Source organism: Litorimonas sp. (assembly GCA_029936425.1).
GTDB lineage: Bacteria > Pseudomonadota > Alphaproteobacteria > Caulobacterales > Maricaulaceae > Litorimonas.
The window spans coordinates 1-57671 of sequence record JAPYSU010000011.1; the positions used below are offsets into that span (position 1 = coordinate 1).

At 48.7% G+C, this 57671-nt stretch carries 53 protein-coding genes and 1 riboswitch (1 of these 54 running past the window's edge); of the genes, 17 read left to right on the top strand and 36 right to left on the bottom strand.

What is annotated here, in order from left to right; all coding sequences use genetic code 11:
* The first annotated feature begins 472 nt into the window (after positions 1 to 472).
* From rnr to rpmG, 3 genes are all read left to right on the top strand, one after another.
* Positions 473 to 2701, top strand: coding sequence for a ribonuclease R (rnr, locus tag ACN0IC_RS10325; protein ID WP_416878703.1), 2229 nt, complete (start codon positions 473 to 475; stop codon positions 2699 to 2701).
* Entirely contained in the window at positions 2698 to 3474 is a 777-nt protein-coding gene (locus ACN0IC_RS10330; protein WP_416878704.1) for an NUDIX hydrolase, read from the top strand. The genes rnr and ACN0IC_RS10330 overlap by 4 nt, the downstream gene beginning before the upstream one ends.
* A gap of 80 nt (positions 3475 to 3554) precedes the next feature.
* Entirely contained in the window at positions 3555 to 3722 is a 168-nt protein-coding gene (rpmG, locus tag ACN0IC_RS10335; RefSeq protein WP_026940980.1) for a 50S ribosomal protein L33, read from the top strand.
* Between the two features lie 47 nt (positions 3723 to 3769).
* On the opposite strand, the gene ACN0IC_RS10340 is transcribed toward rpmG, so the two are convergent.
* Entirely contained in the window at positions 3770 to 5131 is a 1362-nt protein-coding gene (locus ACN0IC_RS10340; protein ID WP_416878705.1) for a PleD family two-component system response regulator, read from the bottom strand.
* 12 nt (positions 5132 to 5143) lie between these two features.
* Positions 5144 to 5515: a response regulator gene (locus ACN0IC_RS10345; protein WP_416878706.1), complete on the bottom strand. Its 372-nt coding sequence runs from the start codon at positions 5513 to 5515 to the stop codon at positions 5144 to 5146.
* 183 nt (positions 5516 to 5698) lie between these two features.
* On the opposite strand from ACN0IC_RS10345, the gene ACN0IC_RS10350 reads away from it, so the two are divergent.
* Positions 5699 to 7048 (top strand): DNA polymerase IV, encoded by a 1350-nt coding sequence (locus ACN0IC_RS10350; protein WP_416878707.1) that lies wholly within the window; start codon positions 5699 to 5701, stop codon positions 7046 to 7048.
* On the opposite strand, the gene ACN0IC_RS10355 is transcribed toward ACN0IC_RS10350, so the two are convergent.
* The 5 genes from ACN0IC_RS10355 to ACN0IC_RS10375 all read right to left on the bottom strand — a co-directional run bounded on the left by ACN0IC_RS10355 (position 7030) and on the right by ACN0IC_RS10375 (position 10442).
* The gene (locus ACN0IC_RS10355) at positions 7030 to 7737 is read right to left on the bottom strand and encodes a hypothetical protein (RefSeq protein ID WP_416878708.1); all 708 of its coding nucleotides are present in this window, start codon (positions 7735 to 7737) and stop codon (positions 7030 to 7032) included. The two genes, ACN0IC_RS10350 and ACN0IC_RS10355, sit on opposite strands and share 19 nt — an antisense overlap.
* Positions 7737 to 8261: a thioredoxin family protein gene (locus ACN0IC_RS10360; protein ID WP_416878709.1), complete on the bottom strand. Its 525-nt coding sequence runs from the start codon at positions 8259 to 8261 to the stop codon at positions 7737 to 7739. The genes ACN0IC_RS10355 and ACN0IC_RS10360 overlap by 1 nt, the downstream gene beginning before the upstream one ends.
* A 110-nt stretch (positions 8262 to 8371) precedes the next feature.
* Positions 8372 to 8581 (bottom strand): cold-shock protein, encoded by a 210-nt coding sequence (locus tag ACN0IC_RS10365; protein WP_416878763.1) that lies wholly within the window; start codon positions 8579 to 8581, stop codon positions 8372 to 8374.
* A 261-nt stretch (positions 8582 to 8842) separates the two neighbouring features.
* A complete protein-coding gene (locus ACN0IC_RS10370) occupies positions 8843 to 9205 on the bottom strand; it encodes a hypothetical protein (RefSeq protein WP_416878710.1) in 363 nt (120 codons plus the stop codon).
* Between the two features lie 118 nt (positions 9206 to 9323).
* The gene (locus ACN0IC_RS10375) at positions 9324 to 10442 is read right to left on the bottom strand and encodes a PA0069 family radical SAM protein (protein WP_416878711.1); all 1119 of its coding nucleotides are present in this window, start codon (positions 10440 to 10442) and stop codon (positions 9324 to 9326) included.
* A 151-nt stretch (positions 10443 to 10593) separates the two neighbouring features.
* On the opposite strand from ACN0IC_RS10375, the gene ACN0IC_RS10380 reads away from it, so the two are divergent.
* Positions 10594 to 10953, top strand: a complete 360-nt coding sequence (locus ACN0IC_RS10380) for a SemiSWEET family sugar transporter (RefSeq protein WP_416878712.1) — start codon at positions 10594 to 10596, stop codon at positions 10951 to 10953.
* 199 nt (positions 10954 to 11152) lie between these two features.
* Positions 11153 to 12088 (top strand): mechanosensitive ion channel family protein, encoded by a 936-nt coding sequence (locus ACN0IC_RS10385; RefSeq protein WP_416878713.1) that lies wholly within the window; start codon positions 11153 to 11155, stop codon positions 12086 to 12088.
* 14 nt (positions 12089 to 12102) lie between these two features.
* On the opposite strand, the gene ACN0IC_RS10390 is transcribed toward ACN0IC_RS10385, so the two are convergent.
* From ACN0IC_RS10390 to ACN0IC_RS10415, 6 genes are all read right to left on the bottom strand, one after another.
* Complete coding sequence (locus tag ACN0IC_RS10390; protein ID WP_416878714.1) at positions 12103 to 12534, bottom strand: BLUF domain-containing protein; 432 nt, start codon at positions 12532 to 12534, stop codon at positions 12103 to 12105.
* A gap of 119 nt (positions 12535 to 12653) precedes the next feature.
* Positions 12654 to 13085, bottom strand: a complete 432-nt coding sequence (locus tag ACN0IC_RS10395) for a BLUF domain-containing protein (RefSeq protein ID WP_416878715.1) — start codon at positions 13083 to 13085, stop codon at positions 12654 to 12656.
* A 145-nt stretch (positions 13086 to 13230) separates the two neighbouring features.
* Positions 13231 to 13548, bottom strand: coding sequence for a hypothetical protein (locus ACN0IC_RS10400; protein WP_416878716.1), 318 nt, complete (start codon positions 13546 to 13548; stop codon positions 13231 to 13233).
* A gap of 163 nt (positions 13549 to 13711) precedes the next feature.
* Complete coding sequence (gene thiC / locus ACN0IC_RS10405) at positions 13712 to 15640, bottom strand: phosphomethylpyrimidine synthase ThiC (protein ID WP_416878717.1); 1929 nt, start codon at positions 15638 to 15640, stop codon at positions 13712 to 13714.
* Positions 15637 to 16242, bottom strand: coding sequence for a hypothetical protein (locus ACN0IC_RS10410; RefSeq protein WP_416878718.1), 606 nt, complete (start codon positions 16240 to 16242; stop codon positions 15637 to 15639). Before ACN0IC_RS10410 ends, thiC begins: the two co-directional genes overlap by 4 nt.
* Positions 16238 to 16336, bottom strand: a riboswitch (TPP riboswitch). It overlaps the preceding gene by 5 nt.
* A 300-nt stretch (positions 16337 to 16636) precedes the next feature.
* Complete coding sequence (locus ACN0IC_RS10415) at positions 16637 to 17083, bottom strand: SixA phosphatase family protein (RefSeq protein WP_416878719.1); 447 nt, start codon at positions 17081 to 17083, stop codon at positions 16637 to 16639.
* A 322-nt stretch (positions 17084 to 17405) separates the two neighbouring features.
* Between ACN0IC_RS10415 and ACN0IC_RS10420 the strand changes: the two genes are divergently transcribed.
* Positions 17406 to 17825, top strand: a complete 420-nt coding sequence (locus ACN0IC_RS10420) for a BLUF domain-containing protein (protein WP_416878720.1) — start codon at positions 17406 to 17408, stop codon at positions 17823 to 17825.
* Positions 17826 to 17866: 41 nt separating this feature from the next.
* Here the strand turns inward: ACN0IC_RS10420 and ACN0IC_RS10425 are convergent, their stop codons facing one another.
* The 5 genes from ACN0IC_RS10425 to ACN0IC_RS10445 all read right to left on the bottom strand — a co-directional run bounded on the left by ACN0IC_RS10425 (position 17867) and on the right by ACN0IC_RS10445 (position 24521).
* A complete protein-coding gene (locus tag ACN0IC_RS10425) occupies positions 17867 to 18736 on the bottom strand; it encodes an alpha/beta hydrolase (RefSeq protein WP_416878721.1) in 870 nt (289 codons plus the stop codon).
* A gap of 369 nt (positions 18737 to 19105) precedes the next feature.
* Positions 19106 to 19438, bottom strand: a complete 333-nt coding sequence (locus ACN0IC_RS10430; RefSeq protein WP_416878722.1) for a gamma-glutamylcyclotransferase family protein — start codon at positions 19436 to 19438, stop codon at positions 19106 to 19108.
* Positions 19439 to 21973 carry a DUF3857 domain-containing protein gene (locus ACN0IC_RS10435; RefSeq protein WP_416878723.1) on the bottom strand — a complete coding sequence of 845 codons (2535 nt, stop codon included), beginning with the start codon at positions 21971 to 21973 and terminating at the stop codon, positions 19439 to 19441. It lies immediately after the preceding gene.
* A gap of 281 nt (positions 21974 to 22254) precedes the next feature.
* On the bottom strand, positions 22255 to 22710 hold the full coding sequence (locus ACN0IC_RS10440) for a hypothetical protein (RefSeq protein WP_416878724.1): 456 nt from the start codon (positions 22708 to 22710) through the stop codon (positions 22255 to 22257).
* 119 nt (positions 22711 to 22829) lie between these two features.
* Positions 22830 to 24521: a hypothetical protein gene (locus ACN0IC_RS10445; protein ID WP_416878725.1), complete on the bottom strand. Its 1692-nt coding sequence runs from the start codon at positions 24519 to 24521 to the stop codon at positions 22830 to 22832.
* A gap of 302 nt (positions 24522 to 24823) precedes the next feature.
* Between ACN0IC_RS10445 and ACN0IC_RS10450 the strand changes: the two genes are divergently transcribed.
* From ACN0IC_RS10450 to ACN0IC_RS10460, 3 genes are all read left to right on the top strand, one after another.
* On the top strand, positions 24824 to 25987 hold the full coding sequence (locus ACN0IC_RS10450) for a phosphoserine transaminase (RefSeq protein WP_416878726.1): 1164 nt from the start codon (positions 24824 to 24826) through the stop codon (positions 25985 to 25987).
* A 3-nt stretch (positions 25988 to 25990) separates the two neighbouring features.
* Positions 25991 to 27565 (top strand): phosphoglycerate dehydrogenase, encoded by a 1575-nt coding sequence (serA, locus tag ACN0IC_RS10455; protein WP_416878727.1) that lies wholly within the window; start codon positions 25991 to 25993, stop codon positions 27563 to 27565.
* Positions 27566 to 27777: 212 nt separating this feature from the next.
* Positions 27778 to 29070 carry an adenylosuccinate synthase gene (locus tag ACN0IC_RS10460; protein WP_416878728.1) on the top strand — a complete coding sequence of 431 codons (1293 nt, stop codon included), beginning with the start codon at positions 27778 to 27780 and terminating at the stop codon, positions 29068 to 29070.
* A gap of 23 nt (positions 29071 to 29093) precedes the next feature.
* Here ACN0IC_RS10460 and thiD read toward each other — a convergent pair whose 3' ends face one another.
* From thiD to tolQ, 11 genes are all read right to left on the bottom strand, one after another.
* Positions 29094 to 29963, bottom strand: a complete 870-nt coding sequence (thiD, locus tag ACN0IC_RS10465; RefSeq protein ID WP_416878729.1) for a bifunctional hydroxymethylpyrimidine kinase/phosphomethylpyrimidine kinase — start codon at positions 29961 to 29963, stop codon at positions 29094 to 29096.
* A complete protein-coding gene (locus tag ACN0IC_RS10470; RefSeq protein ID WP_416878730.1) occupies positions 29960 to 30553 on the bottom strand; it encodes a hypothetical protein in 594 nt (197 codons plus the stop codon). Before ACN0IC_RS10470 ends, thiD begins: the two co-directional genes overlap by 4 nt.
* The gene (folP, locus tag ACN0IC_RS10475; RefSeq protein WP_416878764.1) at positions 30543 to 31370 is read right to left on the bottom strand and encodes a dihydropteroate synthase; all 828 of its coding nucleotides are present in this window, start codon (positions 31368 to 31370) and stop codon (positions 30543 to 30545) included. Before folP ends, ACN0IC_RS10470 begins: the two co-directional genes overlap by 11 nt.
* A gap of 42 nt (positions 31371 to 31412) precedes the next feature.
* Positions 31413 to 33344 (bottom strand): ATP-dependent zinc metalloprotease FtsH, encoded by a 1932-nt coding sequence (gene ftsH, locus ACN0IC_RS10480; RefSeq protein WP_416878731.1) that lies wholly within the window; start codon positions 33342 to 33344, stop codon positions 31413 to 31415.
* 89 nt (positions 33345 to 33433) lie between these two features.
* Positions 33434 to 34699, bottom strand: a complete 1266-nt coding sequence (gene tilS, locus ACN0IC_RS10485; protein WP_416878732.1) for a tRNA lysidine(34) synthetase TilS — start codon at positions 34697 to 34699, stop codon at positions 33434 to 33436.
* 42 nt (positions 34700 to 34741) lie between these two features.
* The gene (locus ACN0IC_RS10490; RefSeq protein WP_416878733.1) at positions 34742 to 35638 is read right to left on the bottom strand and encodes a tetratricopeptide repeat protein; all 897 of its coding nucleotides are present in this window, start codon (positions 35636 to 35638) and stop codon (positions 34742 to 34744) included.
* Positions 35639 to 35746: 108 nt separating this feature from the next.
* Complete coding sequence (gene pal / locus ACN0IC_RS10495) at positions 35747 to 36313, bottom strand: peptidoglycan-associated lipoprotein Pal (RefSeq protein ID WP_416878734.1); 567 nt, start codon at positions 36311 to 36313, stop codon at positions 35747 to 35749.
* A gap of 156 nt (positions 36314 to 36469) precedes the next feature.
* Positions 36470 to 37750: a Tol-Pal system beta propeller repeat protein TolB gene (gene tolB / locus ACN0IC_RS10500; protein WP_416878765.1), complete on the bottom strand. Its 1281-nt coding sequence runs from the start codon at positions 37748 to 37750 to the stop codon at positions 36470 to 36472.
* A gap of 79 nt (positions 37751 to 37829) precedes the next feature.
* The gene (locus ACN0IC_RS10505; RefSeq protein ID WP_416878735.1) at positions 37830 to 38651 is read right to left on the bottom strand and encodes a cell envelope integrity protein TolA; all 822 of its coding nucleotides are present in this window, start codon (positions 38649 to 38651) and stop codon (positions 37830 to 37832) included.
* 15 nt (positions 38652 to 38666) lie between these two features.
* Positions 38667 to 39122 (bottom strand): ExbD/TolR family protein, encoded by a 456-nt coding sequence (locus tag ACN0IC_RS10510; protein WP_416878736.1) that lies wholly within the window; start codon positions 39120 to 39122, stop codon positions 38667 to 38669.
* A gap of 1 nt (position 39123) precedes the next feature.
* Positions 39124 to 39852, bottom strand: a complete 729-nt coding sequence (gene tolQ / locus ACN0IC_RS10515) for a protein TolQ (protein WP_416878737.1) — start codon at positions 39850 to 39852, stop codon at positions 39124 to 39126.
* Positions 39853 to 40166: 314 nt separating this feature from the next.
* On the opposite strand from tolQ, the gene ACN0IC_RS10520 reads away from it, so the two are divergent.
* The gene (locus ACN0IC_RS10520; RefSeq protein WP_416878738.1) at positions 40167 to 40532 is read left to right on the top strand and encodes a hypothetical protein; all 366 of its coding nucleotides are present in this window, start codon (positions 40167 to 40169) and stop codon (positions 40530 to 40532) included.
* Positions 40533 to 40552: 20 nt separating this feature from the next.
* Here the strand turns inward: ACN0IC_RS10520 and ACN0IC_RS10525 are convergent, their stop codons facing one another.
* The 4 genes from ACN0IC_RS10525 to ACN0IC_RS10540 are packed head-to-tail and all read right to left on the bottom strand — an operon-like array spanning position 40553 to position 44630.
* Positions 40553 to 40867: a hypothetical protein gene (locus ACN0IC_RS10525; protein ID WP_416878739.1), complete on the bottom strand. Its 315-nt coding sequence runs from the start codon at positions 40865 to 40867 to the stop codon at positions 40553 to 40555.
* A gap of 8 nt (positions 40868 to 40875) precedes the next feature.
* Positions 40876 to 41955 carry a peptide chain release factor 1 gene (gene prfA, locus ACN0IC_RS10530; RefSeq protein WP_416878740.1) on the bottom strand — a complete coding sequence of 360 codons (1080 nt, stop codon included), beginning with the start codon at positions 41953 to 41955 and terminating at the stop codon, positions 40876 to 40878.
* 38 nt (positions 41956 to 41993) lie between these two features.
* The gene (locus ACN0IC_RS10535; RefSeq protein WP_416878741.1) at positions 41994 to 44024 is read right to left on the bottom strand and encodes a TonB-dependent receptor; all 2031 of its coding nucleotides are present in this window, start codon (positions 44022 to 44024) and stop codon (positions 41994 to 41996) included.
* Between the two features lie 39 nt (positions 44025 to 44063).
* Entirely contained in the window at positions 44064 to 44630 is a 567-nt protein-coding gene (locus tag ACN0IC_RS10540; protein ID WP_416878742.1) for a TetR/AcrR family transcriptional regulator, read from the bottom strand.
* A gap of 112 nt (positions 44631 to 44742) precedes the next feature.
* On the opposite strand from ACN0IC_RS10540, the gene ACN0IC_RS10545 reads away from it, so the two are divergent.
* Positions 44743 to 45930 carry an alkane 1-monooxygenase gene (locus ACN0IC_RS10545; protein ID WP_416878743.1) on the top strand — a complete coding sequence of 396 codons (1188 nt, stop codon included), beginning with the start codon at positions 44743 to 44745 and terminating at the stop codon, positions 45928 to 45930.
* Positions 45931 to 45963: 33 nt separating this feature from the next.
* On the opposite strand, the gene ACN0IC_RS10550 is transcribed toward ACN0IC_RS10545, so the two are convergent.
* Complete coding sequence (locus tag ACN0IC_RS10550; protein WP_416878744.1) at positions 45964 to 49470, bottom strand: mechanosensitive ion channel domain-containing protein; 3507 nt, start codon at positions 49468 to 49470, stop codon at positions 45964 to 45966.
* 245 nt (positions 49471 to 49715) lie between these two features.
* On the opposite strand from ACN0IC_RS10550, the gene ACN0IC_RS10555 reads away from it, so the two are divergent.
* Positions 49716 to 51530: an ABC-F family ATP-binding cassette domain-containing protein gene (locus ACN0IC_RS10555; protein WP_416878745.1), complete on the top strand. Its 1815-nt coding sequence runs from the start codon at positions 49716 to 49718 to the stop codon at positions 51528 to 51530.
* A gap of 24 nt (positions 51531 to 51554) precedes the next feature.
* Here ACN0IC_RS10555 and ACN0IC_RS10560 read toward each other — a convergent pair whose 3' ends face one another.
* Both ACN0IC_RS10560 and ACN0IC_RS10565 read right to left on the bottom strand, forming a co-directional pair.
* Complete coding sequence (locus tag ACN0IC_RS10560; protein ID WP_416878746.1) at positions 51555 to 52970, bottom strand: TadE/TadG family type IV pilus assembly protein; 1416 nt, start codon at positions 52968 to 52970, stop codon at positions 51555 to 51557.
* Positions 52971 to 53049: 79 nt separating this feature from the next.
* Positions 53050 to 53673 carry a YceI family protein gene (locus tag ACN0IC_RS10565; RefSeq protein ID WP_416878747.1) on the bottom strand — a complete coding sequence of 208 codons (624 nt, stop codon included), beginning with the start codon at positions 53671 to 53673 and terminating at the stop codon, positions 53050 to 53052.
* Between the two features lie 67 nt (positions 53674 to 53740).
* Here ACN0IC_RS10565 and ACN0IC_RS10570 point away from each other — a divergent pair, with 67 nt between their 5' ends.
* The 4 genes in view from ACN0IC_RS10570 to hisS are tightly spaced (at most 38 nt apart) and all read left to right on the top strand, a layout consistent with a single transcriptional unit that may run on beyond the window.
* Positions 53741 to 54547 (top strand): PPK2 family polyphosphate kinase, encoded by an 807-nt coding sequence (locus ACN0IC_RS10570; protein ID WP_416878748.1) that lies wholly within the window; start codon positions 53741 to 53743, stop codon positions 54545 to 54547.
* 2 nt (positions 54548 to 54549) lie between these two features.
* A complete protein-coding gene (gene pgi, locus ACN0IC_RS10575) occupies positions 54550 to 56115 on the top strand; it encodes a glucose-6-phosphate isomerase (RefSeq protein WP_416878749.1) in 1566 nt (521 codons plus the stop codon).
* Between the two features lie 34 nt (positions 56116 to 56149).
* Complete coding sequence (locus ACN0IC_RS10580) at positions 56150 to 56755, top strand: peptidylprolyl isomerase (RefSeq protein ID WP_416878750.1); 606 nt, start codon at positions 56150 to 56152, stop codon at positions 56753 to 56755.
* A 38-nt stretch (positions 56756 to 56793) separates the two neighbouring features.
* Positions 56794 to 57671: the 5' portion of a histidine--tRNA ligase gene (hisS, locus tag ACN0IC_RS10585; protein ID WP_416878751.1), read on the top strand. 604 nt of this gene lie beyond the right edge of the window; 878 of the gene's 1482 nt are visible here — the first part of the coding sequence; it begins with the start codon at positions 56794 to 56796; its stop codon lies beyond the right edge, outside the window.

Consider the following 57671-nt stretch of genomic DNA (forward strand, 5'->3'; position numbering starts at 1 on the left):
CGAAACATAACCAAATTCGGTCTCCGGCAAGGATACCGACCCCGCGGGCAGTCCATTTTATTTGGAAACCGTGAGACAGGCTCCGCACTGGATGGCGAGTGGGAGGAAAGGCGTGAGCGATGCACACTTCAGAAATTGTGGACTCAACTTTCTACCCCCGTCATTACCCGGCTCGACCGGGTAATCCATGCGGTGTCGGTGCCATGTGTGTGAATTTAGTAAAGTTCGTAAACGCACCGTTGGGAGCCAACGCAATAATATACAAAGCAGAAAAGGAGTCGTATGGATTCCCCGGTTAAACCGGGGAATGACGTTGGAAAACATGAGGCTCCCAACCTCTCGACCTTCCGGGTTCGCTTCGCGCCCCGGAATGACAGGAAAAGAGAAAAGAAAGTAAAGGGAGGCAACCTGTTCCCGCCTCACTGTAACTCCCGCAATGACATCGTAACATTGCCCTGCTAAGTCAAACACAATGACATTATCCAAAAAATCTATTTTATCCGCCGTCAGCGCTGAGCCTGACCGTTATGATAATAAAGCGCTTGCCCGCCATCTTGGCGTCAAAGGCGCAGACCGCCGCACGCTCCGGGCGTATTTGAGGGAGCTGGAAGATGACGGCCTCATCGTAAAATCCTCTAAAAAGACTTATCGGGAAGCCGACGCCCTGCCCGGCGTGATGGTCATTCGGATCACCAAAATTGACGAGCACGGTGATCTGATTGGCGAGCCCGAGAGCTTTAAAGGCGAAGGACAGCCGCCACAGCTTTTGGTGCGCGAAGGTCCGACATCTAAAAAATCCAAAAAGGATAAAGGCGTTGAAATGACTGTGGGCGGCCGCGCGCTCTGCCGTATTAAGAAACGGGATGACGGGACAATCACGGCCCAGGTCATGAAAAAGCTGGGCGACGGTCCGTCCGAACATCTGGGCGTCCTCTATAAGGGCGGGCGCGGTTGGCGCATTAAGCCGGTCAGCAAAAAAGCCCGCGACGAATACAAACCCAATAGCGTCCCGAAAGACGCCGAGGACAATGACCTTGTTTTCTACCGCTCCAGCCGGAAAAATAAGGGCGACCTCAGACTTGCCGATATTCTGCGAACGGTCGGCTCGGCAAACGGGGCGAAAGCCGCCTCGCTGATTTCCCTTTACGAAAACGATATTCCAATGGGATTCAGCGATGAAGTCATTGAAGAAGCCAAATCCCTGAAACTGCCAAAACTGAGCGGGCCGCGCGAAGACCTACGCCATTTGGCTCTCATCACCATCGATCCCGTTGATGCCAAGGACTTTGATGACGCCGTTCTGGCGCACCCAGACGACAATCCTAAAAATAAGGGCGGCTGGGTCATTTGGGTCGCCATCGCTGACGTAGCGGCCTTTGTGACGCCTGGATCGGCGCTGGATGAAGCGGCACGGGAAAAAGGCAACTCTGTTTACCTTCCTGACCGGGTGGAACCGATGCTCCCGCATGAGCTGTCTTCGGATCTTTGCTCTCTGCGGCCCCATGAAGACCGCGCCTGTATGGCCGTACGCATGGTGTTCGATAAAAAAGGCCACAAGGTCAGTCATAAATTTCATCGCGGCCTGATGCGCTCTCATGCGCGTCTGACATATGCCGAGGCTCAGGACGGTTTTATGGGCTCGCCCGGCATTGCGGCAGAGCCCGTCCTGGATATTCTGCAGAACCTTTACGCCGCTTACGGCGTTTTGAAACAGTCCCGCGCCGAGCGCGAACCCCTCGCCATTGAACTGCCGGAAAGACGCGTTCACGTTAACGAGGCGGGCGACGTGACCGCAATCACACTTCGCGAGCGCTTTGACGCCCATAAGCTCATCGAAGAGTTTATGGTGCAGGCCAATGTCGCCGCCGCCGAGGCGCTGGCTCAGAAAAACATTCAAACCATTATTCGTCTGCATGAAGAACCCGGTCGAGATAAATTGCAGGGTCTGGTCGACTTCCTCCCTGCCTTGGATTTAAAATTCACTTTATCCGATAGAGTGACGCCAAAACGGTTTAATCGTCTGTTAGAACAAGCCGGCGAAAAAGATCTGGCGGAAACGGTCGGCATGGCGGTTCTGCGCTCTCAATCGCAGGCCATCTATACCCCTGAAGGCGCCGGGCATTTCGGTCTGAATTTGGATCACTACGCGCATTTCACCTCGCCCATTCGGCGATATGCAGATCTGATCGTCCACCGCGCCTTAATCAAAACCTTTAAACTGGGAGACGACGGCACAACGACAACGGAAAGCTCTCGTCTGAAAGAAATTTCGGAGCATATTTCCACGACAGAGCGGCGCGCCATGGTGGCCGAGCGGGACGCCACAGACCGCTATGTCGCGGCCTATCTGGAAAAACAACTCGGCGCGGAATTTGACGCGCGAATCACAGGCGTCACAAAGTTTGGGCTATTCATTACACTTGATGAGACCGGCGCGGATGGCCTCATCCCGGCCCGCAGTCTGGGGCAGGAATATTTCGCCTTTGAAGAAAAGAAAAAAGCCCTGACGGGGGTCAATAGTGGAAAGACTTATCGTTTTGGCCGCCAGGTGCGTGTGCAGCTCAAAGAGGCAACGCCGGTCACGGGCGGTCTGATTTTTGACATGGTCTCTAAACCGGAAGACGGAAAGCCGCCCAAAGGCAATCCGCGCGGCAATAATAAAGGCTCTCGCGGGAAACGGCATAAGAGAAAGCGAAAATGAGTGACGCGCCCTCTGATGAAACTGAAAAACTAAGCTTTCCGCTCGGCAAGGTAAATCTGACCGAGGGCGAAGTCGATAAACGCAGCCAGTTAAACCGCGCCCCGCGCCCCCGAATCGCCTCAACGATTGTTCTGAGCTGCGGCGATCCAAAAGAGCCGAGAATCCTGATGGGACAACGCTCGAAAAAACATGACTTCATGCCGAGCGTCTATGTTTTTCCCGGCGGACGGGTGGACCGGGCCGATAGTTATGCCAAATATTCCGGCGATCTCAGCGCGCGGACAGAACGTATTCTTGAAGCGGCTTACAGTCCCCGCAAATCAAGAGCCATTGTTCTCGCCTCGATTCGCGAAACTTGGGAGGAAACGCGGCTCCTGCTTGGGCGCGAGGTAAAAGACGGCGAGCGGAATTTGAATCACGCCAGCTATGACGCCTTTCGCGAAGCCCGAATGCGGCCCGACATCTCCGGAGTAGAGGTCTTTGGCCGCGCTATAACGCCTCCTCACCGCCATAAACGGTTTGACGCCTGGTTCTTCCACAAACATTTGAAAACCCCTTCACTGCCCGAAATCGGCGACAGCGCAGAGCTTTTAAATGTGGGATGGTTCACGTTCGACGAAATAAAGGAACTGGAATTGCAGCGCGCCACAAAAATGATGCTCCGCGTTTTAAGGGATTACCTCAAAGCCGAGCGCCCGCCCTCCACGATTTTTCTGTCCAAAGCCGTCAGAGGCCAGATGGAAGCCCAAAAATTCCCGGAATTTGAGGAATAGCCTGCAATAGCGCGGTTGACATGGGGTTGAATTCGACCTAATTGCCGCGCTCCGAATTCAAGAAGAAAGGCGCTTGCGTCATGGCGAAGCCAACAACCATTAAAATCCGTTTGAACTCGACCGCGGGTACCGGCTATTTCTACGTCACGAAGAAAAATTCGCGGACGATGACCGAAAAAATGGTCAAGAAGAAATACGATCCCGTTGCGCGCAAGCATGTCGATTTCAAGGAAGGCAAGATTAAGTAATCTTGCCTCTCATTTGAATGACAAGACCGCCTCTTGGGGCGGTTTTTTTATGCCGCTTTGTTCTGTCTGGCCGGCAAAACCTGATTTCGGCCGGCCTGTTTGGCTTTGTAAAGCGCGTCGTCAGCCCGGCGGAAAACGTCCCGTAACTCCTCGCCCTTCTGGACTTCTGCCACTCCGGCGCTGGTCGTAATTTGCAAGGCTTGGCCGTCTACATAAATTGGCGTCCCCGCAATCAAGTCACGCACCCTATCCGCTGCCACAACAGCTTCGGCCTGAGTCGTTGACGGCATGGCAATCATGAACTCTTCCCCGCCATATCGGCTGACAATGTCCACAGCGCGCATATTTGTCACAAGCCGGGCGGCAATTTCTTTCAAGATTTGATCGCCCATATCATGACCCAAAATATCATTGACCCGTTTGAAGTGATCAATATCGAAAATCATAATCGAAAAGGCTTCATTCTGGGTATCGAGGGCATCCAGAAGAGGATGAATGGCTCTATCAAAATAGCGCCTATTCCCTAGCCCTGTAAGAGGATCCGAAATGACCATTTCCAAATTTTCGTTGAAGTTCTCCCGTAGACTATCTGCGTAGAACTTTCGACGCATGATCGTATTTACGCGTGCCAGCATTTCCTGCTGTTCAATTGGGCGCATCAGAGTGTCATTCACCCCAATATCATACGCCCGGATGAGGCGCGGTTCATCTTCTGGGTCGCCAATTGCCAATATGGGGGTTTCCTGATTTTCTTCATTAAAACGAAGGCTTGCACAGACGCGAAGGCCGTCAAAGTTTTTAGACACAAGGCTAACTATGACCATATCAATACCGGCTTTTGCGCGGCGAATAGCTGTAACCGGATCAGTTTCAATCACAATATTATGTAGCGATTTAAGCGGTTTGATGACACGCTCGGCCCTAAGCTCACTATCTTCCACCAAAAGAATATTACCTGATCTGCGATTGATCGTATCCAGCATGGAACGTGAGTTTTGAATTGTATGGCCTGTATGGCTCAGGAGCTGGTCGGTCACCATTTTCAGGCGCAGCAATGACCTAACTCGGGCCATGAGGTTAAAATCATCAATAGGCTTTGTTATGAAATCATCTGCCCCAGCCTCCAGACCCGCAATACGGTCTTTCGTTTCTTCCAGGACCGTCACCATTATGATGGGCACGTGCCATGTCTTGGGGTTTTCCTTAATCTGTTTACAAGCTTCGAAACCGCCAATTCCCGGCATCATGGCGTCCATTAGTATCAGGTCAAGCGGTTCTTTTGAGGCCATTTTAACGGCCTCTTCCCCGCTGCGGGCCGTTACCACATTGTAATACTCAGCCTGAAGCTTGATTTCGAGAAGGTTTAAATTTGGGGCGAGATCGTCAACGACGAGAATGCGTGCTGCCATGGCCGGTCTCCTTTAAGCCGGTTCCACGAACTTGCGTATGGTGGCCAGAAAAGACGATACAGTTATCGGTTTGGCAATATAAGCTTCGCATCCGCCATCCCGAATACGTTTTTCATCGCCTTTCATGGCAAACGCTGTCACGGCGATAACTGGAATATCAGTTAAAGTCTTATCGTCTTTAATCCATTTTGTGACTTCCAGTCCGGAAACCTCCGGCAACTGAATATCCATTAAAATTAAATCCGGTTTGAAGGACTTTGCAATAGAGATGGCCTTAAGGCCCTCGCGCGTTTGCTTGGTCTCGTAACCATGCGCGTCAAGCAGGTCCGCAAAGAGCTTCATATTGAGCTCGTTATCTTCAACAATGAGGACTTTTTTTGGCATGATTTTCAGCATTGTTCCCAATTCACCGACAGCGCAAACTTTTTGTCTGCTTTTCTCTCTTTAGTTGCTCTTCTATGGCAGACTATCCTTAATTAAGCGTATGTCGCAGCTTAGGAGTGGATTAACTATACTCACTCTGCTACAACTGGAACATAAATAGAACATTCTAAGGATTCGTAAAGAATGTCAGTCCCAAATAACAAATCGGATATTAAGTCATTGTGCCGCGATTGTGGCGAAGAATTTGTATATAATCTAACAAATTGCGAAAATTGCAGTGGCTCGCGCTTATTGAATCATTCTGAACTGGCAAGTCTATCTATTGCTCATGTGGATTGTGATGCGTTTTATTGTTCCGTAGAAAAAAGAGATAATCCAGATTTGGCGAACCGCCCTGTTATTGTCGGAGGCGGACAAAGAGGTGTGGTTTCGGCCGCGTGCTACCATGCACGTATTTACGGAGTTCACTCCGCCATGCCTATGTTCAAGGCTCTAAAGCTTTGTCCTGACGCAGTGGTCGTCCGAGGGGACATGCAAAAATACGCATATGAAGGCAAAAGAATTCGCAATATGATGCTGGATCTTACGCCGATCGTGGAGCCCCTCTCCATTGATGAAGCTTTTCTGGACTTAGGCGGAACTCAAAGATTACATGGTCTTTCTCCAGCACAAAGTCTTGTCCGCTTGCAGAAGCGCATTTTCACCGAAGTCGGCGTTACCGTCTCGGTTGGGCTGTCTTATAACAAGTTTTTAGCCAAAACGGCCTCTGATCTGGATAAACCCTATGGATTCGCCGTTCTTGGACGGCAGGAATCCCTTGATTTTCTCGCCCGCAAACCTGTCAGTTTTATATACGGAATCGGTCCCGCTTTTGCGAGCAAGCTCGAGAGAAGTGGTCTAAAGACAATCGCAGATATTCGGAAACTCTCTGACAAAGAAATGGCCAAACGATATGGCGACCATGGCTTACGACTGGCCAGATTAGCCCGTGCGGAGGACAATCGAAAAGTTCAGACTAGCTCCAAACGGAAATCCGTGTCCGCTGAAACCACGTTCAATACGGATATTCGGGACCTAGAGACCTTGAAGGATATGTTGTGGCAGGTTTGTCTCAAAACTTCGGATCGTTCAAAAGCCAAAAATTTGGCGGGGCGGGTCGTCACCCTCAAATTAAAAACCTCTGGGTTTAAATCGATTACGCGGCGACGCACACTGGCGCAGCCTGTTCAGCTCTCAGATGTAATATTCCGAGCTCTAGAACCCCTTTTGGAAGCAGAGGCCAATGGCGAGGCATTCAGGCTCATTGGCGCCGGTATTTCTTCGCTCTCAGCGCCAGTAGGAGACATTGCAGACCTTCTCGATCCCAAAGCCTCCCGGCGCGGTCAAGCAGAGCGCGCAAGTGATATAGCGCGCAGCAAGTTTGGAAACGATGCGATTGTGACAGGACGCGGCTTCCGCTTAAATCAATCCCGCAAAAAACGTCCCTCTGAGGCAGAGTCTCTTCCTGCGAAAATTCAAGTTGAGGAAGATTGAACGGGTTTCATTTTTCGGCCGTTTTCAATCCATCCAATGCAGGCAGCAAGACCAAAAAACGCTCCCAAGCAGGATAGGCCCAACGTTGTTCCTTGAAGCTGAGACGCCGAGTCAAATGTACCCTTCGCAATCTGCAATCCCGGCAAAGTAATGAAAACGAGCTGAGCGGCCCCCATGAGTACGAACAAGACCCAAGGCGCGAATTTGAACATTGGGGATATAGCTATTGTTCGGCGGACCCAGTAAAGAAAACCGCAAAGTAACAGGCCCATTTCAAGCCCGTAAGCTAGCCAAGGGTAATTCCAAATACCAAGTCCATACACATTCTCTTCAAGCGGAAAGAGCGGAAGATCAGGCCTATGAACCAGAAAATCCATCACCCAGTGGGAGAAAACTAGACCAAAAATTATCCAGAAGACTTTCCTGTCTGAAACTTTCTTGAAGGCTTTAAAGATGAAAGCGGCCGAGGCAGATATTAGCAGAGACGTAACGAGCGAATGTGACCAAGGAATGTTAAAGACCGGGTCGCCATTTTTTACGATAGAATCTTCTATTCCAAATATCACTAAAACGGCAAAAACGAGATCAATCGCTTGAACTGCCAGAAACCCTTCCCACAATTTGATATAGGGCTGACCTACTTTGTCACTCGGCGCCCACATCGCAGGCGCGTAATGGCCCATAAACATTAGGGGATTGTCGTTTCTGATGCGTAGCGTTGAAAGTAGGTATAGATTTCCTCTTCACTGCGACTTGCAGCGTTTCGCCATTTAGGTGCCTCTTCAGAATTTAGGAGCTTTCTGGTGCCATCGATTATCAATACGGTTGGTGTGCCGGGCGTTCCGTCCAATCCAAAATCGCGGGCAATATCTTGGTTTTTGTTTTTTCTGCCTACATCTACATATTCGAGAATAAACGAGGATTGGATCAATTCCTGGAATTCAGGTTTTTCTAAAAGAGTAGCAAGAGCGCGGCTGTCATGGCACCAATTTGCTCCCATCACTATAAGAGCCTTTTTATCTGACTGAGCGGCTTCAATAATCGCCGCGTTAACTCGTTCGCTATCATCCTGGCGCTCTGAAAAAGGCCGGACTTCCCTGTGATCGTCCAAGGCATGCGTTACTTTCTCTGACGCTGTCATGGCAGGCGTTGAACACGCCAAGAGCAAGACAGGGAGAAGAAGAACGATGACGTGTTTCAGAATGTTTCTCATAACTTTTCTTATCACGACCTCGGGCCAATGAAACTATTTTACGTGAATAGGATGTGCCAATAAAAAAGGCTCCTTAAAGGAGCCTCTCATAGTCGATTCTAAGGCGAACCTTAAGCCATAGACAGATTTTCAACGGCTGTTTTGCCTGTCCGCTCATTTTTAGCAGTATCAAACATAACTTTATCGCCCTCGTTCAGACCTTGAAGGCCGCCACGATGAAGAGCTGTGATATGAACGAATACGTCATCACCCCCGGCGTCTGGTTGAATAAAGCCGAAGCCTTTAGTTGTATTAAAGAACTTAACTGTTCCAGCTTGCATTGCGTCTGACATGGGTATTTCCTTTCACGTCATTCATTTGTGTTGTCCACTGCGGACAACTTCTAGTCGGAGAAGGGAAATTACTGCGTACTCAATGTGGCGTTAGGTCGGCGCGCCAACAATAGCCGAATAGTCTGGCCGTCTTCGATAAGGGGCGTATGGGCGGCGTAGGACTGAAAATCAAGTGAATGTTTCGTGATTTTATTGAAACCTGGGCGGTTGAAGCTCTCTGAAAACCTTCTCTACTCATTGAAACCCATATTAATTCGCCGGGCTAACTTCATCAAAATAGTCACGAATATTCATCACAATTCGATCTGAAAGAGAAAATTCATCCACGGCATTTTGGACTTTAACGACTTGCCAGAAATCTAGTAAATCCTTGAGGTCCTGCTGACTTCTTAGCGTTATTTTTCCTGAAAGATTTATAAGCTCATCCTGCAATTCCTGAAGTCGGCTTTCCAGAGCATCTACAGCAGAATCCTGTAAGTCATCCAGTCCGGGCCTAAAATTCGCACATTCGTGCAACCGCTTTACAACTTCATCATAAAGTGTTTTTAGCTCACTTATAGTTTCCGGTTTTGACAATTTTTCAAAATTAAACTCAGATATAACCTGTTTCATTTTACGCCCCAGATTGGTGAATCCACTTCACCTCACGAAAATGTTATTTTGAGTTAAAGCTTCTTATTTTCAACCCTACAAAAGTAGGGGCGCTTGCTGTTTGACCTCCACTCAATTGTTAATTCTTGAAAAACAAATCCCCTTGGCCATGAATGCGTGTCGGCACCCTAAAAAGGTCACATCGAAGCGGTTTATGGTCTTCACGCCTAATTATTCCCGTCTGTTTCTGTGACAGACGGTAGCGCTGCTCTATCAGTTTCGCAAAAGGCGTTCTGGACTCTGTCGCGCGCGACCAAGCCGGGTCGTAGTCTTTGCCGTTATTCATCGTCCGAATATGATGCATGATACGGCGCGCGCGGTTAGGCGCGAACGTCTCAAGCCATTCCCGAAAGAGAGGCGAGACCTCCTGCGGCAAACGCAAAATCGTGTAGGCTGAATAAGTCGCGCCCAGCTCGGCCGCCCGCGCCATAATGGATTCCAGCTCTGAATCGTTAAGTCCCGGTATCATAGGACCCAGCATAATCCCGGTTCTTATCCCCGCTTTGGCCAAGCCCTCTATGGCTTCAAACCGTTTTTCCGGCGTCGGGCAACGCGGCTCCATCGCCCGGGCCAAACTCCTATCCTGCGTCGTGATGGAAATCATACACCGGGCAATTTCTTTGCGTCCCATTGGCGCCAAAACATCCAAGTCCCGCAAAATCAGATTTGATTTTGTCAAAACTGAAACAGGGTGATTGAATTCGGACAAAACCTCAAACACGCCGCGGACAATTTTCATCTCCCGCTCAATAGGCTGATAAGCATCCATATTGGTTCCTATAGAGATCGCCCGAACTTTATATTTCGGGGCAGAGAGCTCTTTCTCCAATAGTGTGGGGGCGTCGGGTTTTGCGAAAAGACGCGTTTCAAAATCCAAACCCGGAGATAAACCGTGATATGCATGGGTGGGGCGCGCAAAACAATAGATACATCCATGTTCACATCCCCGATATGGATTTATGGATCTTTCAAAACCGACATAAGGCGACGTAACTTTGTTAATGATCGTTTTGGGCCTCTCAATCGTGACGGTTGTTTCTCTGCCTTTTTTGTCATCGTCGGACAAACTATCCCAACCATCATCAAATCTTTCGCGCTGATCCGCTTCGTATCGACCACTCACATTACTGCGCGCGCCGCGGCCTTTTTCCAAATTAGGCCGTACAGATTTAAAAGGAAGAAAGTGCGGATTTGCCATAATCACACTATAGGATTTTATTCCTTTATTGTATAGAACAAATAAAGAACATAATGTGGAAAAGTTTTCTCGAAAGGTGTTTCTATGATTGCGTTTCCACGAAAGCGAGAATATAGGCGCGTCGAAATTTTGCGTTTTTTAGGACACTGCCATGTCTTCGTCTCCCTTCGCTTTCACAGAAATTATTGGCTTCTGCGCAGCCATTTTAACGACGCTGTCTTTTGTACCTCAGATTGTGCTGATTATCCGTACAAGGCGGACGTCAGGTATTTCTCTCATGATGTATTCAATTTATGTCGTTGGCATTCTGATGTGGTTTGCCTATGGCATTCTGACTATGTCCATGCCCCTAATTTTGTCTCAATCTGTGACCTTGCTCATTACAGGATCAATATTAATTATTGCTGCAAGAGAACGTTTCTCGCGGATGGGAACTCTTAAATCCCGGGCGCCTGGTGAAGTCTTACAACCTTTTCAAAACCCTGATATTATCTACCATCAAGATAATTGAGACGACTAAAACGCCGCCACATATTTTAGTCGCTGTCGCGATGTAGACTTCAGTGACATTGGGAACATTAAGCTGAAGTTTACATTCAATTTACCTAGACCTTTATCCTTGGCGAAATTCGCCGATCCGGAGAACCGTTATTTTAGCGAAATATAAACCTTCCAAGCAAATTAAAACGCGCTGGGTACGACGCTTACGCATGCCTGTTCTCTTGTTCTTATTAGGAATGGCCGTAACTTTTGTAGCGCCTTTGGCTTTGAAACATTTAGAAATTGAAACGGAATGGGACTTACTCTCGGTAAGTCAAATCACCGGGACCGTCTTATTCATTCTTTCTGCGGGTTGGCTGCTTTCCACAATTGTTGATGGGTTGATGAAACGACGGTTGAGAAAGCTGCGTCTGGATGTAGAAGACAATCTGCACGCTCGAAAAATGGCTACTCAGCTTGACGTCATCCGGCGAATTTGGACGGCAATGGCGGGCACTATTACCTTAGCAGCCGCGCTTACAGTTATCCCTGGCGTAAGACAAATCGGCGTGAGCTTGTTCGCCTCGGCCGGTATTGCCGGTATTGCCATTGGTATCGCCGCCCGGCCTATGCTCTCAAATCTTATCGCCGGCCTGCAAATCGCTTTTACACAACCTATACGAATTAATGATGTGGTCGTTGTTGAGGAAGAATGGGGCACCATAGAAGCGATAACACTTTTCTACGTTATTATTAAACTCTGGGATTGGCGTCGACTTGTTGTCCCGCTCTCCTATTTTATAGAAACACCATTTGAAAACTGGACCCGTGAAGGGGCGAGAATTATTGGACCAGTTTATTGGTCTCTGGATTACAGAGTTCCTTTGGAAGCTATGCGAGAGAAACTTAGCGAAATTTGCGCGGCTACCGATTTGTGGGATAGAGATGTGATGAGTCTACAGGTCACGGAATCAAAAGGAGATGCGCTCACAGTGCGCGCCCTGGCTTCGGCATCTGATTCCGGACGAGCTTGGGATTTAAGGTGCCTGATACGCGAAGAAATGATTTCATGGCTACAAAAGGAATATCCAGAAGCCTTACCAAGCAGTCGGATGATAGCGCAGCTCGATATCGATCAAGATAGAGCCGCTTCAGAAAGGTCCTAGCTACAAAGCATTGATCAAGCCGCGGCGAGCATATCGCCCTGAAGATATGCCTCTGCCATAATTTTGAGTCTGGCCGACGGACTCTTAGGCAGAGCTTCTTTTATGGAATTTTTCGTCAGACGGCGAACTTTGTCCGTAAAATAATACTCCTGACGAAGATTTATCCAAATGGAGAAATCAGAAAATTCTCGGACTTTAATGGAATGGGAAGAATGGAGCAGGATTGTCTCAAGCAGGACATCAGAGCTTAACGCTTGAAAATACTCCTCTACTAGGCCGGTCGGTCCTTCGACCACCGCCAACCCCTGTTTATTATTCGCAAACACCCGGCCCGTCAGGCCAAGTTGTTCAAAGACGATCACGCTCTGACACGATACTTGATGCGCCATTTTCGATGTCATTTCATCGGTACAGGTCGCCGTAAAAATATACTGAGAGAGCCCCATTTGCAGATTTTAATACAGTGATATTGAAAGAGAATTAACAGGCAGACTTCCTAAAGATAAAATAAAATCAGAGTTTAAAATCTGTTTATGAAGGCAAGGAAAATATCTATGAAAAACCCTCAAGCGACAGCGAGCATATCTCCCTGAAGATAGGCCGTCGCCATTATTTTCAATTTGGCCGAAGGATATGCCGGTAAAGCCTCTCTGACAGATTGCCTTGTCAATCGGCGGACTTTATCGCCAAACTCGAACTCCTGATCCAGATTGAGCCAAACTGAATAATCGGAAAATTCGCGTGTCACGATCGGCCTGTCATAATGGAGCAATGTCGTCTCGACCAAGACATCCGCGCTGACGGCCTCATAGTACTGACGGACGAGTTCGGTCGGCCCTTCTGTCATTGCCAGAGCTTGCCAATTATTAGCAAAAACCCGTCCTGTCAGACCCAGCTCCTCGCAGACAGAGACGCTCTGAAAGGAGACCTGATAGGCCATTTTAGACGTCATGACATCCGTGCATGTCGACGTATAAATTAATTGAGACAACCCCATTGGGTGCTTCTAATTCAGAGAGGTTACAAGCGAATTAGAGCACAAGGTTTAAAAAGCCTAAACAGAAAGGATTATTGCTTGCGCTCCTATAAGCTCAGACAGAATAAATACGGATTATTCTGTCTGCCTAAAACTTACTTCAGGATTAATTCGTCACGCCCGGACTAGCGCCTCCGCGTTGAAGGTCACCCGTCATTCGACGACTTTCCTCTTCAGAAGCTTCCCATTGCTCGGCCGTAGCACACACCTTGCGGTTAAAATTTGAACCGACAACCGACTGGCGCTTGCAGATTAGTTCCCCATCTGCGCTAGCCGTCTTTTCGTTAGACTTTTCAGTGGCTTCTGCTGCAACATTTTGTTCAGAAGCCATCGCTTCAGACGTTGTATTCGGCGTCGCAGCACATGCCGCAAGAACAAATATAGAGCTAGTGCAGACAGCCAGTTTAAGAAAATTACGAGTCATAAATTCACCTTTAATTTTGATACCTCTATATGAAAAAGTAATTCATGAGTGTCAAACGAGTTTCTATATCAGGGTTTGACGATATATTTTCACCGTTTCAAAAGAGTCTATTACTCACTTATGACTAATGCGGCTATGTAGTCTATCGAGTGCAGAATGAGGCTCAGGAACTTTCTTCAGTCCGATCTGCTTGTTCATCCGTTTTCTCATTTATATAAATTTTGCCGCCTTCTTCCCTAAATTTCGCACTCATCTCGCTCATCCCTTCGATGATTTCGCCTTGGCTCATATCATTGGCTTCGGGGTAGAGGGCCGCCTTTTCGTTGTCACTTAATCCGTCCGCATAATCCCGAACGTCCTGCGTAATTTTCATGGAGCAGAATTTGGGGCCGCACATGGAACAGAAATGGGCGACTTTATGTGCGTCTTTCGGCAGGGTCTGATCGTGATAATCCTTAGCGGTTTCAGGGTCGAGGGAGAGATTGAACTGGTCTTCCCAACGGAACTCAAAGCGGGCGCGTGACAGCGCGTCGTCACGGATTTGCGCCGCCGGGTGCCCTTTGGCGAGGTCCGCCGCATGGGCGGCGAGTTTATAGGTGATTACGCCGACTTTCACGTCGTCACGGTCAGGAAGTCCCAAATGTTCTTTTGGCGTGACGTAGCAAAGCATAGCCGTGCCGAACCACCCGATCATGGCCGCCCCGATACCGGAGGTGATGTGGTCATAGCCGGGCGCAATATCCGTTGTTAACGGGCCGAGCGTATAGAAAGGCGCTTCGCCACATTCGCGGAGCTGTTTTTCCATATTCACTTTGATTTTGTGCATGGGCACATGGCCGGGCCCTTCGATCATGACCTGACAGCCTTTCTCCCAAGCAATCTTGGTCAGCTCGCCCAGCGTTTCCAGCTCGGCAAATTGCGCGCGGTCATTAGCGTCTGCGACAGAGCCTGGACGGAGACCATCGCCAAGGCTGAACGTCACGTCATAGGCGCGCATGATGTCGCAAATTTCCGGGAATTTTGTATAGAGGAAGCTCTCCTTGTGATGGGACAAGCACCATTTCGCCATGATGGAGCCGCCCCGGGAAACGATACCCGTTACGCGGTTGGCCGTCAGATGAATATAGGCCAGGCGCACGCCGGCATGGATGGTGAAGTAATCTACCCCCTGCTCGCACTGCTCAATAAGCGTGTCGCGGTAAACTTCCCAGGTCAGGTCTTCGGCAACGCCGTTCACTTTCTCCAGCGCTTGATAGATTGGTACCGTTCCAATGGGCACAGGCGCATTGCGGATGATCCATTCACGAGTGTTGTGAATATTTCGGCCCGTCGAAAGGTCCATGACATTATCCGCACCCCAACGGGTCGCCCAGACCATTTTCTCGACTTCTTCTTCAACTGAGCTGGCCACAGCGGAGTTGCCGATATTGGCGTTGATTTTGACGAGGAAGTTTCGCCCGATAATTTGCGGCTCCAGCTCGGCGTGGTTGATATTGGACGGAATAACGGCGCGGCCTTTGGCGATTTCATCGCGAACAAATTCCGGCGTTACAAAAGCCGGGATGTCAGCACCAAAGCTCTCGCCTGCGGCGACGCGCTCTTCTGCGCCCTCAAGCATTTCTTTGCGGCCAAGATTTTCGCGCTCGGCGACATAGATCATTTCCTTGGTGATGATATTGGCCTTGGCATATTCATATTGCGTCACAGGGCCGTCGCCCGTGCCGCGTAGAGGGCGGTTCTTTACTGGGAATTCCCTCGCGAGAAAGCGGCCCGTTGCGCCGCCATTATCCTCCGGCTTTACATCGCGCCCTTCATATTCTTCGACATGACCGCGCTCTTTCACCCAGGCCGTGCGGTAACGGTCCAATCCCTTTTCCACATCAATCGTAATATTGGGATCAGAATATGGTCCCGAGGTGTCATAGACCGGCACATCCGGTTCATTAGCGGTCTTGTGAAGGTGGACGAGACGGTGCGGCACGCGAAGGCTCGGGTCCGCCTCTGGCGCCGTATAAACCTTGGAGCTGCTCGGCAAAGGGCCGGACGTCACTTTTGGGGTTTCAAATTCGGATTGGTCAACGGGCTTATTCATGGTGCGGAATCCTTTTTGAGAAAAGTTTGGTAAATAATTTTTTCGACATCTTTTGGTTTTTTAATGTTCAATAAATGAAGATGGTTATTCGGAAGAAACCGCTTTAAAAGATGCTTCGAAACTGACTTACTCGGAAAAATTATTAGCTGGCCTAAATTATTGCTGCCTTTTCTAATGAGGTCATCTCCGAAAACGGGTACTTTAGAAAAAACTTTCGTTGGGAAGAGCAGGCTTTTAAAAATTATTCTCTCATCAGTTATTGCATAAACGGATTTGAACTGATGCAATATGGAATAAAAAAAACCGATATAACTCACTGTAATCAGAGAAGCGCTTAGCCAAAAAGTAGTTTGAATGATATGCATCGACGTATCAGCTGTAATTTCTACCCCATTCACGATGATGCCAGAAGCATGACTTGGATCTTGATAAAAAAAGGCTTTCGCAAAGGGTATCACCATCGCAATTAACAGTACTCCCAATATCAATGTGACGAAAGCAAATGGCAAAAGGTTTATAATACGTGGCCTGCCCGCCCACAACAAGACCTCCCCCTCGCGGAGTTCGTCTTCAACAATGTTACGAACAGTTTCGTCAATCACGTCAGCGTTCCGTCCTTCCGCCCGCTTTGTCGCGGGATCAAGTTCAAAGGGTACGTCTCGCCCTGACACGCGTCAGGGGCCCCTCGGATATATCATGACCTTAACGCCTTTGAGCGGCGGCGCAAGCCTTGCGCTTCGTTTCTAAAGAAGTTGGGGCCTAGGTAAGTTGTAAAAAGTGGGGATGGATACACATCCGCAGGATTATCTGCGACCGCCTGATTTTTGGCTGAAGGAGGGATTTTTGATATTCAATCGAACGAAACTTTATTTATTCATCTTCATTTCGCAACCGGCTTGAGAATCGCTGACGGGAGAATAGATCACGCAAGCACGGGCCACAGATCAATGGCAATCGTCACTCCAAGACATTGCGTCTTACGAAAACACACTTTTATCATCGACCAAATCTGAGAAGCAAAGTTGTAGCGCCGCCTTCAGCAGCTACTGAAACAATATAGAGCCGGTCATACTCGGTCGCTTCGACGATAGGCTCCCCGCCCTGCCCGCCGAGTAATTCTACAAGTCCGGGGGTCGTGTTACTATGTCCGACAACAAGGGCGCGCTCGCCTTCGGTTTTGAGTTTTGAGGCTATCGCTTTAAGGTTTCCCGCGTCATAAATTTCAACTTCCAGTCCTAACTGTTTTGCGAGCGGCGCCGCTGTGTCCCGTGTGCGGACATAATCGCTACTGTAAATTCGGGTGATTTCAGCGTCTGTCAGTAAATCAGCAAGTTGTTCGGCCCTTTGCTGGCCTTCCGCCGTCAAAGAAGGATCTTCTTTTTTCGTCGTTTTCTCCGCATGACGGACAAGAAATATTGTTGAGCCCGGTTTTAGTTCAGTCATTAAGGGGCGCTCAGCTATTGTTTGACATGACGACAATAAACCCAGGGCACCGATAAAACCAATGACAGACAATTTTTTCATCATTAGAACCCTACCCACTTTTCAAATTGTTAGCAAACCTGGAAAATGATCTCACGGTTCAAATGAGTTTCGGACAAAAATGCTCAATATGATAACATAAGTTTCAACAATAGTTGAAATTTCAATAATCTTCGGTTTTATGGGGGATGACAACGCTATCGTCACCTTTTATTTACTCTTTTATGACAAGTTATAGCTGTGTGGGATTGATAACAATAAAAAGAAGCCCAAGGACCACAAAGTGCTCTATCAATTGATTTTTACAAGCTATGCGACTGAGGCACTTACGCCCTCAGTCCTAAACGAAATTGCCGATCTTTCACGTCAAAACAATTTGGCGTCAGGCATTACAGGTGTCATGTTGTATCATGACGGCTCCATCTTGCAGGTATTGGAAGGTGAAAAAAATGTCGTTGAAGCGCTTTTTGCTAAAATTGAAAAAGACCCGCGGCATATTCAGATTATGGTTCTTTTGAGACGCGAAGCAGAAATTCGTGAATTTGAAGGCTGGAAAATGGGCTTCAAACATATTGATGCTAATGGAGAGGAAACTCCTCTTTTCAAACTCACGCATAACACGCTGAAACGTGTCATCCCGGCTAATTGCAGCGCCGAACTACAAACAATCAGCCGAACTTATGCTCGCGTGAATGGGCTGTAGAGAAAGCCCCTAATGTCAGCCCTCTGAGTCGCGCCCTTTCTTTACTGACAATAGCTACCCTCGCTTTTATCGGGTAAGTTTGTAATAAACTGAATTATGTCGTCTTTGAGTGTGGAGTCACCGTCAAAAAGGCCGGAAATATGCTTGACCATATCGGTATGGTTTTTTCCTTCGTATATTTTGGCAGTCGCAACTCCGCCTTTCTTGACAATTTTTTCTGCCAAGTCTTCAGAATTCCTTGGATGAACCCTCTCATCTTCTGAGCCATGGGCCAGAAAAAGGGGCGGCCTCGGCCCCGTAAGGTTATTAATCGGGGCATCGTCACTATAGAAGCGATCAGGAAAAATACTGATATAGGGCTCCTCTTTCAGCTTAATAGCGCCCGTAGGACCCGCCAAGCTGACTAACCCTGAAATGTCACGACAGAGGTCCCCCCCGGCGGCTTTAAGATAGTTCGGGGCCAAGCCAACCATAAGCATATTATAAGCGCCGGCCGAATGTCCCATAAGGACAATTTCGCGATCCGGAAATTGTTTCACGGCATAATCAACGGCTTGAGCACTATCTTCTATCATCTTTGGATATATGACGTCTGGATAAAGCCGGTAATTCGGAACGACCACATCGAAACCTTCAGAAGTAAACCCTTCAGCTAAAAACTTGTAGAGGTCTTTGCTCCCATGATCCCAGCTTCCGCCGTGGATAAAAACCAGAACGGGACTATCCGCACGGGGGTCCTCTGACCGATAGATATCAAGCTTTTGACGCTCCAGCGGTCCATAGGAAATATTCTTAGTTTTCTCGAAACTCCCTGACGGCGTAATTGTATTGAGAATTTTGACCGGCGCGCAGGACGCGGCCCCTATAAGAGTCGCTATAGCTGTCGCCAATAATCCAGTTCGTAATCTCATCTCTTGCTCCTGCGGTCTCATTCAAATGTGGACGGTATTTGAATGCACCGTCAAGGCTTTACATTATTCCTTTATGGCTGAAGGCACGGAGAGTTGCAAAAAAGAGATGATATGTCTGCGTTATTTTAGCCCTTAAAATAGAAAGGCCGCACCCCGGAAGCGTGCGACCTTTCAGACTAACCGTGGGAACGGTAAAGGGGCGGCCATTCAGATTACATCTGCGTTCATACGCAATGCAGCCTATTGAAATTAAAAGTAAATAACTCTGAAAAGACCTTTAATTGAGAGATTTACCTTTCGCAAACCGGCCTTACGATAGCCTTAAACTAAGCCCTTAAAAATATATGAATTTACAGATTTCAGAAAATTTTATGATTTGACATACAGCCAAGCCGAACGGCCGGAAGCAAGATCAACGATTTCACGTTTATAATCTGAAACCTCATAAGAATCCGCTTTTTCCAGCTCCTCGTCACTCATATCAAAAACTATGCCGGTTATACGTTCGGAAGAGTTGTTTGAGCGCGCCACAATAGGATGAAACCGGGCTCCACTACTGACCAAAACAGCCGGGTCAGTTATTTCCATCATGGTTTTGGAAAACCCGAGAAGTTCATCCGCCTCCCCGTCTAGTAGCCGCCCAAAAGTGTCAATTTGCACCTGAGGGAGCTGTAGAGTGCCATAGGAAAAAAGAAGCGGCATTTAAAAAAGCTCAAAAATAATAACGGAAACTCCGAAATACACTAAGAGCGCAATCGGTGCGTAGAGCACAATAAGGCCCCAGGTGAAAATTGAAAACCGGGAATGCCTAGCTATCAATTCGGGTTTGTCTTCGTTATATTTGTTGACTTGCAACAGAACGGGTAAAGGTAGAACAAACAAGATGAAGCTTATGATACTCGCCCATTCCGGTATAGTATCAACCCGCTCAACAGCGCGGTCATAGACGCCGCTGAAGAAATATAAAAATGCCAAGGGCAGTGCAAGCAAAGCATACCAGCCATAGCCTTTTTTGCCTTTTTCAGCCCCAATATCATCAATTCGCGGGAATAGAGAAAAGTTCATGAAACCTGCAAAAATCGCTCTAGGAATAGGCCAAATTTCTTCTTTCATAATAGTTTTGATCCACTGCCAATTCTTATAAAACCAATAAATTTGATAGTGGCCAATTGTCAGAAATGACAAGAACAGGAACTTCTTTACGCTAACGGGATGAAGCACAACTTGGTCGCGCCAATCGAGGTCGTAATTGCGGTTAAATATTAACCCAATAGAAGCTAAAACTCCGGCGATTAATATCAGGGCTAAATATATTATTCCCCAAGTCTCTTCTGACCAATTCTCCCAGCCTTTATCTGAATCAGATACCGTTGGCATCGTCAGGAGAACCCCAAAATCATCACGAACTATTTCTATTTCGTTCATTATTTCGGAAAAACCCGAAACCGGGAGGTGATCTTGCTTAGTCTTATAACTATAGCTCTCTTCGTAGAGAGCATTTTCAAAACTATGCACTCTTTGATAATCTATGAAGTCGTTTTCAATTGAACTTGGCTCAAGATCAAAGGACCAATCATCTTCGACTTTAAACCTAAGTCTTTGACGCGTGTTTCTTGGGTAAGCGAGGCTCAGAGGAGCGGTTCTTTTTGCTCCGGAGAATTCAGGCATATCTCCGCTTATCTCATATGGAATTGCCCAGAATGATTTTGTTCCTTTATCCTCATCAATGTCCCATGCATTTTTAATTAGGTAAAACGACTTTATTTCATATTTCGAAGTTTGATTGTCGTATGATGTCTCAGAAGGTTTTAAAATTTCAATTGTCGGGTAAAAGTCTGCAAAATAACCCAGATAGTTTTTCTCTATTGACGCCATTCCGTCGGACTCAACATAATCTTTCATCCAATCGGCATTTTGACCAAAATAGCTTGCCGTTGTTGTGAATGAAACATCGTTGGGGTCACTAACGAGGTCATATTCATCAAGAAAATCTTTCCGCCATACCAATTTAGATTTTTCTGCTTCCAAAACTCGAGATTGGGAGCCATCTAATAGAAGTCCTTTTTGAAAACTACCTTGTTCCAGATGGTCTAAATCTCCTAATTGCTCTCCTCTCGTCGCATCAAGAAAATAACTTTCTCCTTCAATCACAGCTCTTACTAAAACGTGGTCAAATGCTGTGAAACCCGGCAAAGCTTCTTCAAATTTCCCTCTGCTATCTGTATTCACTAATACGGGCCTGGCCTCGACACCAAGATTGTTGAGAAGCGTAAGAAGTAAGTATGTTACGTCCTTACAATCACCGAAGCGCCTCTCTAAAACTAATTCCGGATCTCTGGGTATGAAACCACCCTCACCCAGCTCTATTCCCAAATATCGAATATTTGATTGAACAAATTCAAGCGCAGCCCGTGTTCGCTTTTTCTGACTTTTAAAATCTTTAGATATTTGATTGGTTATGACTTGGAGTTCTGGCGACAATCGTTTTGGCGGAAGATAATATTGAGAAAAGTGACTGCCTACTTGTTGCCATTCACTTACTCCCGATGTTTCAAATGTCGGTCGAAAGTAAAACCAATCCGGGACGTCATCATCAATCGATTGAGCCTGAATATCAGTAACTAACCAATCTAAAACTTTGAAATCACCAAATTTTGTTTCTACCGGTTCAGGTGGGTTATTATGCGTCTTAGTATGAACATCTAGAGCCCGAGCTATTACAAGTCGATTCCGCAACTTTCGTACCGGGACACTATATTCAAACACCTGCCGGTCATAATAACTCCCGACTAGAGCAGAATTCATGCCGTTTATTGAGTAAGAGTAGTCTAGCTGATCACCTACTTGTAAACCCGGCACCGCGAAACCGATTTGCAAATCGCCGTTATAAAGAAGTTTGTCGCGATCTGTCTCAACGCGATAAATCTCAAACTCTTCCAAGTCGAGCAAGTCAATAAGCTCGCCGTTACGAATAAGGCCTAGAGAATGAAAATCAACGGTCTGATAAGACGGGTCGAATGTTACGGTAATTGTCCCGTTATCTTCAACTCCGCCTTGAGTATTCATATCTTTTACGAAACGTCGGTATCGTATTCTATTTTTCGGAAGCACTTTAGTTTGATAAGATAAGAGCTGGTACCCAATTTGGAGATCTTCGGCGAGAACGAAATTACCTTCTTCGATTGTGTCAACGTCAACCCAACTTTCGGGCTTACTTATTTTTACATAATCCGACACGGATTGAGCCGTTGCGAAAAGTGGAAAATTTAGCCCCAGGAGGACAAAGATTATTATAAAATAGGCTCGCAATGGTCTCATCTTTTTTCTCACAAAGGGGGAGCCATAATTGAATTCTATCAACTTACAAGTGCAAGTGAATTAAAGGGGTGAATTTTATCCAAGCTTACTGGCCAAGATTGGCAATAAACTTTGTAAATCTTAGATGATTTCTCAAGCCATTATACAAATTACATTTAAATTCTAACAAGCAATTTCAATTAGGAATAAAAACTCTACTTTTACTGTATCGTTTCTTCAGCTTCCATAGCTATAGTTTTGCCATCTTCTGACAAGTTTCCGTTTGCTTTCATAGAGTTGCGAATATCGGCTTGCGTTACGTCTCCGACCAGGATTTGGACCGCATAGCTTCTAAGGTATTCAGTACCATCCGCTAGTTTTGCATTGGCGAATACATTTAAATAATAAACGCCGTCAGTGGCCGCCGTTACATCCAGTTCCCATTCATGAACCCGGCCCGCAGACATTGTAAAGCTGGTCTCCGCGGTTTCTGACACAAGCCTCAGCCCTTCATCAGGCTGGGCCGTGAGGTGAAGGGTTCCGGAATCATATTCCTCGGCGGCGCTCAACAATACCTTTCCATATTGGCCAGGCTGTAGCTCTTTCGGTCCTGAATGCGTGAACGAAACCGCGGCACCGGGCTTGATCGTTTTTTCAGCCTTAGAGGTTTCCTTCACCTGTGAACTCTTAGCTTGCGGCGCAGTGCATCCTGACAGAAGAACTACGCTCCCTGATAAAGACGCAAGCAAGACCCTAGAGACTAATTTAGAAGCTGACATATTAAAGTACTGCATGTTTATTGAACGATGAAATCATAGCAGCTGTCCTGTCCCGGGGAGCTGAGATTGTTAAAGTCGAAGGCTGTAATAAAGTAATTCCGGCTTTCCAGTGAAAGTGTGACAGTTTCTACGTTGTTGGCGCCGCTATTACTGCCGGAGAAGAATGTATTACTCTCATCAAACACTCTGAAATCGGGATCGGTGTTTGACGCGCCGGAAACACGAGACATTTCAAGTGTATAACTTCCTGCCGTTGGCACGCTCAAGAATAAGAAATCTCTATTATTGAGCTTATTAGAAACTCCTGCATCGTTCACAGAGCAAATCCGCACCGGGTTACCATCCGTCGTCACAGGTTTGTAAACAGGCAGAGAGCTCGGAATGCCCCCATTATTTGTTTCGCCAACGCCCAAGGGCCCCGTCCCATTAATATCTTGTCCGGTTTTTAATGCCGCAATGCCTGCAGTCGGAACGCCTGATTGTTTCTCAAGTGAATCCAGCCAGGCGAAAATTGTCGTAGTGTCAATAGAGTTTGTATAATCCGGATCGATAAAGGCCTGATAAATAGGTTCCAGACCTAATGATACAGTATCGACGCCATCGTCAGAATTATCCCAAAGGTCATAAATAATAGAATGGATGGAAAACTCACTAAACCACCCAGGATTAGTGACCGTATTGTCATCAACATTAATCTGGAAACCTCTTGCCTGCATGGCTGTGCTGCTATCTCTGTAAATAGGGTCTTCTAGAACGATCCCGGACATTGCATTGCCCCAGCCTTCGCCCATCGCGACCCGGGGGTCGAGCCTGTCGCCAGCCCCATGTGGGCCGCCAATAGAGTCGGAGCGTGATATTTGATCTTCAAAATAATGAGCAGCTTCATGAACAACGACATGAGAATCATATTCATCGGTATCGTTGTTTTCGTCGCCGAGTATTGAGAGCGTTGGAACGCCGTTAAATCGTGTATAGTTAGATGTTCCAATTTCTCCATTGGTCACATCACCGCTTACGGCACGATTATTCACACTCCAATAAACATTAAGCATCGGAAAATCGATGTCGGGGTCAACCGTCTGATAGGTTGTAACAAACTCATAGAGATTGTCTAAAATTGCAAAGGGCGCGGCCGCGCGGGTTGATGTATAAGAGGTCCCACCCCATCCGGAAGGCGCATTCAAATTACGCGATGAGTCAGCGGTACCTGAAGAGGCTAAAGATCCATTAAGCACGTAAAGCGCATTGCCGGACGTATTATCGACGACCTGAATGTCATATTCGGAACCTGTTGTGCTCAATAGTTGTGCTTTCGTACTCACGCGGACATTTGTTTCGGAGTCAACATCTGCGAAGGAATAGCTTCCGTCATTGCCTGTCACAGATGATGCGAGAACAGCATTTGAAGCATCCAATAATTCTATAACCGCACCCCTGACAGGCTCTTGCCGCGTTGCGCTATAATCCAGCCCGTTTGTCGCCGTGTTAAAGGGCACCCGATCATAAGTCACAGTGCCGGAAATTGTTACAGAAGACGCCGGAGGGGGTGGAGGAGGCGGCGGCGGTGGTGGTGGCGGTGGTGGTGGCATCGCAACCGGGCCTCCACTACCCCCACTCCCACCACCGCAGGCCACAAGTCCGGTGCTCATCACGAGCGTCATAGCGCTAGCCGCTAAAAATTTTCCTGAAAGCTTGGTCAATCTATTCATAATGATTCCCGTCATTTCCATATTTATTCAGTATATAGCCTGAATATGTCCTGAATACGACTGACTTTCTTGTGACGCCAGAAAACTTCACCCTTGTGACGCCAGAAAACTTCACCAAAAAGCGAGAGCTTTAAAAGTCCCCTAACAGCTCGATTCCAATCGAAATTTTTCAGTAGGATGTTCGTTTTTAGACTCTCATTGACATCCCAGCCATTTTTATTGCATAGCGCGCTTGGGTCACGTTCCCCCACTGGAACGCACTTTAACGTCTGTACAAAAACTCAGACGATGGAGACAGTCTTATGGCAATCGCCACCGAACCGGCTCTGAAGCCGGCCAAAAAACCTGCATGTCCGCATTTTTCCAGCGGGCCGACAGCTAAACGTCCCGGATGGGACATTTCCAATTTAAACTTAGACGTTCTGGGCCGCTCGCACCGCTCTGCCTTGGGCAAAGAGCGCTTGAAACTCGCCATTGATCTGACCAGAGAGGTCCTCGAGGTCCCGGAAGATTACCGTATCGGAATTGTCCCGGCCTCTGATACCGGAGCCGTCGAAATGGCCATGTGGTCCCTTCTCGGGCCGCGCGGTGTTGATGTCGCCGCTTGGGAAAGTTTCGGCTCCGGTTGGATTACTGACGCGCAGACACAGCTTCCTTTAGATGACCTAAATATTCTCAAAGGCGAATATGGTCACCTACCCGATTTTTCAAATTATGATGGCACGCGGGATTTGGTCTTTACCTGGAACGGAACCACGTCCGGCGTAAAGATTCCGAATGCGGACTTTATCCCGACGGATCGCGACGCTCTTACGATTTGCGACGCGACGTCTGCTGCTTTCGCGCAACCACTCGATTGGGACAAACTCGATGTGATCACTTTTTCTTGGCAGAAAGTCATGGGCAGCGAAGCGGGTCACGGCATGCTCATTCTCTCTACGCGCGCTGTAGAACGTCTTGAAAGTTACAATCCACCTTGGCCTCTCCCCAAACTTTTCCGGATGAAAAAAGGCGGAAAAATCAATGAAGGTATTTTCCAAGGCGCCACAATCAATACGCCGTCCATGCTAGCCGTTGAGGATTATCTCGACTCTTTAAGCTGGGCTAAATCAATTGGCGGCCTTCCAACCCTTCTGCAGCGCGCAGATGAAAATGCGAAAGTTATTTGGGATTGGGTAGAGACGACGCCCTGGATTAAAAACCTCGCCGTGAACAAAGACGAGTGGTCCAATACTGGCGTTTGCTTGGTCTTTGACGACAAACGTATCGAAGATAATGCAGCCTTTTCAAAGGCTTTTGTAAATCTCCTCGCGCAAGAGAACGTAGCTTTGGATTTTGGAAGCTATCGCGACGCGCCTGCAGGTTTACGAATTTGGTGCGGCTCAGCCGTTGATAAATCTAATCTCGAAGCGCTTGTCCCATGGCTTGATTGGGCGTTTGAAACTCTTATTCAGAAGGAGGGCTAACTCATGCCTAAAGTTTTAATTGCTGATAAAATGTCCTCTGCGGCAACTCAGGTTTTCAAAAATCGCGGCGTTGATGTCGATGTTATTACGGGTCTTTCCAAAGAAGAGCTAATTGACATCATCGGAGAATATGACGGACTTGCGGTTCGATCCACAACACGTCCTGATGCTGAAATTATCAAATCCGCCAAAAACCTGAAAGTGATCGGACGCGCCGGAATTGGCGTTGACAATGTCGATATTAAAGCCGCGACAGATCAGGGCGTCGTTGTCATGAACACACCGTTCGGCAATGCGGTAACCACAGCCGAGCATGCGATTGCCATGCTCTTTTCCGCTGCCCGCCAGATACCATCCGCCTCTACCCGTACCCAAAACGGCGAATGGCCAAAAAGTGACTTCAAAGGTGTTGAGCTGTTTAACAAGACACTCGGCGTCATTGGCTGTGGGAACATTGGCACTTTGGTAGCTGAACGCGCGCTCGGATTGAAAATGAAGGTCATTGCTTTTGACCCTTACCTCACTCCGGAGCGCGCTGTGAAGCTAGGCGTCGAAAAAGTTGAGCTGGACGCACTATTCCAGCGCGCAGATGCGATTACCCTGCACACGCCATTGGTCGACAGCACGAAAGGTATAGTTTCACGCGAACGCCTCGGAATGACCAAACCAGGCGTCATCATTGTAAACTGCGCGCGCGGCGGATTAGTTGACGAAGAGGCGTTAAAAGACGCTCTCGAGGCCGGCCATGTCCGCGGCGCGGCGCTTGACGTTTTCGCTGTCGAACCTGCAAAAGAGCACCCTCTGTTCGGCACACCGAACTTTATTGCGACCCCTCACCTCGGCGCTTCCACATTAGAAGCGCAGGAAAATGTGGCCGTGCAGGTGGCAGAGCAAATGGCGGACTACCTTTTGACCGGCGCGGTAAGTAATGCGCTCAACACGCCGTCTATTACGGCTGAAGAAGCCCCTCGCCTCAAACCTTTTGTTGAATTGGCGGACAAGCTTGGCGTCCTGACAGGTCAGCTCCTTCACGCTCCGATCAAGTCCGTAGAGTTCACCTATAAAGGCGCGGTCACGCAGCTAAACACGAATCCTGTGACTGCCGCCGCTCTTGCGGGTCTGCTCAAGGCAGCCATGCCGGATGTGAACATGGTCTCCGCGCCCGTTCTTGCAAAAGAGCGCGGGATTGAGGTCAAGGAGTCCTATGTCGACGAGGCGGAACGAGCCGAGTCGCTTATCCGTCTCACCGTAACAACGACAGAGCGTAAATATGTTGTTGTTGGCACAATTTATCGCGGTGAGCCTCGCATCGTCCGCCTCTTTGGCGTTCCAATGGATGCGGCCTTCTCGCCAAATATGGTCTATGTCCGAAATGAAGATAAGCCCGGCTTTATCGGACGTCTCGGTGCCGTCTTGGGGGATAACAAGGTCAATATCGCAACATTTTCCTTGGGCCGTATGAAGAAAGGCGACGAAGCGGTTTGTCTAGTCAGCGTAGACGAGCCGATATCAGAGTCAGTTGCCAAACAGATCAAATCTCTCGACGCAGTTAAAATTGTCGATGTTGTTTCTCTGTAACCAACTGGCTCGAGAATAAAGTTTAAGGCAGGGTTTCGGCCCCGCTTTTTATGAAAAATGAAAAGTGATCACCTCAATATCAGCCTTTCTAATCAATCTGGAGATAACTCCCGACGGAGACTCGCTTTGAGAGAATTTTTCGGTTATTGCCGCAACGAATAATTGCCGGCGCAGCTATTCAGTAGCAGGCGCCTTTTTTATGCGAGTATTATATGGCCAATGTAGTTGTTGTTGGATCCCAATGGGGCGATGAAGGAAAAGGCAAGATCGTCGACTGGCTATCAAGCCGCGCCGATGTGGTTGTTCGCTTCCAAGGTGGTCATAACGCCGGACATACACTCGTTGTGGACGGAACGGTTTATAAACTTTCACTGCTTCCCTCCGGTATTGTTCGCGGCGGCAAGCTCTCAGTTATCGGCAATGGCGTGGTCCTTGATCCCTGGGCCTTTCTGGATGAAATGGAACGTATTAAGGATCAAGGCGTCAAAATAACGCCGGAAGACCTGCTCATCTCTGAGTCGACCGCTCTTATTCTTCCGATCCACTCCGAACTGGATGGCATCCGCGAAAATCGTGTCGACGGTATCAAGATTGGCACCACGAAACGCGGTATTGGTCCCGCTTACGAAGATAAAGTCGCCCGCCGCGCTATTCGGGTTTGTGACCTGGCCGACAAAGAGCATTTATTGGCGCGTATAAAAAACCTGCTTCATCACCACAATGCGCTGCGCGTCGGGTTGGGTCAGCCGGAAACTGACGCCAAGGAATTGACGGAAAAGCTCCTCGAAATCGCCCCGAAAATTTTACCGTTTTCCGCACCCGTCTGGCACGCCCTGCACGAAGCTCAACAAGCCGAAAAACGCATCTTATTTGAAGGCGCTCAAGGCGCTATGCTCGACATCGATCACGGCACTTATCCTTTCGTCACCAGCTCCAACACCATTGCTGGCCAAGCCGCAGCAGGATCGGGCATGGGGCCGGGCGCGCTGAATTACGTCCTGGGGATTACCAAGGCCTATACGACACGCGTGGGCGAAGGCCCTTTCCCGACGGAGCTAAACGACGAGATCGGACAACGTCTGGGTGACCGCGGCCACGAATTCGGAACGGTAACCGGACGGCAGCGTCGCTGCGGCTGGTTTGACGCGGTTATGGTTCGTCAGGCCATCATCACCGGCGGGATTACAGGCATTGCGCTGACCAAACTCGATGTTCTGGATGGGTTGGAAGAACTTAAAATCTGCGTGGGCTACAAACTGGACGGAAAAGAAATCAAGCGCCTTCCGGCCGGCGCCGCCAACCAAGCCAATGTTGAACCAATCTACGAGAAGATGTCAGGCTGGCAGGGCAGCACGCAAGGTGCGCGGAGCTGGGCCGACTTGCCCGCAGAAGCCGTGAAATATGTTCGCCACATCGAAGAACTGATCGGCTGTCCGGTATCTATGGTTTCAACGTCTCCGGAACGCGAAGACGTCATCCTTATGCGAGATCCGTTTAAATCCTAAGCGTGGCTTGGGCTAAACTGGCCTTATTTAAGTGACTTGAGCGCGGCGAAGGGGTTGTCTGACTTTGTCTTATCCTCTTCCTCGCTTTCCTCACGCGCCAGGCCATGATTGAGCGGTCCATGACCGTCAGTAGAGCCAAAACCAGGAGCCGTGCGGATGGCTTCGAAAACAAATTCCCGGGCCACCATGACGGCGGCATCCAAAGACATGCCCAAAGCCATATTCGCAGCCACTGCGCTTGCCAGGGTGCACCCTGTCCCATGAGTATGACGTGTATAGAGCCGCGGACCTGACATTACATTGGCCCCTTCCTCGCTCACCAAAACATCGACCACGGATTTGGTCGAAAGATGTCCGCCTTTCATGAGCGCCGCGTAAACCCCTTTTTCCAAAAGCGCGTCGCCTGCCTTGGTCAGGTCATCCACATCCTCAATTTTTATGCCGGAGAGCCATTCGCCTTCGGGTACATTTGGCGTGACCAAATCTGCAAGAGGTAGCAATTTCGTTTTCAACGCTTCCATTGCGTCGTCTTGCAAAAGGGTATCGCCCGATGTCGCAACAGCAACCGGGTCAAGCACGATAAAGGCGTCCAGGCCTTCTATTTCTTTAGCGACGGCCTCGATAATCTCCTTCGTTCCCAGCATGCCAATCTTAACAACATCAACGCCTATATCCGATACGCACGCCTTTATCTGCGCCCGCACGAGGTCGGCGTTCAGGAATTCCACCTGTTCCACGCCCAGTGTATTCTGGACGGTGATCGCCGTGATGGCCGTCATGGAATAGGCGCCAAACGCGGCGCAAGTTTTAATATCTGCCTGTATCCCTGCCCCGCCGGAGGAGTCGGAGCCTGCGATAATAAGAACACGGCCTTCGGGTTTATTTTCAGTCATGATGATTCCTTTTCAGGTCGTCTGGAGACTATTAAAAGGTGAATGAGGAATATGAGAACTCCAGTAAAGAATATGATTGCTGCAACATCTCGCCAGAGGTCATCACGAACACTTGTGAATATCATTATTACAGATGCAGCAATAGCCAAGAGAACAGTCGGCCTTAATACAGAATACTTTCCAATTTCTCCGTGGCAGTTCGGCTCTTTAGCAATTGACTGGCCAAATGCTCCCAAGTTGGCAGCTCTAATGCGTTTTGGGAGCCTACGCCATTCATACACTCCTATTGGAATAGCAATTACCAAATAAATGAGTAAAGAAACTGTCTCCACGACGTCATCCGGGAGAAATGAGAAAAACCGCTGCATAGAAAAAGTCAGAAGAATTGAAAAAATACAATAAATCGAAGCCCAAATTCCTCCCGCCCGGTAATCCCAAAGATAAAAACGGTGCGCACCAACAGAGAAACCCAAAACAAGCCAGAGCCTTGCCCAAATTAGCTGACGAGGCTTCTTATCTTCGATGTGGTATTTTCGTCCAGGTTTATCCGGATTTCTATACTTCAACCAAGGCTTTCGGCTATTTTTCATTCGCCATAGCCTCCCACACTTTCATCGCCTGTACTGTCTCGCTTACATCGTGAACCCGTACGATAGCTGCGCCCGCCTGAGCCGACCAGAGGGCGGCGGCAAGGCTCCCGCCTAAGCGGTCATCTGCACTGCTTCCGTCGATGCGCCCTATAAAGCTCTTTCGCGAAGCGCCCATCAAAATAGGACAGCCAAGGGATTTGAATTCGGCCAGATGATGCAAGATCGCCAAGTTGTCTTCTTGCCGTTTTCCGAAACCAATACCCGGGTCGAGCGTGATATTCTCTCTGTCCACGCCAGCGAAATCCAATGCATCTATACGTTTGGCGAGATAATCTTTCACTTCGGCGACAGCGTTTTCGTAGTGCGGATTATGTTGCATGGTTTCCGGCGATCCCTGCATATGCATGAGGATAACGGGACAGCCAAGTTCCGCCGCGATCTTTTCTGATGAAGCATCGAAAGTCAGCGCCGTCACGTCATTCCAGATATCGGCTCCGGCCAGAATAGCCGCCTGGGCCACTTCGGATTTGCGCGTATCGATTGAAATGACCGGACCGACTTCTTTGTCTTTTGTACCTTCCCGCAGGGCCACTATCACAGGAACGGTGCGCATGATTTCTTCGGCTACAGAGACTTCCTCTGCGCCCGGGCGCGTGCTTTCACCGCCAATATCGATAATATCTGCCCCTTGCTCCCAGAGCCGCATGGCGCCTTTTACCGCCAGTTCCAACCCATCATAACGTCCGCCATCCGAAAAACTGTCCGGCGTGGCATTCAGGATGCCCATGATTTTCGGTCTGGTGAACTTCGTGGTCATGTCATTCAAATGAAAACCCCGCCGAAGCGGGGTGTTTTAAAATTATGCTTTTGCGGGACCGCCCAAGCCCTTGGGCTTTTTCGTGGTCGGCACAGCCGCGACAGCTGGCTTTGTTTTCCCGCCATCCGGACGTTTTGGCTTAATCCCGTCAGAGAGAAGGACTTTGATTTCATCACCGGAGAGCGTTTCATATTCCAGAAGCGCCTCGGCCAAAGTCTTCCAGTCCTTCTTTTTTTTCTTCAGGATTTCGAGAGCTTTTTCATGAGCTTCTGTAACGAAGCGTTTGATTTCAGTCTCAATGAGCTTGGAGGTCTCAGGCGAAATCGCTGTGCCCCGGCCTATGCCCGGAACGAAACTGCTCTGATCATTGTCCTTATAGGCAATCGGGCCAATTGCGTCTGATAAACCGTATTCCGTTACCATCGCAGTCGCGATTTTGGTGACATGTTCAATGTCAGAGCTGGCGCCGGAGGTTACCTTGTCATAGCCAAACTTTATTTCCTCGGCCGCTCGCCCGCCCATCGCCATGGCCATGGACGCAATCATTTCCTGACGGCTCTGCGAAATCTGGTCCCGCTCGGGCAGGTACTGGACCATACCTAGAGCGCGTCCACGCGGAATAATTGTTGCCTTATGGATTGGCAGGCTGCCGGGCATATTCAAACCGACGATAGCGTGTCCCGCTTCGTGATAGGCGGTCATTTGCTTTTCTTCATCCGACATAGCCAACGTACGACGCTCAGCCCCCATCATCACCTTATCCCTAGCGTCCTCAAATTCACGCATCGTGATTTTGAGTTTATTACGCCGGGCCGAAAGAAGCGCAGCCTCGTTGACCAAATTGGCCAAATCCGCACCGGAAAAGCCGGGCGTTCCGCGCGCGATATATTTAATATCCAGATCGGCGGCAATCGGCTTGCCTTTCATGTGAACTTCAAGAATTTTCTCGCGACCTGAAATATCAGGGTAAGGCACTTCGATTTGACGGTCGAAACGACCTGGACGGAGAAGCGCTTTATCCAGGACATCAGGGCGGTTGGTCGCGGCGATGAGGATAACACCTTCCTGACCATCAAATCCGTCCATCTCGACCAAAAGCTGGTTCAAGGTCTGCTCACGTTCTTCATGCCCGCCGGAGGTTCCGACACCGCGGTGGCGGCCTACAGCGTCAATCTCGTCAATAAAGATAATACAGGGCGCATGTTTCCGCGCATCGGCAAACATTTCCCGCACGCGGGACGCGCCGACACCGACAAACATTTCAACGAAGTCGGAACCCGAAATTGTAAAGAACGGTACGCCCGCTTCGCCGGCAACAGCCCGCGCCAAAAGCGTTTTACCCGTTCCGGGAGGGCCCACCAATAATGCGCCCGTTGGAATACGCGCACCGAGGCGGGTAAAGCGGGATGGGTCCCGTAAGAATTCAACGACCTCTTTTAAGTCATCTTTTGCGGCCTCAACCCCGGCTACATCATCAAAAGTCTTTTTCTGAGTGTTTTCCGTCAGCATTTTCGCTTTGGATTTTCCGAAGCTCATAGCGCCGCCGCGACCGCCGCCCTGCATGGAACGGAAGAAGAGGAAGAAGATACCAACAATCAGAAGAAGGGGAAGAACGCTCATCAACAGACCGACAAGAACGCTTTGCTCCTGTTTGTCCGCATATTCGTAAGGAATATCCGTCGTAGCCAAAAGGTCGCCCGCCTTGTCATCAAAAAACGGAATATTGGCGACATAATCAGTCCCGTCATTTCGTTTACCGGTGACAATGCGCTCGTCCTGATTAATGGTCGCGCTTGAAATATTGCCTTGTTTTACCTGTTGGCTAAACTGGCTAAAGTTCAGTTCGTTCTCTTCAGGAACAGAATTAAAATTCCCCTGAGTAACGGTTATCATTACGAGGAACATCGCAATGATTAGCCCCCATACCGCAATATTGCGCATATTGAAATTTGGGGGTGGGTTTTCGTTTTTCATCTGATTGCCTTGTGCAAAGTCGTGCTACCTTATCACATAAGAAAGTCCGCGCCAAAATAAAGCCTGTATAAGCTTAATTCTACATACAATTATTGTTCATAATGAGCTTTTTGCCCTAGCGCAGCTTCAAGACGCCGTTTGGCAAGACAACGCACCGAAATTCCTTCAGATTCCCCTTCGCCTACCCCCAATATATTGGCGCCATTTTGCCATAAAGGAAGCGTCATTCTGACGGCCGGGGGATATTTCTTCACAGTTTCTGCGAGAATTTTAGGTAATTTCGTCATGTTTCCATAAAGCGGCGTCACCGTTATATCGCCGCGCACTGCCGTGGCGGTAAATCGCCCATCCCAAATATAAGGCACCCCCACGGGCAAAAATTGCCCGTCTGTCGCTGTTTGCTTTTTATTATATCGCCCTTTTACAGCCACAGCGTCGCGGCAAAGCAGAAATCCTTTAGCGTTCTTGGAAATTTGCGCGCCAGCAAGTGTAAGAGCTTTAAAATCTGACGCCCTCATTGCATTTAAGGCACGCCTAATTTTCGCTTGGTCTATTGGGCCACCTGTTCCGCTCACAATGCGAACCAGATGAACCAAAAGTTGCGGATAAGGAATGTCCGAAATGACGGCGCTCCCGTTTTTGTCCAGGCTCACGATAATATCGGCTTGTTCAGCCAGAATATTTCGTTCTTTGGATTTCGCTTTTTGCAAATCCCCAGCGGCCCCTAGCAATGACCCGACATATTTTGGCGTTTCTTGCAGGCTCTGACGTATTCTTACCCTTGTAAATTCGCGATTGGAATTACTCGGGTCTTCAACCCAATCCAACTCTTTGTCATACAGGTAAGCAAGAATTTCAGATTTCGAAACGGAAAGGAGCGGACGGCATAAAGTCACTTCGGCAAGCTGCGGCCAAAGGGGGGCGTATTTTTCAGGGCTCATGCCTGCCGCTCCGCGCCAGTCCGTGCCGTTGTCATATCGCATAACAAGAGTTTCTGCCTGATCATCTTGGTGATGCGCCGTTAGAAGTAGAGGAATTTTCTTGGAGCGGCAAAAGTCTCCCATAAGGTTATATCGCGCTTTGCGGGCTTTTTCTTGAAGACCGGATTTTAGAGCACCAGGCTTCCAACTGAGAATTTGCGCTGTAATCCCCAGCGCCTCTGCTCGCCTCTTGGTTAGCTTGGCCTCATGAAATGACGCCTTCCTCAAGCCATGATCAACTATAAGAGCGCAGTGGAGTTTGGGGGCGTTTCTCAATGCATGTAGCAAGGCCATGCTGTCCCCTCCGCCAGATACAGCAATAGCAAAAGGGGATATCGTTTTGGAATAAAAGGGAGGTAAGGTCTCTTTCAGCATTAAATTCTCAATATTGAGGCGACTAGCACAAGACCGAAGAATTTAGCATCCGGTACGGGCCGCCTCGACATTTGCTTTTTCTCTTACAGCTTCGCGGGCGTCCGGGAACTGGTTCGGAAAACTGGCCAGTGTCTGGCACGCCTCTGCTGTTTTGCCTAATTCGCGCAGAGCCGCGGCGAGGCGCACCATCGCATTTGGCGCTTTTTCTCCGTCCGGGTTTTTACGCATCGAAGCAATATAAGCATCCGCAGCATCCGCATAGCCGCCGCGAACAAAATAACTCTCCCCTAACCAGAAACTCATTTCTCCGGCGTCAGCGGCGTCGGGGTTAAATTCTAGGTATTGACTGAGCGACACTTGCGCGCCGGCGAAATCACCTTCGGCCAATTTCGTTTTCCCAATTTGGCCAAGCTGACTTACATCTTCTCCGAGCGGCATTTCAGGTTCAGAAATGGTGGTTTCCTCGCCAATTACCAACTCTTTTTCTTCATAAACAGGCGCGCCAGGAATAGCCGATGGTTGGCCGTCAATTTTGGGGCCGTATTCATAGGATTCCTCGCGGCCCTGCGTCTCTTGCACGACTAAGTCGACAGCATCTAAATGAATTCTGATCCGATTGGACAGTTCCTGCATGACGCGGATGTCGCCTTCTAGCGCATCAAGCTCAGAGACAAGATTTTCGCGCTCATAACGGAGGCGTTCTATTTCGCCCGTCAGACTGCGTTGAGATGTTTCGAGGCTATCCATACGGGCCATCAAGCGCTCTGCCGCTGGATCTCCTGTCAAGAGCCGTTGTTCAAGAATACTCACGCGTTGCGCCAGTTGAGCGTTTTGAGCTGCGAGTTCTCTCTTAGACTGCGCTTGCGCTGGCGACGCCAGACAAAGGGAAGCCGTCAGGCAGATTAAAATAAGTGATTTGACCTGTATATTTTTAAACATTTGAATCTCCTAATGTCTGTCTATAACAGACTTAACGCCCATTCACTAAGGAATGAGCGTTAAGAAATAGCCATATTTATGAACCCGCTATGAACGGAAAGGTGGCGTCTAGGACACGCCGCCTGACGTTAAATTCGTAAACCCATTCCGGTTACGAGCCCATCCTTCTTCATTGGAGCGTGGATCAATTGGACGTTCTTTACCATAAGAAACAGTGCTGAGACGGCTGGGGGCAATGCCTTGCGCAACAAGGAAAGCCCGCACGGCTTCTGCTCGTCTTGCACCAAGAGCCAGGTTATACTCCCGGGTTCCGCGTTCATCTGCGTGCCCTTCAATTATGGCATTCAAATTCGGATAGTTCGAAAGCCAGTTGGCTTGGCGAAGTAATTTATCACGCGCCTCACCTGTGAGTGTATATTGGTCGTAACCAAAATAAACGCGAGGCTCGCCGCCTGATTGGTAGGCGAAATCTTCAACGGAACCGGGCGTAGGCAAAGCCTCTGTCGTGGGAGCTACTACGGGGGGTTGCTGAATAGTTTCTCTTTCCGGCTCAACAGCTTGTGGAGGAGCCTGGGTTACAGGACGTTCCTGCACAGGAGCAGGCTTGGGTTTACTGGCGCAAGCAGATAGGGTTAGCACTGCGCTTCCCAAAAGAAATAGTTTAAGAGTTTTCATCAAAGGCTCCATTTGTAATCCGTGACGTTGGCATTTCATTCATGTCCAACATGTGACGGTGATTAAGAACGAGAATGCGGCAAAATCAAGGTCGCAGTAAGCAATAACGCCGATCTTTCCAAAAAGTTACCAAATTTATTCGATCCTTAGGTTAAGTTACGGCAATAATGGCGACCAGGCTGGGTCCGAGGCCTCCCCCGGAGTATTGACACGGCGTAGATTCTGCCCCGTCAGATCAACCGACCATATTTCACTTCGTGCGCCGCGACCGCGGGTTTCACGCGTAAAGGCGATGACCCGGCCATTCGGTGACCAGGTAGGACTTTCATCAAGATAGCTCTCCGTTAGAATACGCTCATTCTTACCGTCCGGGTCCATAACTCCAATCGAAAACCGGCCATTGAGACTCTTAACAAAAGCAATCTTATCTCCACGCGGCGACCAGACGGGCGCATTATATCGTCCTTTGCCAAAACTAATGCGCCTTTGATCGCTACCATCTGCATCCATAACATAGAGTTGAGGCGACCCCCCTCTATCGGAGTTATAAACAATACGGCGACCATCCGGTGAGAAGCTGCCTGAAACGTCAATAGCCGGATCGTTCGTCAAACGGCTGGTCGAGCGAGACATCAAATCCATTATGTAAATGTCAGTATCCCCTCGCCTTTCCATGGACATTACGAGTTTATTCCCATCCGGTGAAAAAGTCGGAGAAAAGGTCATGCCGGGGAAATCCCCCAAAAGCTCCCGACGGCCCGTTTCTATATCCAGAATATAAAGACGCGGATAAGTGTTTTCATAAGACAGGAAAACAATTTTCTGACTGCTTGGTGAGAAACGAGGCGTCAGAACCAGATCTGACCCAGCGAGGAGATATTGAGGATTTGCACCATCCTGATCCATAATTCCAAGGCGTCTCTGGCGATTAGTCTTCGATCCCTTTTCGTCAATAAAAACAATACGGCTGTCAAAGTAACCTTCTTCTCCGGTTAGCGCCTTATAGATTGCGTCCGACGCCTTGTGAGCTGTACGCCGCCAGTTTTGAGGTGTCGCTGCAAGACGAATTCCTGCCAATTGTTTGCCAGCAAAAACATCCCACAAACGAAATTCGACCCGGATACGATTTGCGTTTTCCTCGACAATACGTCCTGAAACCAGCGCTTCAGCCTTGATGACGCGCCAGTCAGCATAGGTCGGCTCATAATCAATATTGGTTTGAACTTCTAGAAAGCTGGCCGGATCAAGAGATCTGAATAATCCAGAGCGTTCAAGGTCAGCCCGTATGACTTCAGCGACTTGAGCGCCCAAATCTCGTCCTGCCTCAGACTGAGATATAAAGTCGGGGACGGCAATGGGGGTCGGCTCCAGATTGCCTTTTGTGATATCGATTTCCAGCTGCGCCTGAGCGGCAAACGGCCAAGCGAAGGCTGCCATTATAATAGTTAGTAATAGTCGAATAAACACTTTCACAGAAGAGTCCTTTGCTTAATTAGCTATCAGTTTCTTACGCGCCTTACAATTGCGGAGCAAAATTCAAAGTCAAATTGCGCCATTCTGAGTATTTCTCATCCGGTAAGAAATCATAAGGGGCGCATTGCGATACGGCCCGAACCGCGCGTTGTTCCGCAACTTCCCAAAAAGGATTTCCCGGGTCATTTCGACGGGATGCCATGCGGTTTTTAACTTTTACATCTTCAACAAAACCTCCAGGCAGGAGTTTCACATCCAATTTAACGATAAGTTTCTCTGGGTTTTGGGCGTCGGCCGGAATTCTCCAGCATTTATACATTGCCGATTGAAGGGCATCGAGTTCAGAAAGGGTCATATCTGTTCCCGCCCCTGAGCCGGAGCGCGCAGCCTCGGCAAAACGATAGGTATTCTGCTCAGACTCCAGAGTTTTTTGTTTATTCTTTTCCGGAGAGGTATCGCGTGTTTTGTTCACAAGGCCCGAAAGTTTATCCAAATCAAAAGCAGGCTCGTCCGGGGTTTCAGGCACCTCTTCCCGCTTGTCGGGAGCTTCCGCTGGTTCTTTAGCAGCTTCAGGAATAACGGCTTCGGCCGTTTTCTCGACTGGCTCCTCCATGCGTTCAGTTATGTCAGGCGCCTCTTCTTCCGCATTTTCCATTGGCGTTTCAAGCACCATAGGAGCTTCGGGCTCGGCTTCAGGCAATTTTTCTTTTGGCTTGCGAATAGCTGCAGAGATGTTTGTTGTCTCACTTATGGAAACAAGGTCAATTGGAATAACCCGCGTTTCCTCAAACGGTCTCACTTCACCTGAAAAAGAAATCAGGCCGACCGTTACAGCGGCAACATGGAGGCCAATGGATATCGGCATACCGAATTTCATGAATTACTGAGACACCGGATCTGTGACGAGCCCGAGGTTTGAGAAACCGGCAGCATTGACCCGTGCCATGACTTTCATCACTGCGCCGTAATCGGAGTTTTCGTCTGCACGCAGATAGATGCGTTCTTCATACCCATTTGCGGCAATTGCAGAAAGTTTCGGGGCGAGCTCGTCCAAACTCACTTGGGCTTCTTGAATGAATATACCGCCATCTTTATCGACTGAAATAGTTATAGGTTCGGTCTGGCTTGGCAGGCTCTTTGCGTCTGTTTTCGGAAGCTCCAAAGGCACGCCAACAGAAAGCAGTGGAGCGGCCACCATGAAGACAATCAGCAATACCAACATAACATCGACGAGCGGCGTTACATTGATATCAGAATTGAGACGACCTCCGCGATTGCGGCGGCGTCCACTACCGCGCCCTGTTCTACCGGTGCGGGAAGAAACGGAAGCGCCCATTTTACTGCCCCTTGCTTATTTTGCGTGAAAGGATGGCTGAGAGTTCGTCAGCATATCCTTCAATCCGGCCGCCATAAGCATCGAGATCATTGCTATATTTGTTATAAAAAACCAGGGCCGGGATCGCTGCGATGAGGCCCAAGGCCGTAGCAAACAAGGCCTCGGCAATACCCGGAGCCACAACGGAAAGATTTGTATTCTGGCTTGCTGCAATCGCGCGGAAAGCATTCATGATGCCCCAAACAGTCCCGAACAAGCCGACAAAGACGGACGCGGAAGACACGGTCGCCAAGACTGCCATACCGCGCTCGGCTTTGGCCATTTCTCGATTAATGACCAGGTTCATGACCGAATCAATGCGCTGGCGCGTGCTCTGCAAGGCACTCTCGGTTCTTGGGGACGTCCTGCTTTCACTATATTCCCGCATAGCGGCGGAAAAGATACGCGCCATGGGATCGCGCGTATCGCGCCCAAGTGAAGCAGAGAGGTCTTCCAATGTCCGGCCGGACCAAAAAGTATCTTCAAAATCGGTCGCCCGTCGTTTGAGCATAAAAAACATAATCGCTTTGTCTATTGCGACCCCCCAAGACCAGAGCGAAGCAATAATAAGTAAAACCATGACGCCTTTGACGACCCAGTCAGCCCGAAGAAAGAGAGACCAAAAGGAAAACTGGTCGTTCGAAACGGGCTCCAAAGCTGTTGTCACCTGAAAAATCAGATCAATCATCATAATTACGGCCTTCGCTTGCAGGATTCGCTATCTGCGCGATCCATGATAAATACTTATGTCATTTCTGGGGCAGGATAGGCAGAGCTGCAGCTGTCTTCCAATTAATAGGCTGTAACATCCGGGCCTGCGCCCAACTTTGCCAGTACACATAAAATTATGCCTGAAAAGAAAGTGTTAACCATAAAGCGAAATATCTGAAAATTCAGTGTAAAACTTAAAAAACTTGCTTTTTGCCTCATAATTGGCGCAGTCTAGTCATGGTTTTGTCTATCGAGAGCTGTTAAGACTTAGATGAAACTTTACAGGAGTCTGATATGCGCCGATTTACTTTACTCGCTTTACTTTGCGGAACGGTCTTTACAGCCTGTCAGACTACTCAGCCCGACGCGCCTACGACAATTGTTGCCCCGGAAACGGTTCAAACGTGCATGTCTGTCTCAAGCCTGACAAAGAAAGTTATCCCGGCGGAGACGAAAGTCCAATATGCCATTACGGAAATTGATAATCCACCTTACGAACCCATTCAGACAAAAGTGAAGCAGATAAAGGTCGTGAAGCCCGCAGAGGTTGTCTATGTAAATGAAGAGGGTAGCCAGATTGTCGACATTTGCGAAACAAATATCGAGATCGGCGAAATCGGACCTGGCGTAGGAGAAGTCATACCCGAACCGGAGAGCTAAATAGCCCCTTTTGGGTATTTTTAAGCGTTCAAGAAATCAGCTGTGACCTCGCCGGCCCATAAAATCTCACTGGGCTCGCAAATTTCAGCCCAAATTAGTCGGGTTTTGACAAAGTCTTCGGTCGGCACGACCTGTTGTGATGACTCGAAGGTCGATTTGTCGGGCCATTCCGCATAGGCATAAAAAGCGCCGTCCTCTCCTTTATGGAGCCGAGACCCCAAAGCGCCCGCATTTTCCTGAAAAAATGTGGTCACGCTCGACCAACACTCAACAAATTGCTTTTCGGTTTCCGGTGAAGGCGCCGTGAGCATAAACTTATAACTGATAGCAAACATAGCTCGGCTTAACCCTGCATTTCCATCTGAGCAAGGCGCGCCGCCTGATCTTCGGCCATGAGGGCATCCACAACATCGTTCAAAGCATCACCGGCAACGATCTTATCCAGATTATAAAGCGTTAGACCGATGCGGTGATCCGTGACCCGGCCTTGCGGATAATTATAAGTGCGGATGCGTTCAGATCTGTCACCGGAACCGACCTGCCCTGAGCGCTCTTCGGCGCGTTCGGAGTCGATACGTTGCTTTTCCATGTCGTATAGCTTCATTTTCAACAGACGCTCCGCGTTCGCGCGGTTCATATGCTGGGATTTGGCATCGCAAACAACAACGACGCCGGTAGGAACATGGGTCATACGGACGGCTGAGTCGGTTTTGTTGACGTGCTGACCACCTGCCCCGGACGCCCGCATCGTATCGACCCGGACGTCGTTCATGGAAAATCCGATATCAATATCGGCTGGTTCGGGCAAAACCGCTACTGTCGCGGCAGAGGTATGTATACGGCCCTGGGTTTCAGTCACGGGAACGCGCTGCACCCGGTGAACCCCGGACTCAAATTTCATTTTGCCGTAAGCCCCGGAGCCAGAAACAGAAGCGACGATTTCTTTATACCCGCCCATATCCGCCTCGGCTTCACTTTCCACCTCAACCTTCCAGCCCTGAATGGAGGCGTAGCGCGCATACATGGCGAATAAATCGCCCGCAAAAATTGCGGCTTCATCCCCGCCCGTTCCGGCGCGGATTTCCAGAACAATCGAGGCGCTGTCATCCTTGTCTTTAGGCAATAAGAGAAGAGAGACTTCTTTTTCCAGCGCCGGAAGCGACTCTTTAAGAGTTTGCATCTCTTCTTTCGCCATGGCCTTCATTTCAGCGCCGTTCTCCGGATCCGCAGCCATCGCTTCGAGATCGCTCATTTCGGAGCGGACATTACGAAGTTTTCGGACGCCTTCTGCAATCGGTTTCAGCTCGGCATAATCTTTGCCAAGTTGAACAATTTCGTCACTATCCATCGTCGCGCTCATTCGCGCTTCGATTTGTTCAAAACGGTCTAGGACTTGGGCAAGTTTTATATCTGGGATGTGCATCAGGGCGGGTTAGTCTGTTAAAGTGTCGCGGTCAATTCTTAGAAATCAGCGCTCACGCCCAAAAACAGGGTTCTCGGACGTCCCGGGAAATAACGCTCATTTCCAAAAGCAAAGTCTGCCCTGTCAGCATATCTCTTGTCGAACAGATTATCAATTCTGCCGTGGAATTTTACGGCTTCCGTCAAATCGAAGCTTCCCCGGAGGACAAAGACATCATGGCCCGGATATCTTTCCGTGTTCCCCGGATTGGTGAAATAGCTTCCGATATGCCGCCATTCCAGTTCAAGGGTTGAAGCGCTACTGGGACGACTGGTGAGTCTTACGGTGGAGATTGTGTCCGGAGCCGTATCTACCCGGTCCCCATCCGTAATGTTGTTGGCCGGAGAGCCTTCGTCCAAACTGAAGTCATATGTGTGACGCGCTAATGTCCCATCACCAGACACGGACAGCCAGTCGGTTAAATTCGCTGAGAAGCTGGCTTCGATACCCGTATGCCGGGTTTTGCCGTTGACGACATTAAAGCCATTGGCATTCCGGAAAAAGAAATTATCCTTCCATTGCGTAAAGGCCGCGAACTCGAACTGAGCCGCACCTAAGTCTTTCTTGAAACCGGCCTCCAGACTGTCGAGGGTTTCTACATCCGCCTCCCCGGCAACCTGATTAAGCTGAACCGAGTAAAGATCTGTGACTTGTGGTGCGCGGGAGCCCCTCGCGGCCCGTATATATATGAGAGACTGATCATTGAGGTGGTGGCGCAGACTGACTTTCGGCGTCACTGTCAAGAAGTCATCGTTTCGGTCCTCAACGCGGATGAAACGGCCGCTTCGGCCCGTATCTGCGCGGTTGTCATAATTGTAATTCGTATATTCCGCCCTGACCCCGAGATCGAGCGTCGTAGAGGAGCCGAGTTCAAAATCCCTTTGCGCATAGAGCGCCCCGACCAATGCCTTTACGTCATAATCAAAATGCAGTCCCTGAGTGAAAGAGAACTGATCCGGATTGTCCTGAAACTCGAATAAGAAGCCGTCCGTATATTCAACATCTGCGCCAACATTGAAGGACTCGCCGAAGAAGGCGGTTTGTAATCCAATTGAGCTATGACCGTTCTTTTCCAAAGCCTGGCCGGGAACAAAGTGCCGCAAAAAACGCAACTCAACCCGGCGCGCATATGGCGTCAGAGTAAGTGTATTTTCTCCAAAATCTTTGGCAAACCGAGCCTGGGTACGATAGCTCTTGCCATCTCTAAAGGCTTCTGGATTCGGGTTGGTAAACCGAATGGCGTCATCTTTATATGCGTCATCCCCCTCGATGAACCCGGCTGTTTCCTGATTGAGATTGTTAAAGGAACTGAGCCAGTCGACAGACCAGTCTCCAAACCCGCCGCGATATTTCAATTGCAGCTTTTGCTGGTCAAAGCCGCTATTATCGCGAAAGCCATCATCATGAGCCAAAGAAGCGGAAAGTCGAAATGATCCGCTTGATAAACTCGCAAGTCCTGAGACGAAGCCGTCTTCACTGCCCAGAAATTTAACCGTATTTCTGCCCTCAACCTCTTTCGAATTTATATTTATAAGTCCATGAACGGCGTTTGAGCCATATTGAGCCGGACCTGGACCTTTGAAAACTTCGAGGCTCTGAGCAAAGTCGGTTCCCCCTTCAAATAGGCCATTTACATTTGCAAAGCCTGCCGCGCGCAAAGGGACGCCGTCTTCAAGATAAAGAAAACTGCCTGCCCCGGCCCCTCCGGTCAGAACAGGAGAGCGAATGGCGGTCAAATGTTCCTGACCGCTGCCTCTATGAATGTTCACACCTGCGACGCGGTTAAGCGCCTCAGCCGGATGGACGGCTGAAATCTTTTCCAGCCTTTCAGCCCCTAGGACGTCGACACTTGCGGGGACGTTCCAAATTGAAAAATCAGCATCGTAAATACCTTTGACGATGATTTCATCCGACTCAGTAGAAGCTCCACTTTTATTTGAAAGACTCGAAAGGGGCTGGTCTTGAGCGAATGAAGCAGAAGACAGGGCCCAGAGGCCAAGACTTAGACAGAGTAGTGTTTTGATGTGCATTAGCGCGCTATGGCCAGAGTGTTCCGCTCTGGCAAGGGGCTATTTCGGCGCAGCTAGTAATGCATCAATGAGACGCAGGGTAAACTTGGCCATGACTTCCCGCGGTGTTTTGTCAAATTTCATAATCGCCATCATGTTGGCCGCATTATAAACGATGAGTGCATCGGTCTCATTATTAAGCGGAGCCGGCATAATGGATTTCATCAAATCAAGAATATGCCTCCTTGTCGCAAGATATTGCGGGCGTAGATCAGGGTTAAACGAAACGGACCAGCTCAAATAGGCTTTCAGAGTAGCGGGGCGATCTTCAATCATTTTTTCATAGGCTACAGACATTGATAAGATCTGCTCTTTAGCTCCTCCGCCAGTGTCTGGCAGAGTTTTAAACATCTCCACAACATGCGTTTCGATTTCATTGAGGACATCCTGAGTGAGCGCTTCCCGCGTCGGAAAATAGTTGAAAACGGTGGCGGTCGAGACGCCGGCACGTTTTGCAATATCACCATGACCCGTTCGCTCAATGCCCATTTCGGCAAAAGTTTCAATGGCAGTTTCTACTAATTGATGCCGCCGGGCTTCCGGGCTTAGTCTATTTCGGCTGCGCATAGAATAACCTGTAGAGTAAGGATTTATGATCGTGAGCTGCCCTAGCCCTTTATTGAAGAATTGACAATTCCTTCAAATCTGTTAATGATAAATCTATCAATAGGAGAAGTTCATGGCATTTATAGAAACTCTCAGTGCAAAGCCTGAATGGAAGCGTCACCTCTGGTTGATTTCCCTAACTTTCCCGACAACGCCTCTGCTTGGTATAGGGCTGGCTTTAGCAACAGGAAACCCGCACTGGGTTTGGCTGCCAGTTCTGATGTTTTACGTTCTTGTCCCAGCCCTGGATTACTTTGTCGGAAATGACAAATATGATTTATTGGGGCTTATTCAGGATGAGGTGCGCAGCTCCCAATTCTATAAATTCATGGTTCACGCCATGTTGCCGGCCATTTATCTGACCTGGATAGGCGGAGCTTGGTTTTTCACAAAACAAGCTTGGCCTTGGGACATCTATCTTGCACTCGGGTTAAGTCATGGCTGGGGCTTGGCTTTTGCAATTAACGCGGGTCACGAAACCGGACATAAAACAGATAAAGTGTCAAAATGGTTTGCGCTTCTTATGCTTCTGCCCAGTTTTTACGGGCATTTCCGTATAGAACATAATATGGGTCATCACTCTGATGTCGCAACGCCGCGCGATCATGCAACATCTCGCTTCGGGGAAAGCTATTATCATTTCATGGGCCGCGAATATCCCGGCGCTTGGAAACGCTCTTGGAATATTGAGTGTAAGCGCGCCGAACGGAAAGGCTATTCCCGCTTTTCTTTGAAAAATGAAGTGGTGCTTTCGACGGTCATGGCCCTTGCTGTCTGGGGCGCAATGATTGCCATTTTTGGGCTTGGCGTTTTGGCCTATATGCTCCTGGCCTGGTTTGTCTCGGCAACGGCCTTAACCTCTCAAAATTATATCGCCCATTACGGGCTATTACGCGCTCGCCGTGCGGACGGAAAATTCCTACCTTGCGAGCCCCATCACAGCTGGAACTGCAACTTGCTGGTCACCAACCTCACGAGCTTCAACCTCGCACGTCACTCTGACCACCACGCCAATCCCTCTCGGCACTACCAATATCTGCGCCAGTTTCAGGAAGTCCCTGCCCTTCCCTATGGATATATGTTGATGTTTTTAATTGGGTATGTGCCTCCACTCTTCCGCAAAGTCATGAACCCGCTTGTTTTGAAAAACGTGGATGGAGATATGAGCAAGGTTCTGACAGATGAATATGTTCGTCAATGGGAAGCTGATCAAAAGGCGGCAAATTTTACGAACTCAAAAGCTCAATACGTCTCGATCTAGGGCCTTCCTTTAGGGCCAGTAATATTTCCCACATCACTTTTTTGGTTTTGGTGATGTTTTAGATGGTGTTTTCGGCGCTGGTTTTTTATTTCCGCTGGCCTTACTTGATGAGTCATCCGGCGAAATTTTCAACGGTATGTTCTGCGACATGATATTGAGATCCCGTTGTGGGAACGGAATAGTAATGCCCGCTTTCGCGAGCGTTTTGTTGATCTCAGTATGAATTGTGTGAGTCATGGGGATACGCTCATCAAAGGTACGGAGAAAAACGCGCACTTCGAAATCAAGAGAACTGTCGCCAAAACCCATAAATAAAACCGCTGGAGGTGGATTGTCCAAAACCTTTGGAAGCTTTTTGACAGTCTCGAGCATTAATTCGCGCGCTTTGTCAGTGTCCGAACCATACGCAATACCAACTTTCACAATTAACCGCGTCACAGAATTGGAAAGTGTCCAGTTCGTCACACGCTCGCTAATCAAGGCTTCGTTTGGAATTAAAATCTCTCGATTATCGAGATCGTTCAGCGTCGTGGCGCGAATTTTAATGCGCGAGACTATCCCGCTTTCTTCGCCAATTGTGACATAGTCCCCAATCCGAACGGGACGCTCGAATAAGATAATCAAACCAGAGACGAAATTCGCAATAATTTTTTGTAAACCAAACCCAATACCGACCGAGAGACCTGCCGCGACAAACTTTAGCTGTGACCATTGCAGACCCAGCCTGTCAAAGCCAACAACCAGACCGATCCCGACAATGATATAGCCTAAAATCGTCACGACAGCATAGCGAGTCCCGGGCTCCACTCCGACGCGATTTAAGATGAAAATCTCGAGAAAACCCGGCAAATTTCGGGCTGCAATAAATGTCAAAGCCAGAATCAACAGAGACTGCAATACGTTCCAAAGCGTCACAGCCTGTTCAATCGGATTGTTCAACTGATCCATTTCGCCGGTTTTGTAAGTCCAGACATCAACGCCATCAAAAATCGAAAGAGCTGGCAGGAGTGAAGCCCAATTCGCCCACATCAGAACGGCGAAGGCGATTATAATGAGAGTGTTCAGAAGCTGAGATGACTGACGGGTCAAAGAAGAAACATCAATTTCTTTTGTATCAACTTTCGGAGGCGGTGACATTTCTTCGCCTCGCTCTTCTGCCGCTTCTTTTTCCCGACGGGCTTTAATAGCAGCATCGCGACGCTCAATGGCCTGGCGATAACGAAGCTGGCGCTGCGCTACGATAATAACGCGGCGGATCGTTCCCCAGACAAGGTAAGTCAGGAACAAAAGCAAAGCGGACATGAAAAACCGCCAAAGCAATTCATCAGCTGTTTCATAATATCCTGTCGCAGCCAGAATTGCCGCCCCAACAGGAATACCGATTATGAAAAAGGAAATCAGACCATTGTAGCGAATAAACCAGCCGGGATTACTTGACGTATTTGTAAATTTCTTTTTCTCAGAAAGCGTAATTCTGAATCCGAAGACTGCGAGTCCAAGGCATGTCAGAATAAAGAGGAATAGTGACAGACCTTCGTAAATGTCTGCACTATTCATGTCAGTTGTCAGGGCAAGTAAGCCGGATGTAATGCCGACGACCGGAACAAACCATCTGAGTTGTTTGTTCACGACCAAACGGACATTCGTCGCCATTTTAAAGTGGGTTCCAAAAAGAGATTTATCACGGTCCCAGACGCGCCATGTCAGAAAAACAAAGAGGAAAATGCTGAGAAAGTAAGACGCGTTCTTGAGGCCTTCAACAAACGGGTCTGCCAGATCAACCAAGTCAAACAGGATACCTAGTAATAGGAAGAACAGGGGAAGCGGTAAAGCCATCAGGCCGCCTGCGGCGAGGACTGCAGGCGTATGCCAAGCACTATCAACTTTAACCCGTCCAACTTCTGAGGATCGTTTTTTGATATTTTCAAGTAAACGCGGCCGACTTTGATAGAGGCCAAGAATTACAATGCCAAATAAAAGGGCGAGCGGCCAGAGTTTAGAGAGCTGTTCAGCTAGTGTTTTATAAAAAAGACTAATATGATCGAGAGAAAATAGCTCCAGAGTACCGCGGACGATTTTTGGTCCCCAGTCCACTCCAATTGCTGGTACACTTGGAATCCACAGCAACTTCTCGTCAAGCAGGTTTTGTAACTCTTGAGTAGTCTCCAACAAAGTTTCCTGAGCTGTTTGGAGCTGCCGGATATCTGTAACTCTATCCGTGCCTTCAGTCGAAATCCGCAATAATAATGACCTTTGGGAATCCTTTAGAGCCTGAAGGGCCAGGATGTCTTCAGGCGCGAATTCGGGGAGAGTTGGATTTGCGCGCCTTGCAGTTTTGAGAATGGCACTAGGGTCAACTCGTCCGACTGAAAGGTCACGAAGCGCCTCTTGTGCAATTAAACGCTGACGCGTTGCATTTACCAATAAATTCTGTGTTCGGTTCAAATCCGCACGAATTGCGGCCGGCGATACAAGCTGATTACCTAATCGCCTCAGAGTTGCCCCAGCATCCCGGTCCAGACTCTCCAAAGCGGCCAGATCCTTGGCAACATCCAGATCCTCTAACACATCATCCTGACGCGAACGCGCAGATGCCGTATTCCGAGAAATTGCAGCTTCGCTCGCAGCCAATTCTCTAACCTGTTCGGCCAGTTCTAAATTGCGCTGCGCCATGGCCGTAATGACGGGATGTAAACCACTATAGCGTTCGGACTCCGCCAAAACTGAATTTTGAAGTTGCAAAGCTTCGTTTAGGCGGCGTTGTCCGGTACGTTCCTGCAAGGCCTGTACCTCTCGTGACAATTCCCGCGACTGCAATTCAGCCAGTGTTTGTCGGGAGTTTATGATTTCGCCTCGTCTCGGAAGGCTCGCAATTTCACGCTCTAATGTTTCAATTTGCTGACGGCGGTATTTCGCTTTTATCCTGAGGTTAATCCGGCGCGCCCGTCCAATGGGGTCAGTTGCTGTATCTACCTCACCTAAATCCGCCAACCCTGAAACAATTGTTCCCAATTCGTTTCTAACCTCCGTCAATTCTTTTGGTGCATTGACCTGACGGGTGTTAAGCACCTGCAGACTGCTTCGATACCCATCCATTTCAGAACGAAGCGCTCGAAGCTCAGACTCACGTGAAGCCAAATCCTGCTCAAGCTCGAGCAAGTCTTCCTCGCGCATCGGTTCATCCCCAAGATTCATCGTTTCTAGAGGGTCACTGTCGAGTTGATCTTTTGCCGCCTCGATTTCATCTTTGAGGCTTTTTATGAGGCTTGCGGAATTGGTCAGATCGGACTGATATTGAGCTTCCTGTTCCTCTGCCAGAGCATTATCCTGCAATCGTTGAAGTGCTTCTTTATAAAGGTCTCTGGCTGTTTTAATTTGCTCTTCCGACAAATCCGCATTGTCTTCCAAGTCTTGAATACTGGCTTCAATCGAAGAACTCGACGGTACAGGAGCAGTAGCGCTCGTCTGGGCATATGAGGGAGAAACCGCTTGAAGCAGGCATATCATAAAAACCGAGACTGTAATCAGAGTATGGCGCATCGAAACGGTCAGCCTTGATCAAAAGAATTAATTTTCATTGATAAACAAACATGGCGCTTTCGCAAGACCGTTCACAACTTTGAGGCTGTTATTTCAATAAGATAGGTAAAGAGGTGAGAGCCTTTATTATCCCTTCCCCTCACCTCAAAGCGCACCTTCTGAAGGGCAATAGTCAGGTGCATTTCATATACGCATAACTCAGAATGACTGTTTCTTTTCTTTTGCACCTTGCCTAAACCCCGCACATGGCTCCACCTCTCTTAACGCTTTCCAAAATTGCTCTTACTTTTGGGAGCACGCCTTTACTGGAAGAGGCCAACCTCATGCTATATCCGCGTGAGCGTCTCTGCCTCGTGGGTCGAAACGGGTCCGGAAAATCAACCCTAATGAAAATCGCTGCAGGAATAGTGGAGCCGGACACAGGAGAGCGGTTTGTGAAGCCCGGTGTAAGTTGGCGGTATCTCCCGCAAGAGCCGGATCTATCTGCCTTTCGGACGTCCTATGACTACATTGCAGATGGGTTGATCGGGGCTGATGACGGCGCCAGAATTCCTTATCTCTTGGACGCTTTGGGGCTAAGCGGAGAAGAGAACCCGACTGTTATGAGCGGCGGAGAGATGCGCCGAGCTGCACTGGCACGGACTTTGGCACCAAATCCCGATATTCTAATGCTCGACGAGCCAACAAACCACCTAGATCTCCCGGCGATTGAATGGCTTGAAAAAGAGCTTGGCAGAAGTCAAAGCGCTATCGTTCTTATTTCCCATGACCGCCGGTTTCTAGATAACCTTTCAAAAAGAACGGTCTGGATGGATCGGGGTCAAACACGCGATCTGGATAAAGGGTTCGGTGCATTCGAGGACTGGCGGGATGAGTTTTTAGAACAGGAAGAACTCGAGCGCCATAAAATGGAACGAAAGGTTCATCGGGAACAACATTGGGTCGTCCATGGAGTTTCCGGCCGTCGTAAACGTAATGTTCGACGACTGAAAGAACTCGGAGATTTGCGTCAAACCATAAAAAATCAACGTCAGGTAGCGGGTAGCGCAAAAATTACTGTGACGGAAGCCGATAGGTCATCAAAACAAATTGTAAAACTGAACGACGTATCACACGGGTTTGATGGCAGAGCGATTGTAAAGGACCTTTCTCTTCGTATTAATCGCGGAGAACGCTTGGGGTTGATTGGACCTAATGGCGCCGGAAAAACAACTCTTCTGAAAATTATTATGGGCGAAATCACACCTGATAGCGGCGACGTTGAGCTTGGCCTCAACCTGGAGCCGCTTGTCATCGATCAAAAACGGGAGAGCCTCAACCCGGAATGGACTCTGAAAGACGCATTAACTGACGGAGCAAATGATACTGTGATGGTAGGCGGAAACGCACTTCATGTCATGCGCTATATGAAAGACTTTTTGTTCTTACCCGAACAGGCGCGGACGCCCCTTCATGCTTTGTCTGGCGGAGAACGGGGACGCCTTCAACTTGCTAGGGGGCTTCGTCTACCCAGTAATTTTCTTATACTCGACGAGCCAACAAATGATTTGGATTTGGAAACGCTTGATCTGCTTCAGGAAATGGTTTCCGACTATAATGGGACGGTTATCATCGTCAGCCATGACAGGGATTTTCTGGACCGAACCGTAACAAGGACACTTGCCTATGAAGGACCTGCTCAATGGCAGGTCTATCCGGGCGGTTACTCGGATATGGTGGCCCAGAGAGGAAGCGGCGTTCAATCCAGACGAGCTCAGGAATCCACTTCACAAACTGCCCCCACGAAATCTGAATCTCTGAAGGAAGATATAAAAAAATCCGCTCCTAAACTGTCTTATAAGCACAAGTTCCGGCTTGAAAAACTACCAAAGGAAATAGCAAATTTTGAAGAATTGATAAGTGAGCTAGAGCAGGAAATGGCTAATCCTGAACTCTATACAAAAGACCCCAAAGCCTTCGCTAAAATAAATGAGGCTTTACAGAAAACACGTTCAGCGTTGGCTACGGCGGAAGAAGAATGGCTCGAGCTTGAAATGTTACGCGAAGAGGTAGAAAATTAAAGTCTAAAACTTCATTTCTTCACCTTACTCCACAAGAATAGCTCCATCTTCGGCTCTTGGAAGAATTGGCGGCAAATCTGCCGCACGATGATTGACATTAACTTGAACACGAGACCTTTTATCACCGTCCAGATCAATCGTGTGAGCGATAAAACTTGTGGCGGGCGCTTTAGCCCCCATACGCGAGCCCTTCCCTTCAACGACGAGAGCTTGCGTCGGGAAATAGACTGTTCCCAAAACCTCCAAACTTCCTCCTCCTGATATAGTATTCGCGATAGTTTTCTTCTCTTTTTTCTTTCCCTTCTTCGCTTTTTCTTTAATTTTAGGCGACGCCATCTCCATAAAGGCCAAACCTTTTCTAGGTCCTTCTGAAGACGCTTTAACGCGCACATTCGATCCACTTTCAATTTTCAAGCGAGATTTATTTCCGGAGAAAGCAAATGTTACGTCATCGGCGACCGCTTCTGCCCCATTTTTAAAGGTCAAAGCCCCGTCTAACATGATGTAATCTCCCGGTAAGAAACGAACGCTGTGTCCGTCAACTGTCAACCCTCCGCAATAGGTTCCCGGGTAAAAGATGGCTCCGCTCCCAGTATAATTTCCAGACTCTTCAATACCTGACCCAGCCTGTCCAGGCAAACCACCCGGACTAAAACCGCCACCTTCATCGTCATCATCATCGTCATCGTCATCGTCATCGTCATCGTCATCGTCATCGTCATCATCACGGCCTTTGTTTATAATCTTCTTGAATTTCAATTCCGAGACACACTCACCAATAACTGGAGGCCTTACATGCGTATAAGGATCTTCCACCGGAAGACATTCACCCTTGGCATAAGGACTGAAAGACCCTTTTACCCCTCCGGTTGTACAGAAAGATTTGGCAACAGGCATAACGTCACTGTTGGACATGAGCGCCATATGCGAAACAGAATTCGAATGTACGGAGCAATCGGGCGCAAAAAATTCTAAACCACCCGAAAATTTGATGGCTTCATCTTCATTATCTGACAAAGCAAGAACACAAATAATATTTTGCTCTGACCTGCGAGCAGAACTTCTTGTTTTTATTTCAATCCCCTCTTCACCGAGAGCTTTGGAAATGGAAAACGGAACCACGCCAGAGGCCGTCATCGAAACCAAATCACCTTTTGTATAAGGTTCAAGGGAGATTTCAGCACGACCTGAATAATTTTCGCGGAAATGTTTGCGTGCAAGTTGTTTTTTCTGAGATTCTGAAATGCTGTTATTTGTCGCAGCTGCCAAAACTGCGTTATCTAATGCATCTTTAACAGCTTTGTGCTCGCTGGTGGCACTAGAAAAATCCAGAGCTGCGCTCGTAGCCAGAAGCAAGGGCAACGAAAAAATCGCCGTCATTATTGCATATTGCCCGTTTTCGTCTTGCCGGAAACGGGTGAATGTTTTCAAATCAAACATATCAATCCTTTTCCTTCCCCGATGCGAGAATAACAAAAAGATATAAAATAGTTATGTTGAAACAGGGTTAAATTAGTCTTTATTCTGGAGTCGCTGTAATTTGGACATTCAGCTTTATGTCACGGCTTACCCATTCGTCCGTGTTCCAAGGATCCTCCCCAATATTCCAGTGGGTTCTGTCCAAAGTCATAGAGCCTGTCATGACGACTTTTCCATCAGATTCTTTAGATGAGGATAGTGAAAAGGGCAGCTCTATGTCTCGCATTGTACCTTTCATTGAAAGCGAACCAATAGCTGAATAAGCGCCCTCTTTTGTCTCTATTATGCTATCACTCCTGAAAATGGCAACAGGATAGGACTTTGCTGAAAACCAGGCTTTCCCCGGCAAAGTATTATTTCGTTCACTGTCTCCTGCATCGGCGCTTTGAATGGGAATTTTGACTGTGACTTTGGACACATCCAGGTCGTCTGAATAAAATAAAATCTCCGCATCAAATTCAGTGAACTCGCCTTCAAATTCTTCTCCCTGTTGCTGGGCAGAAAATTTGATGAAGCTTTCTTCTTTAACCACGGTCCAGTTCGTTTCCTGTTTGGCCTCTGCCGTATCATCCTGAGCTGATGCCTGGATGAGGTCTTGTGGTTGGCCACACCCCGTCAAACATAGAGCAAAGACAGAAAACGATAAAATTCTCAAATCCAACATGTTACACCTTTTAATTTAAGGGTGTCCTGTTTACGACATTCCCAAACCTTGTTGCAGGAATTATGGCATGGCAGATATAAATACCAATGACTTTATTGTCACTGATAACAATATCCGCCTGTCTGACAGACCGACCCACGTTGGACTTTTCGACGATAAAGACGATGCCGAAGATGAAATCAAAGACAATGCCAAGGAAATAGCCGATCTGGCTCACAAACTTTATGCGGAGGCCGGGCGCTCTGTTATCATCGTTCTTCAAGGCATGGATACATCAGGTAAGGATGGTACGACCGAAGCCCTCTTTCACCGCACCCCACCCCTCAATGTCAATGTGGCGAATTTTAAAGCCCCCACAAAGAAAGAATTGGCACATGACTATCTTTGGCGCGTGCACAAGGTCTGCCCCGCCGTTGGGCAAATTACGGTTTTCAACCGAAGCCATTACGAAGATGTTCTCGTTGTAAAAGTCAAAAACTATGTCTCCGCAGACAAAATTGAACAGCGCTATGATCAAATCAATGATTTTGAACGACTATTGGTCGAGAATGACACGACGGTTTTAAAATTCATGCTCCACATCAGTCACGAGACGCAAGGTGAGCGACTACGCGAGAGGCTCGTTGAAACCCATAAACTTTGGAAATTCAATCCGGGTGATCTGGAAGACCGAGCGCTCTGGCCGGAATTTATGGACGCTTATCAAACCATGCTTCGCCGCACCTCAACGCATCACGCTCCCTGGTATGTAATTCCATCAGACAGCCGAAAAACCCGCGGCGCTATTGTCAGTTCCATCGTGCGGCAAAGTCTTGAACGAATGAACCCTCAATATCCCGACCCTGGCTTCAACCCCGAAGATTTCGAGATTTAATCATGACGTCACCCACTCAGTTTAATGGGCTAAACAAACTTGTCGAAGATATGCCTTCCATATCGGAACTTTTCGAAAAGGAGTCGGATCGCTTAGGCCGCTTTGTCATGCGCGAGGGGCCTTTACGCGCCGATTTTTCTAAACAGGCACTTTCAGGCGAAGCTCTAGACGCCCTTCTGAATATGGCTGCCAAATGTGATTTGGAAGAATGGCGCGCCAAACTCTTTGCTGGAGAATCTGTAAATACTTCAGAAGGTCGCGCCGTATTACATATGGCTCTTCGCGGCGTCGGAGGCTCTAAAGAGGTTCAAAGTGACGTCAGTCAAATGCGTCAACGCATGGCTGATTTCGCAGATAAAATCCGTAGCGAAGGCAAATTTAAGAATATCGTCCATATTGGTATCGGAGGATCGGATCTTGGACCCCGCTTAGTTGCAGATGGATTCCAAGCCAGTGCAGACCAGAGCCTTACACTTCGGTTTGCAGAAAATGTGGACGGCGCCTCAATCAACGATGCCGTTCAAGGGCTCGATCCAGCTGAAACTCTTGTGGTTATCGTCTCTAAAAGCTTCGGAACCCAGGAAACGAAAATGAACGGTGAGTCGGCTCGGGCTTGGCTAACTGCAGGGATTGGCGCCGTATCCGGAGACCATATGCTCGCCGTGACAGCCAACCGCACGCGGGCGGTTGATTTTGGCATTCGGGAAGAAAATATTTTTGATTTCTGGGATTGGGTTGGCGGGCGCTATTCCGTCTGGAGCGCCGTCGGTCTTTCTCTTCAGATCGCTTACGGCCCTGATGTATTTTCAGATTTCCTAGACGGGGCGGCCGCGATGGATGAACATTTCCGAGATCAGCCGCTGCAAGAAAACCTGCCAGTGATGATGGCTCTTGTGGGAGTTTGGAATAGAAACATTCTCAATTATTCCAGCCTGGCCGTCATTCCTTATTCCCGCCGCATTCGCAAACTGGCCGCTTTCCTCCAACAGCTGGAAATGGAGAGCAATGGCAAACGCATCACACGGGGCGGCAAAGAGGCGGGCCTCACCTGTCCCATCATCTGGGGCGATGAAGGCACGAATGGTCAGCACGCCTTTTTCCAATGGCTGCATCAGGGCCCCAGTGCCGGGAAATATGGCGGCGCGCCTGTTGATTTCGTAGCCGTGCTGAAAGACCACGAAAACCGCCCCGATCACCATATGGCTCTGCTGGCAAATTGCTTTGCCCAGTCTGAAGCGCTCATGCTTGGGAAATCTGAAGAAATTGTTCGGCAGGAATTAGGTGATAGAGACGACTTGAATGCGCTTGCCCCGCAAAAAACTTTTCCCGGCAACCGTCCGTCCACAACGATTACGTTAGATGAACTCTCCCCATTCGCACTCGGCCATTTGATTGCGCTTTATGAGCATAAGGTTTTTGTTCAAGGCGTGATCTGGAACGTAAACAGTTTCGATCAATGGGGCGTTGAGCTTGGTAAAATTCTGGCGACGACGATTCTGGACGAAATTAAATCTGGAAAGGCCGGTAATCACGATGCGAGCACAACCGCTCTCATGGGCATGGTATAATGTTCGTATCGCACATATTCTAAGGCCTACAAATATGATCCGCCTGACTTATATTTTCTTTGTTTTATTTATACTAGGACTATCAGCGTGTACGAGTTCAGTAGAACGTCCCATAGCCGTTCTCGAAACTACTCGAGGAACCATCGAAATTGAAGTCTATATCGACAAAGCGCCTATTTCTGGCGCGGACTTTATGCGTTATGTCGAAAATGGGTATTATAACGGCGAAGGATTTTATCGCGTTGTCCGGGCCGATAATGACCCTATGGAAATGGGAATGAGCTTGATTCAAGGCGGGCGCTTAGACAGTGAACCTGTGACGCCTCCGATAGAGCATGAATTAACCACTGAGACGGGGCTTTCCAATACGGAGGGCGTTGTTTCCATTGCCCGTCTTGAACCGGGAACAGGGAGCGCAACATACTTCTTCATCAATATTGGCGATAATAGCTTTCTTGATTATGGAGGCGAAAGAAACCCGGATGGTCAAGGGTATGCAACTTTTGGCAAAGTCGTTTCCGGAATGGAAGTTGTTCGCGAAATTCAAGCTATGGAAGCCAAAGGGCTCTCAGGCGATGATGTCATCACCGGTCAAATCCTGACAAATCCTGTTAAAATCACGGTCGCCTACCGTAAATAAAGGTTCACGCAAGCCGCCCACACCGCTAAAGCCCGCTCATGACCAAAAAGAAAAAAGAATTTCGACCCAAGGCCCGTCGTCCCCGTGGATTTGAGGACAAACCCGCTGAGCTTTTACGCGCAGAGCGGAAACTCATTGAGGCAGCCTTTTCTGTCTATGATATGAACGGTTTCGAACCCCTTCAAACGCCCGCTTTTGAATTTGCTGATGTCCTTGGAAAGTTTCTACCTGATGACGACCGACCCAATACAGGTGTCTTTGCACTTCAGGATGATGACGAGCAGTGGCTGTCACTTCGGTACGATTTGACCGCCCCTCTGGCCCGTTTTGTCGCCGAAAATTACGATAGCCTGGCCAAACCCTATCGCCGATATCAGGCGGGAAGTGTTTTCCGTAATGAAAAACCCGGCCCTGGCCGGTTTAGAGAATTTGTACAATGTGACGCCGATTCAGTCGGAGCCGCAGGTCCTGCCGCGGATGCCGAGATGATTATGCTTGCCGCCGAAGTCATGCGCGCTGCGGGCCTTAAAGCCGGCCAATATGCTGTCAGGGTCAATAACCGGAAGTTACTAGACGGGATTTTGGAAAGCTCAGGCGTACCTAATACAGAGGAAGGCGCCATTCAGCGACTTCAGGTTTTACGAGCCATCGACAAACTTGACCGCCTCGGTGAAGAGGGCGTCGAAGCTCTCCTTGGGGAAGGACGCGAAGACGAAAGCGGCGATTACACGGACGGCGCAAAACTCAATTCCTCTGGAATTAAAGCTGTCCTCGGTTTTACGACGGCGTCCGATGAGGATCGCGGAAAAACAATTGCCACACTTGAGAGCCTTGTCGGCCAATCTAAACGCGGGTTGGAAGGCTGCGCCGAGCTCGCCTCCATTGATAAAATCCTCACCTCCACCGGATTTGGCCC

Bases quoted from the DNA above. Each gene is read 5' to 3' on its own strand.
- rpmG (WP_026940980.1), top strand. From the start codon at position 3,555: ATGGCGAAGCCAACAACCATTAAAATCCGTTTGAACTCGACCGCGGGT.
- ACN0IC_RS10350 (WP_416878707.1), top strand. From the start codon at position 5,699: ATGTCAGTCCCAAATAACAAATCGGATATTAAGTCATTGTGCCGCGAT.
- rnr (WP_416878703.1), top strand. From the start codon at position 473: ATGACATTATCCAAAAAATCTATTTTATCCGCCGTCAGCGCTGAGCCT.
- ACN0IC_RS10385 (WP_416878713.1), top strand. From the start codon at position 11,153: ATGCCTGTTCTCTTGTTCTTATTAGGAATGGCCGTAACTTTTGTAGCG.
- ACN0IC_RS10540 (WP_416878742.1), bottom strand. From the start codon at position 44,630: ATGCGCAGCCGAAATAGACTAAGCCCGGAAGCCCGGCGGCATCAATTA.
- serA (WP_416878727.1), top strand. From the start codon at position 25,991: ATGCCTAAAGTTTTAATTGCTGATAAAATGTCCTCTGCGGCAACTCAG.
- ACN0IC_RS10560 (WP_416878746.1), bottom strand. From the start codon at position 52,970: ATGTTTGATTTGAAAACATTCACCCGTTTCCGGCAAGACGAAAACGGG.
- ACN0IC_RS10580 (WP_416878750.1), top strand. From the start codon at position 56,150: ATGATCCGCCTGACTTATATTTTCTTTGTTTTATTTATACTAGGACTA.
- ACN0IC_RS10330 (WP_416878704.1), top strand. From the start codon at position 2,698: ATGAGTGACGCGCCCTCTGATGAAACTGAAAAACTAAGCTTTCCGCTC.
- ACN0IC_RS10450 (WP_416878726.1), top strand. From the start codon at position 24,824: ATGGCAATCGCCACCGAACCGGCTCTGAAGCCGGCCAAAAAACCTGCA.
- ACN0IC_RS10470 (WP_416878730.1), bottom strand. From the start codon at position 30,553: ATGAAAAATAGCCGAAAGCCTTGGTTGAAGTATAGAAATCCGGATAAA.
- ACN0IC_RS10365 (WP_416878763.1), bottom strand. From the start codon at position 8,581: ATGCAAGCTGGAACAGTTAAGTTCTTTAATACAACTAAAGGCTTCGGC.
- ACN0IC_RS10555 (WP_416878745.1), top strand. From the start codon at position 49,716: ATGGCTCCACCTCTCTTAACGCTTTCCAAAATTGCTCTTACTTTTGGG.
- ACN0IC_RS10535 (WP_416878741.1), bottom strand. From the start codon at position 44,024: ATGCACATCAAAACACTACTCTGTCTAAGTCTTGGCCTCTGGGCCCTG.
- ACN0IC_RS10445 (WP_416878725.1), bottom strand. From the start codon at position 24,521: ATGAATAGATTGACCAAGCTTTCAGGAAAATTTTTAGCGGCTAGCGCT.
- ACN0IC_RS10380 (WP_416878712.1), top strand. From the start codon at position 10,594: ATGTCTTCGTCTCCCTTCGCTTTCACAGAAATTATTGGCTTCTGCGCA.
- ACN0IC_RS10425 (WP_416878721.1), bottom strand. From the start codon at position 18,736: ATGAGATTACGAACTGGATTATTGGCGACAGCTATAGCGACTCTTATA.
- ACN0IC_RS10550 (WP_416878744.1), bottom strand. From the start codon at position 49,470: ATGCGCCATACTCTGATTACAGTCTCGGTTTTTATGATATGCCTGCTT.
- ACN0IC_RS10390 (WP_416878714.1), bottom strand. From the start codon at position 12,534: ATGGGGCTCTCTCAGTATATTTTTACGGCGACCTGTACCGATGAAATG.
- ACN0IC_RS10520 (WP_416878738.1), top strand. From the start codon at position 40,167: ATGCGCCGATTTACTTTACTCGCTTTACTTTGCGGAACGGTCTTTACA.
- ACN0IC_RS10360 (WP_416878709.1), bottom strand. From the start codon at position 8,261: ATGAGAAACATTCTGAAACACGTCATCGTTCTTCTTCTCCCTGTCTTG.
- ACN0IC_RS10510 (WP_416878736.1), bottom strand. From the start codon at position 39,122: ATGGGCGCTTCCGTTTCTTCCCGCACCGGTAGAACAGGGCGCGGTAGT.
- ACN0IC_RS10490 (WP_416878733.1), bottom strand. From the start codon at position 35,638: ATGTTTAAAAATATACAGGTCAAATCACTTATTTTAATCTGCCTGACG.
- thiD (WP_416878729.1), bottom strand. From the start codon at position 29,963: ATGACTGAAAATAAACCCGAAGGCCGTGTTCTTATTATCGCAGGCTCC.
- ACN0IC_RS10545 (WP_416878743.1), top strand. From the start codon at position 44,743: ATGGCATTTATAGAAACTCTCAGTGCAAAGCCTGAATGGAAGCGTCAC.
- ACN0IC_RS10340 (WP_416878705.1), bottom strand. From the start codon at position 5,131: ATGGCAGCACGCATTCTCGTCGTTGACGATCTCGCCCCAAATTTAAAC.
- tolQ (WP_416878737.1), bottom strand. From the start codon at position 39,852: ATGATGATTGATCTGATTTTTCAGGTGACAACAGCTTTGGAGCCCGTT.
- pal (WP_416878734.1), bottom strand. From the start codon at position 36,313: ATGAAAACTCTTAAACTATTTCTTTTGGGAAGCGCAGTGCTAACCCTA.
- ACN0IC_RS10415 (WP_416878719.1), bottom strand. From the start codon at position 17,083: ATGACTGAACTAAAACCGGGCTCAACAATATTTCTTGTCCGTCATGCG.
- folP (WP_416878764.1), bottom strand. From the start codon at position 31,370: ATGACCACGAAGTTCACCAGACCGAAAATCATGGGCATCCTGAATGCC.
- pgi (WP_416878749.1), top strand. From the start codon at position 54,550: ATGACGTCACCCACTCAGTTTAATGGGCTAAACAAACTTGTCGAAGAT.
- ACN0IC_RS10375 (WP_416878711.1), bottom strand. From the start codon at position 10,442: ATGGCAAATCCGCACTTTCTTCCTTTTAAATCTGTACGGCCTAATTTG.
- ftsH (WP_416878731.1), bottom strand. From the start codon at position 33,344: ATGAAAAACGAAAACCCACCCCCAAATTTCAATATGCGCAATATTGCG.
- tilS (WP_416878732.1), bottom strand. From the start codon at position 34,699: ATGCTGAAAGAGACCTTACCTCCCTTTTATTCCAAAACGATATCCCCT.
- ACN0IC_RS10525 (WP_416878739.1), bottom strand. From the start codon at position 40,867: ATGTTTGCTATCAGTTATAAGTTTATGCTCACGGCGCCTTCACCGGAA.
- ACN0IC_RS10570 (WP_416878748.1), top strand. From the start codon at position 53,741: ATGGCAGATATAAATACCAATGACTTTATTGTCACTGATAACAATATC.
- ACN0IC_RS10505 (WP_416878735.1), bottom strand. From the start codon at position 38,651: ATGCCGATATCCATTGGCCTCCATGTTGCCGCTGTAACGGTCGGCCTG.
- ACN0IC_RS10355 (WP_416878708.1), bottom strand. From the start codon at position 7,737: ATGTTTATGGGCCATTACGCGCCTGCGATGTGGGCGCCGAGTGACAAA.
- ACN0IC_RS10460 (WP_416878728.1), top strand. From the start codon at position 27,778: ATGGCCAATGTAGTTGTTGTTGGATCCCAATGGGGCGATGAAGGAAAA.
- prfA (WP_416878740.1), bottom strand. From the start codon at position 41,955: ATGCACATCCCAGATATAAAACTTGCCCAAGTCCTAGACCGTTTTGAA.
- ACN0IC_RS10565 (WP_416878747.1), bottom strand. From the start codon at position 53,673: ATGTTGGATTTGAGAATTTTATCGTTTTCTGTCTTTGCTCTATGTTTG.
- tolB (WP_416878765.1), bottom strand. From the start codon at position 37,750: ATGGCAGCCTTCGCTTGGCCGTTTGCCGCTCAGGCGCAGCTGGAAATC.
- ACN0IC_RS10345 (WP_416878706.1), bottom strand. From the start codon at position 5,515: ATGCCAAAAAAAGTCCTCATTGTTGAAGATAACGAGCTCAATATGAAG.
- ACN0IC_RS10430 (WP_416878722.1), bottom strand. From the start codon at position 19,438: ATGCCGCTTCTTTTTTCCTATGGCACTCTACAGCTCCCTCAGGTGCAA.
- thiC (WP_416878717.1), bottom strand. From the start codon at position 15,640: ATGAATAAGCCCGTTGACCAATCCGAATTTGAAACCCCAAAAGTGACG.
- ACN0IC_RS10395 (WP_416878715.1), bottom strand. From the start codon at position 13,085: ATGGGGTTGTCTCAATTAATTTATACGTCGACATGCACGGATGTCATG.
- ACN0IC_RS10400 (WP_416878716.1), bottom strand. From the start codon at position 13,548: ATGACTCGTAATTTTCTTAAACTGGCTGTCTGCACTAGCTCTATATTT.
- ACN0IC_RS10370 (WP_416878710.1), bottom strand. From the start codon at position 9,205: ATGAAACAGGTTATATCTGAGTTTAATTTTGAAAAATTGTCAAAACCG.